This window comes from Photorhabdus sp. RM96S (assembly GCF_042879335.1).
Classification (GTDB): Bacteria; Pseudomonadota; Gammaproteobacteria; order Enterobacterales; family Enterobacteriaceae; genus Photorhabdus; species Photorhabdus kayaii.
Genome location: NZ_JBHFKT010000002.1, coordinates 170183 through 227853 on the forward strand (window position 1 = coordinate 170183; position 57671 = coordinate 227853).

Below are 57671 nucleotides of genomic sequence, written 5' to 3' on the forward strand. Positions count from 1 at the left end.
CCAGATGCGACAGCACTAGTGTATGAAGATCAGACTCTAAGCTATGCCGAATTGAATGCTCATGCTAACCGGCTAGCGCATCAACTGATTGAATTGGGTGTCGTGCCAGACCAGCGAGTGGCGATTTGCGTGTCGCGCTCACCCGCAATGGTGGTGGGATTGATGGCGGTACTGAAAGCGGGGGGAGCTTATGTGCCATTGGACCCAGATTACCCTAGCGAACGTTTGGTGCACATTTTGGCTGATTCTTTACCGGCTATTTTACTGGCTGATGTTGCTGGGCGTACAGCGTTAGGTGAGAACGCACTTACCGCGCTAATAGTGCTTGATCCGAATATATTGTTAGACCAACCGGACAACAATCCGCAGATATCTGAATTAACCTCACGACATTTGGCGTATGTGATTTACACCTCCGGTTCTACTGGTATTCCGAAAGGGGTAATGATTGAGCATCGTGGTGTAATTAATCTTGTGTTGGCACAAATTACCCGTCTGAACATTCGTGTAACCAGTCGGATGCTGCAATTTGCTTCATTTAATTTTGATGCCAGTGTTTGGGAAATAATGATAGCACTGGGTGGGGGGGCTAGCCTGGTTATCCCTGCCAATACGGTTCGTCAGGATCCTCGTCGTCTCTGGCATTATCTGGAGGAACAGGCAGTGACGCACGCTTGTTTGACACCGGCCCTACTTCGTGATGGTACTGATTTACCAGAGATAGCGATAAAACCGACATTGGTACTGGCAGGTGAAGCGCCCAGTGCGGCGCTGCTCCAGGCTCTGTGTGGTCGGGTAAATTTGTTCAATGCTTATGGTCCGACGGAAACCACGGTTTGTGCTACGACTTGGCATTGTTCGCCAGACTATACAGATGAATTGGTCCCGATTGGGCAGCCAATGGCCAATATGCGTGTTTATTTGTTGGACGTTAAAGGTCAGCCAGTGCCATTGGGGGTAGTGGGAGAATTATATCTCGGTGGTGTTGGTGTGGCCCGCGGCTATTTCAACCGTCCTGAATTGACGATTGAACGCTTCCTTGGCGATCCGTTTAGTGATGCGCCCGATGCGCGAATGTATCGTACCGGGGATTTGGCCCGTTATCTGCCGGACGGCAATCTGGTGTTTGTTGGTCGTAATGATCAACAGGTTAAAATCCGGGGTTTCCGTATTGAGCCGGGAGAAATCGAAGCACGATTAATAAAGCATCCTGCGGTAAGTGAAGCACGGGTATTGGCGTTGGGTGACGGTCAGGATAAGCGTTTAGTTGCCTATGTGGTAGCGGAAGCAGATGACGGGTTGGCTGCTATATTGCGTGAACATCTGAGTGATATTTTGCCTGATTACATGGTACCTGCGGCTTTTGTTCGTCTGGATGCTTTCCCGTTGACCCCTAACGGTAAGTTGGACCGTCAGGCATTGCCGGCACCGGAAGAGGATGCTTTTGCCCGTCAGCATTATGAAGCGCCGCAGGGGGAGATAGAAACTGTACTGGGGGCTATCTGGCAGGAGTTACTGGGGATTGCGCAGATCAGCCGGCATGATAATTTCTTTGCCTTGGGTGGCCATTCGCTGATGGCGGTACGTGTGATGAATCGGATAGCGGCTTTAGGCATTGAACTACCGTTAAGTACGTTGTTTGTATCTCCTTCTTTGGCTGCTTTTGCTGAGGAGATATATGCCCGGTTTGATAAAACGGGCACTAGACTCCCCGCCATTATACCGATATCCCGTGAGGGGACGTTGCCGTTGTCATTCGCTCAACAGCGTTTATGGTTTCTTGCCCAGCTTGACAACTCAAACTCAGGTAGCAGTTATCATATGCCGATGGCGTTACGTCTATCTGGCTCACTTAATGAGACCGCCTGGCAGCGGGCGCTCGATACACTGTTTGCCCGTCATGAAGCATTGCGTTCGGTGTTCGTCTCCATTGACGGCCAGCCTCAGGTACGATTACTGATGCCGGATAGTGGATTGCCGTTGTCTCAACATGATCTGCGCGGGATATCCGCTGCGGGTGCGGTACTGGAACGCTTGAGTATTGAGGAAGTCTGTACGCCATTTGATCTGAGCCGTGGTCCGCTAATCCGTGCCAGCCTTATTCGGCTCACAGACGATGAATACCAGTTCCTGCTCACCCAGCATCACATTGTGTCAGATGGTTGGTCTGTAGGCATATTGATGCGTGAGTTAAGTGCTCTCTATACAGCTTTTTCGGTAGGACAACCTGACCCATTACCGCCATTGGCGATTCAATATCCTGATTATGCCGCCTGGCAACGTCAGTGGCTGTTGGCTGAGCGAGTTCAGATTCAATCTGACTATTGGCGTACCATGCTGACTGAGGCGCCAATTTTGCTTGATTTGCCAACCGATAGACCACGTCCCTCTCAACAATCGTCGGCGGGGAATGTTGTTCCCATTGATCTGGATGCGGAATTAACGACATCTCTTAAGCGCCTGAGCGAACAGCAGGGTGTCACGTTATTCATGACACTATTGTCAGCCTGGGCGACGGTCCTGTCGCGCCTGTCAGGTCAGGAGGATGTAGTGATTGGCACACCGAGTGCGGGCCGTAGCCGCCAGGAAGTAGAATCGTTGATCGGTTTCTTTGTCAATACACTGGCTTTGCGTATCGACTTATCAGGTGCGCCGAATGTGACTGAATTGCTTACGCGTGTGCGACAAACCGCGCTGGCGGCACAGGAACATCAGGATCTGCCATTTGAACAAGTGGTGGAGATTGTACAGCCGCCACGCAGACTGGCGCATACCCCGTTGTTCCAGGTGATGTTTGCCTGGCAGAACAATGAGAACGCAGAATGGCGATTGCCGGGGCTGGCGGTTTCATCAGCCGATCAACGCTTTGATACGGTCAGATTTGATCTTGAACTGAATCTGTTTGAGGAGGGAGGCAGGATTGTGGGGGCTTTGAGTTATGCCTCCGCCCTGTTTGATCAGCAGACAATTGAGCGGCATGTGGGGTATCTACATGCCGTATTGCAAGCGATGGTGGCTGACTCTCAACAGCGGATCGGGGAAATTGATATTTTGGCGTCGGCAGAGCGCAGGTTGTTGCTGGCAACCTGGAATGCTACGGAAATAGCCTATCCTGACCTGTTGTGCATTCACCAATTATTTGAACAGAAGGTCGAAAAAACACCAGATGCAACGGCACTAGTACATGAAGATCAGACTCTTAACTATGCTGAACTGAATGCCCGTGCTAACCGGCTGGCGCATCAACTGATTGCGCTGGGTGTGGTACCGGATCAGCGGGTGGCGATTTGCGTGGCGCGCTCACCGGCGATGGTGGTGGGATTATTAGCGGTGTTGAAAGCAGGAGGGGCTTATGTGCCGCTGGACCCGGATTACCCTAGTGAACGCTTGGTGTATATTTTGGCGGATGCCTTACCGGTTATTTTACTGGCTGATGTTACTGGGCGTACAGCGCTAGGTGAGAACGTGCTTACCGGGCTGACGGTATTTGATCCGAATACATTGCCGGACCAGCCGGACAGCAATCCGCAGATATCTGAATTAACTTCGCGGCATTTGGCGTATGTGATTTACACCTCCGGCTCGACCGGCACGCCGAAAGGGGTGATGGTTGAACATAGGCAGTTGGTGAATCAAATTACTGCGTTGAATACGAAATGGTTGTTCAATGCGTCTGACCGTCTATTGCAGTTTTGCAACCTTTCTTTTGATGTTTGTGCATCAGAAATATTTTGTGCAATAACGCAGGGTTCAGCAATCGTCTTGAGGACAAATCAATGGACGTTCAGTGCACAGGAATTCTGGCGTTTGTGTGAATCTTACAAAATTACCTACATTGCAATACCCGCCCAATTCTGGCGGATAATATCTAAGGTGAGTCAAGATGACATCTATCAGGGTTTAAGGATTATTTGTATTGGTGGAGAAGCGATATCTGATCAGGCGTTAGAGAGCTGGTTATCGGTTCACGGTGAATCCCCTGTCTTGGCAAATTGTTATGGTCCTACAGAAGCGACGATTACTACAACGATATCCTGTCTAAATGAAATGGCAAGACAAGCCAGTATTATTGGCCGTCCACTCCAAAATATGCGAATTTACTTGCTGGATATTTACGGCCAGCCGGTGCCACTGGGGGTGACAGGCGAAATTTATATTGGCGGGGCGGGTATTGCCCGCGGTTACCTCAATCGGCCTGACCTGACTGTCGAATATTTTGTTGCAGATCCATTTAGCGATGAGCCTGATGCTCATATGTATAAAACAGGAGATTTAGGCCGTTATCTGCCAGATGGTAATTTGGTATTCCTTGGCCGCAATGATCAGCAGGTTAAAATTCGGGGCTTTCGGATTGAGCTGGGTGAAATTGAAGTTCGCCTGACAGAACATCCTGCGGTACGTGAGGCTATTGTGCTGGTGCAGGACGATGGGGAAGATAAACGGCTGGTGGCTTATGTGGTGGCCCAGGCGAATGATAGGCTGGTTAACAGCTTGCGTGAACACTTAAATGCTTTGCTGCCTGATTATATGGTGCCTGGTGCCTTTGTGCATCTGGATGCTTTTCCTCTAACCCCGAACGGCAAGCTGGATCGTCAGGCATTACCGGTACCGGACGAAAAAGCGGTTGCTCGTCAGGTTTACGCTACACCGCGTGGGGAAATAGAAACCGCATTGGCAGCGATTTGGTGTGAATTACTGGGGGTTGAACGAGTCAGTCGACATGACAACTTTTTCGCACTGGGCGGTCACTCACTGCTTGCCATGCGAATGATAAATCTTGCTGCCGGTCAGGGTTTAATTTGTACATTGAATGCCTTGTTCCAATGCCCTGTATTGTCCGAATTAGCAGCAAAAATTACCTCAGATCTGTTGTCTCATTCGCAAAGCAGTGCTATAGAGGTGCGATCTGGTGGAACAGAGCTGCCGTTGTTTTTTGTGCCCAGTGGGATAGAAGACTATTCTTATGTTTTTGGGTTGGCTCAACATATCCGGTCAGACTATCCGATTTATGCAGTGTCGTGGCCTCCCATAAGTGAAGGGCCGACGTTGACTATGGAAGAGCGGGCGACCAGAATGCTCACCTTGATGAAAGCGGTGCAACCAGTAGGCCCGTACCGGATATGCGGTTACTCTTCTGGTGGGATATTGGCTTATGCCATTGCTGAACAGTTGTTGAATACTGGTGAGACGGTGAATTTCTTGGGATTGATTGATACGCCGGCTCCTCATTATATCAGGGGGCAGTCTGTGCAACCCAAACATCAGTTCCTTGATGAGTTAGCAAGGCAATCTGGGGAGGAGCGTACAGAAGAAGTCGCTGCATTATACCGGCGAATTGATGAGCTAAACTTGGTGCAATTTATTGAAGCAGCACAGGAGTTGGCTTTATATCCCGCCAATCTGCGCCCTGATTTAATCGCAAAGAATTGGGAGCGGATAGAGTGTTATGCGCAAATAGTCAGAGAATATGACCCACAGGTATTAGCGATAACGTTGCATCAGTTTTATGCGATAGAGCCTCCCCTCTCTAGTCCTTTCATTACGGATGAAAGACCTAAGCCTTTAATCATGGATCCATCATTAGGTTGGGCGCAAATAATGCCTGACTCTTCACTTCAGTTGATTGCTATTCCGGGTAATCATTCCAGTTTGATGGAGGATAATGAGAATAGAATCGCTTTAGCTCAGGCTTTGAATAGGGCGTTGCCAATCAATTATGATGAGGAGGTTTTGTAATACTGATATATTAAAAAGTACTCAATTATTGCGTTTTAATGTAATAATCCGGTATACATTTTATTATACCGGATTTTTTCCATACACCCATCATCACACCAATCATCGGTTATCGGGGTTTGGGGTGAGTAGATCATACCGTCCTTCGTAATCAAATGAGCTGCGAAAATTTTGAAAAGCTTTATATGCTTGGTTACCATAGATCGTAAGAGTCCGGTTACCTCACCTTGACAAAAAAAGCGATTTTAAGCAAAGCGATTCTCAGACCAGGGCAGCAGCTCATTCAACCGATTGTTCGGCCAGACAGGCAGCCGGCTGAGGACATCACGTAACCAGACCCAGGGCTCATGTCCGTTGGCTTTGGCCGTTTCCAGCAGGCTCATTATCATGGCGGCACGTTGCCCTGCGCAGAGCGAGCCCGCAAAAAGCCAGTTCTTTCGCCCGAGCGCCACACCCCGGACCGCATTCTCCGCCCGGTTGTTGTCTATCGGTACCCGGCCGTCATCCAGATAACACACCAGCGCCGGCCAGCGCTTCAGCGTGTAATCTATCGCTTTGCGTAACCCAGAGTGGGGGGCCGTTTGGGTCTGCGTCGTCTGCAACCAGGACCGGAACTCATTCAGCCACGGCCGGGTATAACGCTGTCGCCACTGACGCCGTTTATCCGGCGGCCGGTGTTTGATTTTTCGCTCCAGCTTGTACAGGTCACGAATGCCATCCAGCGCCTGTTTCGCTACCGGACTTTGGCTCGCTTTGTATTGGTCAAAGAATTTGCGGCGGGCGTGAGCCCGGCAACCCGCTTCGGTGATATCCGCCCGGGCATGCAGCGCGTTGTAACCGGCATAATCATCCGTCACCAACGTGCCGCCCGACCACTCTTTCAGCAGGCTCTGGGCATAACGGCCACTGCGGCCGGGATGCAGCTCATAGTACACGACTGCGGGCCAGGTATCGGGGCCGGTGACAGACGTCCACAGGTAAGCCCGCTGGGTCTGGCCTTTTCCCGGAGCCAGTATCGGCAACGGGGTCTCATCGGCATGCAGCACCGGGGACGTCAGCAGCGTCTGCTTCAGGGCATCGGCCAGCGGTTGCAATGCCACCGCCACCTGCCCCACCCAGTCCGACAGGGTGCTGCGGGCCAGGGTTACACCGCTGCGGGCATAGATTTGCTGCTGACGGTAGAGCGGCAGGTGGTCACGATATTTGGCGACCACCACCTGAGCCAGCAACCCCGGCTCCGGAAGGCCCTTTTCAATCAGATGGGCGGGCTGGGCTTTGGCATGAATTCGCTGGCAGGCCGCGCAGCTGTACTGCGGACAGACATAACGCCGGACAACAAACGTCGCGGGGCGATATTCCAGTCGCTCACTGATTTCATCACGCAAAAAGCGCAGGGCATGACCGCAATCCGGGCAGCTCTCCGTCTCCGGCGCCAGCCGGATATCTTCACGGGGTAATGTCGCCGGCAAAGGCTGACGTTTAGGCTGGGCCGGGGTCGCGTTTTCCCTGATATGCAGGCGTGACAGCCGGGTTTCCAGCACCGCGATATCGGTATCGGCATCTTCCTCAAACTGACTGCGTTTGGGACCGGCCGGCAGGGTTTCACTGTGCGCGCCAAAACGCCAGCGTTGCGCCTGTTTCAGGGCCTCTTCCAGCTGGCGAATATAATCACATTGTTGCTGAAGCAGCGCCAGTGCCCGCAGGCGGAACTGGCCGGGGTCATCCAGCGCGATTAAGTCATTGAGCGTCATGCCGACAGTGTACCGGATAATTCCCCGTCGTTATCCGGTAAAAGTGTGACCGGGATAGCGGAATTAGCTTCGCCAGCCGGACAGGTCATCTCCCTCGACCTGTTGCCAGTGGATGCCGCGGATGAGCCAGTCAAACTGGGCGGGCGTCATCACCCAGCTGCGCTCGCCCTGCTTCGGCCAGACAAAATGGGCCCGATGCAGACGGCGGGTACACAGCCAGACGCCGTGTCGGTCCCAGCGCAACACCTTGAGGCGGGAGCGGGCCTTGTTGCAGAAGACAAAAGCGGCTTCGTCCTGCCAGCGCAAATTCAGTCCCTCGAGGTGTTGGGTCAGGGCATCAATGCCCCGGCGCATGTCGACGGGCTCTCGCACCAGAAAGAGCTGTTGCGGTTTCAGCATCGGGCCAGTACCCGCATCACGTCAGGCAACAGCGTCAATGGACAGGCGATGGCATACCCGTCTGGGGTATGCAGGGTGACGGTGCGCGCGTCGTCAGGCTGGAGTGAAACCGGCAAGATGGCGGGCAGTGTCTGGCTGAGAGGTTGGCGTATGTTGTTACTGTCGGCAATCCAGTCGCGGAAAGAGGAAAAACTCAGCTGATGCTGTTCGCAATACTGTTTTCGGGTCAGGTCACTGTGGCGCCATTGGGTCACATGTTGCTGTTTTTGTTCCGGGGTATATCGGCTACGGCTCATGGTGTCAGTCTCCAGGTGAAGATAAGGAAGCAGTAGCGTGCAGGGGCCGGAGAGGAAGAACAAGGTGAGATGACCGGACGTTTACCATAGATCCGGTCGCGGTAACAAAGCATGGTGTATTAGGAAGATTATTTTAATGATAATGTATTCCACTAAATAAAAATTTTTAGAGGAAGAGCTGGACGCAAACCTGGCAATCAAGATAATACTTAACCTATTATTTGCTCTAACATAGGGCATATTTGAGTCGCATAATGCTGAAAAGGCAAAATTATGAAACCAGTAACCAACAATAATTTCCTAAGAAAAATTAATATAAAAGGCTACAAATCTATCTCAGAATGTGATTTACAAATGGGATGTCTAAATGTACTCATTGGTGCCAATGGTGCTGGGAAATCCAATTTCATCAGTTTTTTTCGTCTAATCACCGTTGTACTTGATCATCGTTTACAATCTCTTGTTGGCAAAATGGGTGGCCCCGACACATTATTGCATTTTGGTCGTAAAAAAACTGAGTCTATGAGCACTGAGCTTTATTTTGATCACAATGGTTATAAGTTTGAATTGGAACCCACAAATGATAACCGTATGATGTTCCAACATGAATCACTCTTTTTGGACATCAAAGGGGATTTTAATATTGGTGCTGGACACTTTGAATCTCAGATCGGTCAGCATCATAACATTGAGGATTACGCATTACTTACTATGCTCCGATGGAGGGTTTACCATTTCCATGATACGAGTGATAATGCCAGAGTTAAACAAACTCATCGTATTAATGATAATGACTATTTACGGGAAGATGGTGCTAATTTAGCGGCATTCTTATATCGTCTGCAAAAAAATCATATTCTGCATTACAAACGCATTGTCAAAACCGTTCAAATGGTTGCACCATTTTTTGGTGATTTTTACTTGCGGCCCACCCCGGATAATACTGATTACATTCAACTCGAATGGACAGAGAAAGAGCAGGATATTCCCTTTAAAGCGAGTGAATTGTCCGATGGTACTTTACGATTTATTTTATTGACTACCGTGTTACTGCAACCCGAAGATTATATGCCAAGTTCAATTATTATTGATGAACCAGAGCTTGGACTTCACCCCTATGCTATTAATGTACTGGCTGGTTTGATCAAAAACGCCAGCAGTAAGCACCAACTGATTATTTCTACCCAGTCAGTCGAACTGGTCAATCAATTTGATGCTGATGATTTGATTATCGTTGACAAACAACAAGGGGAATCTACCTTTAAGCGTCTGAATAGTGACTTTCTTTCAGAATGGCTTGAAGACTATAGCCTTGGTGAATTATGGAAGAAAAATTTACTCGGCGGGAGGCCACAGCGATGATCCGTATCAATGTTTTTGTAGAAGGGCAAACGGAAGAAACTTTTGTGCGGGATGTGTTAGCTCCCTATTTTGTAGCACAGCAAATCTATCTGACACCAATATTAGCTCAGACGAGTACCAGTCAGAAAGGCGGTATTACAAGTTATGGTAAGGTAAAATATCAAATTACTCGCTTATGTCGACAAGATCCCGGTGCATTCGTCACAACATTAATTGACTACTATGGCCTGCCTACTGATTTCCCTGATTATAATGAACAACAGGATAATGCAGCCAACGAACGGGTAGTTAAGCTAGAGCAAGCTTTCGCTAATGATATTGGGCAAACTAATTTTATTCCCAATCTGTTATTACATGAATTTGAAGCACTATTGTTTTGCCAACCTGAAAAATTTGCGGATTGGCTTGATGACAACGCCCCCATTTCAGTATTACAAACCATCAAAGCTCAATTTGATAGCCCTGAAGATATTAATAATAGCCCACAAACTGCGCCATCTAAGCGTATTTTGGCGATAGTACCCAATTACCATAAGACCTTACACGGCCCACTCATCGCCGGTGATATTGGATTAGATACAATTCGTTCCCAATGCCCACATTTCAATCAGTGGTTAAATAAGCTAACTAACCTCAGTTTTGTTTAGGGATAGCTATTTCAAAATTACGTAAATTTAAGCTCGGCTTTTTGTGTTGAAAAGTGTAGGCAATTAATCCTGACACGACTTCCAGCAGAAAGCCGAGAACACTACGATGTCTTGAGTGTGCTATCTGAGAAATATTTTTCAACTGATTCACTACGGTCTCTACCACAAAACATTTTTTTAACATCAGGTTATCCCATAGTAATAAAGCTTTGGCTTTCATATTTTTGCGTATATTCGTCACCAACGTAACTCCTTCCACAGCCAGGTCTTCACACAGGGCTTGTGAAAGATAACCTTTATCTCCATATCCACTTAACCCTTTCACTCACTGTTTGACCGGTTGACTATCATTCGTATTACCGGGATCAATTTGACCTCCAAAAACTCCCCGCAATCATGGATAACCAAGAGAAGTTTAAAGCCATAGAACCAGCCTGTACTGCTTTTTCCTCGACTCACTAGTCATCAAAGACCCGATGCAAGTTATGGCATACCTCTATTCTGGTCGAATCAATAAAAGCCATCTTTGCTGTCTTAGCCTTGGGCAATGAAAAGGGGTGAACGCTCTTTTTTTCAGTGCGAGCATTCGAGTATAACTGACTAATCCGGGGAATTCTTTCTGGAAATAAGGTGTTACATACTCAAAGTAAAAGGATTTAAGATTCTGGTAATGACTGATGTGAAATAAGATAAGGAGCGTCATCACTTAGCTGAGAGAAAGAAAAGACGGTCGATTAAGCTGACGTAATCTATCCTTAATGAATTGCTGATGCCAGAGAGGCACAAAGTCATCGACACGCAGCAGTAAAGTTCTTTTAAAGTAACCATAGCCTGAAGATATCCACGATTTTGTTTTCTTTAGCAAAAACTTCATCATTCCTTAGGTTCTTTGTGAGGGTGATTTGGGTGTATGTGTATGATTGCCCCCAAGTATGACAGTAAAAAAACAGTTTTTCCTGTTCGGGGCAGTGTTTCGGTCTGCTATGATTGATTCAACGTTTCGCTTGAAAGGAATAATGGATATGGCTTTTCTGGTTAAAGCAGATCGTACAACCAAAGAGGTTTTTGCCGAGGACTTCCCGGCAAGTAAGGGCATGGAGGGCGAGTTTGATGTTCAGGATCTCACTAATTTTGTGGGCGGGTATCTTGAAATGGTAACGCTGCGGCCACCGCTAAACATCAACGGAAAAGAATACTGCTATATGCTTTGCGATGAAGACGGTAAGCGGAAAGAGTATCCGGTCAATTACATCGCGTGCGAGTATCTTGTCGGTTCCCGTTTAGTAGGAAGTGACTTTGTTGTAGGTGATGTTGTGTTCCTCGAACGACACGAAATTTCATGAACCACGCTTAACTGAAGGCGGGTAACCATTAAGATATACCCGCCACCAGCATCAATCCCAGAATTTTTCAATCGGCACACGTCCACAGCGCAGCAACTGCACTTCGGCTAGCCGGTTAAGCTCTTCGCGCATATCAGTCGTTTTCCAAAAATACCAAGCCGTAGAGGGCGCTTAACAACAACGTCATTCGATGGAGTAACGCCAGATACAAAGTTGCCGCAAACCCACCAGATACGTTTATGCTGTTCACGGCTTTACCTCAGCCTCGCTCACTACAGCCCTTCCATCCAAGGCAAAGCATATTTGCCGGGTATAAAGGATGATCCCATATTGATAAAGGAACTTTTACCGTATTCGCTCAAATGCATACCATCGTGGGGGCGGATCTGAGAGACGATAAACTCTGAAACTGCCTTTAGTGAAGTTGAAATCGACCTGCTGCCACTCAGCGCCAGACTGATCACTGCTACCGTCTGCTACGCCTTCAATATGTATCCACTCCGGGGGACTGACAAAGTTGATCATGTTACTCTCGGCATCCAACAATCGAGGGCGAATCCGGTCCGCAACGAATCCTCCCGGGTATGCACTGTCCGGAAAAGGCGGAGCAGGTACTCATCCATATCTAGCATCAAGTTTTTAATCCACGGACGGTAGGCAAGAAGCTCGGTATGCTTCTCTATTTCTTCCGTCAGCTCGCGATGTTTCTTTATACTTGGCATGGAGTCCACTAACGTTTTCGGAACAGTGGCAGATGTTTTGCTGTATCCAATACGGTTCATCAAACTTATTAGTTTAATGTTTTCCAAATAACCAGCTCTCATTCATGTTTATTTAGATTGCAGTTTTTTATACGTTCGTTGCAACAATGGAATGGCGAGCGGAGGTATCGAACCGAGTTTAGGTAGGGGAGGTATTTTTGAAAATCAAAGGGGCCACAGAAAACCAGTCAGGGTCAGATGGTCGATTGGTGATGTTTTTCGAATGGTTGTAATCTGTTCATCGGTCAGAGGGCCATCATCCGGCTCGTATGCCGGTATCGTATCTCTTAGTTCTTTGTGAACAAGTTGATTGAGTGAAAGCTCACTCATTAAACGGTTGAAGATTGATTCACTTACTTCAAACTCACTATCATGTTCGCGGAGTTTAAAAAGAAATTTTTTAGTTTCCCGACTTTTGGTAATTGCTGTTATGGTAGGCTCCTATGCAGGAAGTAAGGGTATATGTTATTGATTAACTAAAATCCCATAGCTTTAGCCAGTGCACATGTTTATCAAACATATTAAAACCTCAATGTCATGCAAGAAAAAGGCGAGGGAGAAATTTTCAGTGGTAAGAAGTGGTTCATAAAATTATGATGTATTCTGTCCAATTTAACTTATGTTGATCAGAGATCTATTTCATAAGTCATAACCTATTTATCGCATTGATTTATAAACTATTTTTAACTTATCATCTTCATTCATTCCATAACCACTTCATGAACTGTGACGCTAAACGGCCATTTTTCGATTCTTTTCTTGCATCCCACGCAGTCTTGGTTCATGAACCATTTCGATAATCAATCTCGGTACGAGATAACCACAAACTTTAGTGGTTATCTGATTGCACGTCACACTCATACGAAAAGCAGGGCAGATGCCTCTGAGGGCGGCAGCATTGTCTTCGAATAGTGTCTGTCACACCGCAATCCTCTGTGTAGTCGCTGTTGCGGGCATTCGGCTCCCCGGATAAGCTTTAACCGACAATCACTCTCGTCCCCCCTTTGTAACGAGGATCATCGCCCAGCATCTGGCGAACCAGTGAGAAACTGTCCGTCTGGCAGAATACGTACTGCTCTGCATACTCAACCTGAAGGCTATTCAGCCGAACGACATGATTCGGATGTAGTGGCATTCTGGAATAACGGATAAATCGATCAGCGTGCGAACGGATTAATGTGAGAAGGAATGCTTTGCGGGGCCTGAGCAACCATAAACTCAACATCACGTTTTTTCTTGATAAAATCTTCCCTGATCGAAGGACACAGCATGGCTAGCGTCAGAGTGGAAGATAGCGGCAGGTGTATCTGAATCCCTTTGACACCGAATCCAATATTTCCATAATGACCAAAGTTATTACTGTTATAAAACGTGACGGGATTATCAGAAATATAGAAAGGATGTTCGTCATCTGTTTCATACAAATACCAGTCTTTTTGCAACAGCATGTCTGCTTCTTGCCGCTGATCGAGCAGTGTACGGAGAAAAAGATGCCGGGTCCCAATACTTGGAGGGCCCCCTCGCGTCTGTTCGATCTGTTCTGCCGTGGAGTCCATGCCTTTCAGTTTGTCGGTCAGAGTATCGATCAAGTGAGATATCTGTAACTGAACACTGTAAGATCGTGCTCGCTGAATGGCGACAAAAATAGCCAGAATATACCGCTCATTTGCGGTTAGCCGCTGGATATCCCTGTGTTGCAGTAATGTGTTGATGACTGGTGCTGCATCTGACTCGTAGATACCAAGCAGGGGTTCAAGGCTGATTTTATCTGGGTGGTCGTCAACGTTATAAAACCTGTTCCGAGTGGTGGCATCCAGTATGGACACCTGGAATACTTTATCCGCTGTTTTATCAAACGCGTAAAACCGCTTTCGTTTTCCTTTTCCGGTCATACCGAAGTTATCGAGCAGAAATCGGGGGACCGTATGCTGCTTTAAAACGTCCGTCGTCATTGACCGTGCTTTAGCCATTGATACTTCTCCGTGTGTTGAGTTTTGGTTAGTTGTCAGCTCTGCCATGCTGAGAGTAAACAGACCTTCTTAGAAATATAGTGTAAGCATACCGCTTTTAGTTTCACATACTTTTTGAGATTTCTGGGTTTCAGTCATTAGCCGGTACTTTTCCGGCATCAGATAATTCAGGGATTCATCGCGTTGTGCCTGGATATTTACCATGAACATAACAACAAAAAAGAGAAGAGCATCATAAAAAGTCACTAACTGATTTGTTGAGATGATAAAGATAACCATGAACTAATGTACATAGATAGGTTATTTAACTTATGTTGAGCGTAAGTCTAATTCATAAATAAAAATTTCCTATCACACTGTTTTTAACTTATCACCTTCATTTCATCTGCTACAACTTCATGAACCAACACTAAAACGACCATTTTTTGCTCATTTACCGCATCCTGCACAGTCTTAGTTCATGAACCAAGTCAATTACATTTTCCCTTTGTGAAATTCTTAATCTTCGAACTTATCTGATTGAAATATTGATCATTATGTTAGGCAAGGTAACATTGAGGCAAAGCAGGGCCAAAGCCCCTGAGAGCGGTAGCGTAGAAAAATTAGCTTGGGCCTTTGTCAACCCCAATAAGCTCCCTGACTGCATCACTAGTAGAACTTGCCAGCTACTAAATTCCAGAGCGAGTATCGTTTAGAGTTGTGTCAATGCAGGACAGGCACCTGCATTTGTTATTCTAAATGTTTCAAAGTGACCTGCTACATTTCGTCCTGCTCTCCGTATAAAACGATCCCGGATGTGTCGATTTGATTTTCCAGCATAAGCACTTTGGAGACGGAGCCAAAACTCTGGTGTGCTTCCCAGCGCGGTGGCAATATGGGGGAATATGGATTGGCAATATCCCCTGTCACTGCTTGTAGGAATAATTAATAATAGGTCAGCTAAAACTTATCGCCAAGAGGAATAGACTGTGGATATCAGGAATTTCTTTATAATTCGTAAAATATATTAAGTAAGGAAGTTGAGTGGAAATAAAATGTCTTGATCCTTTAGGCATCAATGGGTACGAAAGAAAAGCCAATGAAGTACTTTCAAAGCATCTTCCCGACAGTTGGAAAGGGTACTCTTCACTGGAAATGGTTGGTCGTCAAGGAAAAGACTTTGAAGCTGACATCATTCTTATAACTCACGATAGAATTATTGTCGTTGAATTAAAGAATTATCAGGGGAAAATTTTTTCTCAGGGAAAGCAATGGATCCAAGAATGTCCAGATGGAAGACAGGAAAATCGTATAAATGCAGTGTCACAATCTAGCCGAGCAGCAAAGATCCTAAAATCTCGGTTAAATGAAAAGCTGAGTGGGAAGTTCGTTCCTTATGTTGATAGCTGTGTAGTTTTATGCGGTTCCGCGGATGCATCTCACCTGCCTTCTGATGAAAGACAATATGTATTTACGTTAGATGAATTCAAAAATATAGGTGCTGATAGCGAGTATGAAAAAAAATTTGGTAAAACTTTCACCTTTAATCGAAAAGAAGACATACCCAATAAAAACATCACCATATGGGATCGTATATTTCTTAATAATAGTGCCGATTTTAAACCCAAGACATTTTCATCTAATAATTATTTTCAACATGGTACATTTCTTTTCCAACATAAAGACGGTTTGTATGCAGAATTTCAAAGCCAACGTGCTGACAATGCAAACTACAAGGCATTGATGAGAAGATGGGATTTTACTGCCCCATGTATAGTTGAATACGCTAGAACGCCAGATCAGAGAGCTGTAATTGCTCAGAGAGAGTCAAATGTCCTAGGGTATATAGATAATCAAGATGAAGACTTGAAAAATGTTCACCTCCAGCTTCTACACATACCTACAGATCTAACGGCAGATTTTGTTGAACTCTACGAATGGCCTAATAAAAAAGAAAGGCTTGATGTATTTATTCGAAAGAATAAATCTAAGTTAACTAAACAAAACCGACTCGACCTTATTCAAATGCTGATAAGTCAGGTAGCAAGGCTTCATGATATTGATGTTGCCCACCGGGACCTTGGTTCTCACAGCATTTGGCTTTCATTACCCAGCAAGGTCGTTTTATCCAACTTTTTAACTGCATACTACCCTGATCCTGATAAAAAGAGTGTCTCAAATGTACGTAAAATTATTCAACATGGTCGAGTAGAAACGCCTGAAGAATTACTTGAAGACGATACAAATGGTACTGCTTATACAAGAGATGTTTATCTCGCAACCGCTGCATGCCATTACATTGCCTTTGATGACTTGCCTAATAAAGATGAGGGTATTTATGTTTGGACTCCGAGGGAAAACTGCGAGATAAGTATGAAGTTAAGCGACTGGTTCGCCAAAGGTTTAGAACTTGACTCTCAATATCGATTCCAAGACTTACGAGCTGCGCTTTCCGAACTCAATAAACTCCTTCAAACTAGTAGTGAGGATCCATCAAGAGCCCTATCTGCTTTATCAAGATACCATACTAATATAAACGTATTCACAGATTTCGGGGTACTCCCAGTAAAATCGGAAGGGACTTTCTACTTACTCAAGTCGTCAGATAATAGCTTTGGAGTAAAAACATGGTTTGGTGTAAGTGATGTGAATAAAACAGGGGGGATTAATCATCAACTTCTTACTTTTTTCAGTAGACTAGAACTTATTAAGAATTCATCTTTGGAATGCTTGCCAGAAATATTAGAGTTCGGCATCAATCCTACGATGACCAGTGTTTACTTTAAATACGAATGGATAGCTGGAGAAACGTGGAGAGATGCCGTTGTCGACATAGATAAAGAGCAAGGTATTCAATTAATTAAGGGGTTAGTGGAGGCTCTGATCAAGCTACATGCTTCAAGACTTCACCATGGAGACTTACATCCTCAAAATATCATTGTCAAAGAGCTAACTATAAAATTTATTGATGTTGTTGAGTATGAAAGTGAAGATTGGAATAAACATACCCCGGCTTACGTACCGGCCTCATATGAGACTCAGTCTAAATCAAACATCGACCGTTGTGCAGTAATTAAGATCGTTAATGAATTATCTGAGGTGATAAATACAATTCACCTCACCAAATACACTAATGAACTCCTGGCATTACCAGAAATTGCGACAACAGAACTTGAGAAGTTAGTTGATAATCTAGAACAAATTGTAAATCCACCTCTACCAATTAGTGCCGAAAGTTACGATATCCATTATAAAAAATTCAAAGAATTATCAGATAAGTTAGCCTCTGATGATGGCTCGTACTATTTGACGATGAAGTTCAATGCTGGAAAAGGACGGGATTTAGTCAGTGTTCAGTTGAGTGGCATTAAGCAACAGCTTGATATACTTATCCAACCTGAGAAGAAGTTTATTGTCGGAGCCACGCTTCGAGACCTACGTCATGATCAATTTATTTGGAATAAACGTGATGCTCAACTTAAACTCAATGGGATTATCAATCTCTCTAACAATTTAAGTGGTTCAAATGACAAATTTATTGACTTCATTTTAACTAGTGAGATATATCAAGAGCTATTTCGGATAAATAATTCAACACCGATCTCACAATCAACTGAAAGGCGTATACTGTCACTGCCAAAAATAGTTAAACCCGCGATTGTTGATGCACGAAAAATTTGGAAGGTTCTTGTCGAAACAGAATTGGAAAGCTACCCGAAAATTCAGGTTGTTACAGAGCCGAAATACTCTGAAAATAAATGGCTAACTTTCCGCTATTTTCTAGAGGATAGTAAGCTCGATGTTGATCTAAGGACTGAACGTGTCACACTTAAAATGGAAATAAGAGGTGAGCTCAGAGATATCGGAATTGTAGAAGATTTAAATTCTGATACAGTTATTGTTAAACCGAGAGGAAAAATAACGCCTCAACTCGGTGATACATTAGTTGTGGAAGGAAGCATGACCGCTGCATCTCTGGCAAAACGAGAGAAGGCTATTTCTAAGATAATCAACGGTAGGGCTATTATTCCAAACTTACCCGACTATTTTTCTCCAGGACTTGAGGCTGGTTATACTGAAGGCCACGTCCCTTCAGACGAAGAGTTAGATATATACACTGAATATCATGGAGACGGACATATAGCGTTTTCACTAAACGAGCAGCAAAGACAGGCATTTAAAGCTCTTTATAAGTATAGTCCAATTGCGTTACTTCAAGGGCCACCGGGAACAGGAAAAACTGCTTTTATCGGCTCTTATATTCATTACTCCATTATGAATGGAGCAAGGCGCGTACTGCTAGTTAGTCAGTCACATGAAGCAGTGAATAATGCCAGTGAGAAGGTTCGCTCCTTGTTTAGGAGAAATGAACAGCCCATTGATATCGTTCGACTAGGAGATGAATCGAATTTATCTGCGTCACTGACTGATGTAGGTGAAAAAGCGCTTCAAGAGCATTACCGCGATAAGTTTCGGGCTGAGTATAAAGAGCGTTTGGGAGCACTTTTATTACAAATTGGTATTTCGACTGAAATGTCAAATGTTATCACAGAGTTCGAAGTATCGTTCGGACAACGATTTGACCAACTATCATCACAAGCTAAAGACGAAGGGTTAGCAGGTAGTCCCGTTCTCAAGCAGAAAGAAAATAAACTTAAAACCGGTTTAACGAGTTTCCTGGAGCACCATTTGCAATCTACGCTATCGTTTGAAGATACTCGAATTCAATATATTAGAAGTACACTACTCAGAAAGTTGTCTGAACATTTTGAAATTTATTCCGAAAGTCTTATTTTCAAAGTAAGAAACCTTGTTGAAATGTCTAATGAATGGCTGAGTGTGATGGCTTCGGGACAAGCCCAATTCCAAAACTTCTTAGCTAAAACTAGAACACTGGTATGTGGTACTTGCGTTGGAATTGGCCGCTTCCACTATGGAATTCAAGAAAACGTTTACGATTTAGTCGTCATAGACGAGGCTGCCCGTTCCCCCGCGAGTGAATTGGCTATCGCAATGCAAGTCGGGAAAAAGGTCTTGTTGGTAGGAGACCATAAACAGCTTCCTCCACTTTTTGATGAAAATCATCTCAAGGCAGCGAAACTGAGATTACCTAAACTTGAGATAGATGAGCTCAAAAGAAGTGATTTTGAAAGAGCATTCGTTTCTGAATATGGGAAAAAAGTAGGGCGTTCATTACTCACCCAATATCGTATGGCTCCCCCAATCGGCAATATAGTCTCAGAAAACTTCTACGACGGGGCTCTAGCAACAGGAAGGGGGGAAACCAGCGAAAAATACAAAGAGCTGATTAACACCTTTGCAACCACCGTCACTTGGTTCGATACATCTAGAGCCGGGAGAAAAAATCTTGAATCTCAACCCAAGGGAAATGGTGTAAATAATAAAAGTTACATTAACGATTATGAAGCAAACACGATTATTTCTATCATAAAACGTCTTTATGACAACGACTCTCAAGATGAAATATTAATTGAGGGGGAAGACCCCAAAATTGGTGTTATCTGCATGTACGGTGAGCAAGTTAGAGCCCTAGTAAGAAAGATTAATAGTCTTTCATGGGCAAGAAGTTTATTAGAGAAACGGATTATAAAAGTTGATACTGTTGATAGTTATCAAGGCAAAGAGAATGATATCATCATTTTATCCCTTGTAAGAAGCAATAGTCATGGAAATCAAGGTTATGTAGCGTCTGAAAATAGAGCTAATGTCTCACTCTCTCGCGCCAAAGAGTGTCTTTTCATTGTAGGTAATACTCATATGTGGAGTCGAAGCAATCAAACGACCGCTTTCGGGCGTGTATTGAAATTCATAAAAGACAATGAGTCTCGTGATTATTCAATTTGTGAATTGGATGAAAAGGAATAACCAATGAAAGTTCAATTAAACAGAATCAGCTTTGGACTGCCCACAAAAGCATTTTTTATCGACTATACTGTGAGCCAAAAGCGACAATTACCAGTTGTTAAAGAGTTTATAATTCGTGTATTGCATTCACTGGGTAGCTCACCGGTTGAGTTGATACAGAATTATTTTGGATTTACTGCTACAGAAACTCAGGCTGTACTAGACGATCTTATCGAAGAAAGCTTGATTAAATGGAACGATGATGAGATTGAACTAACATTCCATGCACTAGAAAATTTTGAAGAAGTGGAAGGCAACATGCTTCCGAGATTCTTTGAAGTTGTAGATAAAATTGATGACATTCACTTTGAGCTGAAAGACTTTCGAATGTTGCCAAATGCTGTCAAGAGAAGTGGTGTAAATAGTTCATGTATTACTCTATCGTTACCTGATGAGTCTTTTGAAAAGCTGAATGACAAAGCGCGGTCAGCTTTCGATACTCACTTTCACTATTTTAGAGAAATGGTGAAAGGTGAAGATATTTATTCTGACCGTCAAGAGTTGTACAAAATTAATCACGTAAATGGCAAATACGACGTAGTTGTTCCAATTCCAATTGAGTATTTTATAGATACAAATGCCCCCAAAGTACTCCAAACAGGTTATGAGTCACCCGCTTTAGATGAATGGGATTATAATAGAACACTCTTTAACGCCATGGACGAAGCAATCAGCACAGACTGTGGCGAATATACTCCAATGGATTTTCATAGTTACTTGAGTGCCACCAATGATCCGATTTTAATTAAATATTGGGATGATAAAAATGAATCACTTAACCTTGAGCTTTTGATGAAACACTATGAAATGGGGACATCATTTCATTCAAATGACACGCAACTAATACTCGGTAATTTTTACACTAAACCTAATTTAAGTGCTGTTCATGAAAATTTGGAGAAAATATTTAAGGAAAAGCCTAAATCATCTAGTGGCATGATTTGGCTGACTAATGCTGAAAGTGGTACATGGGGAAGAACAAATGAGCTAAGTTTCTTCATTGATTCAATAGTCAAATTATTTGACAATAGAAAAAAAACTTTCTGTGCCGTTCTGGTTATACCATGCGCGAGTAAACAAGAAGCTTTTGAACAAAACAGAATCTATAACGGTGTTGATGCAAAGCTTATGGACTGCGAAAAACGATTTGGTGGGGATAAATGTGAGGTGTTACTAATCCCCAATATTATGGTCGCGTGTCTTCACCATATCCCAATTGAAGATGATAGAAATATATCTTTGCCAGTTGGATATCTTAGCCTAGACCCTTTACTTATTGAATCAGTCACACAAAATGTTCAGAGATGGGCAGAGTCCGAAACACGATTTAATCATTTTTTCGAGAAAAAGCATACAACTCTGGAAGACTCCGTTTTGAAAAGTTATTTTGACCCTATTTTGTCCCAAGTATGAAAGAATATAAGGAAGACAAAGATGACGTCGCTCTACAAGATACAGATCTGAAAGAGAAATTTTATGACGACCTCGTGAAGCATTAGAATTCAGACAGTCAAATTCTGATTGTAGAAAATCAGCACCCGCCGGAAAAATAAATGGACTGATTGCTATGACAATTCTCACCAGCTCCCCAAAGTCGGCCGTTTCGGGTTGCTTTGACCAATTATTAATGTATTTATAGTTATATAACCTGAGATTTGCTTAAGAAGGGAACTAAGTGCCTCAGGCATGTCTAATTTAGAAGAACTTTACTGCTGCGTCGATGACTTTTGCCAAAAATTTATTCCTCTCTGGCATCAACAGTTAATTGAAAATGGCTTGCTCAAACGTCACTGCGAAGCCTCCCTTTCTCTCAGTGAAGTGATGACGCTCCTCATTTTATTCCACATGAGTCATTATCGGGATTTTAAAACGTTTTATATTCAGCATGTTAAACACTATCTTAAGGTCGATTTTCCCGGGTTAGTCAGCTACACCCGAATGTTAACCTTGAAGCAAAGGGCGCTCATTCCTCTCTGTGCTTTTCTTTCGTCACGCAAGGCTGAAACCCAGGGGATCGCTTTTATTGATTCAACCAAAATTGCCGTTTGCCATAACCTTCGTATTCTCCGTTATCGCGTATTTGAGGGCGTCGCACAGCGAGGGAAAACGAGTACAGGCTGGTTTTACGGCTTTAAACTTCATCGGGTTATCAATGATTGTGGTGAACTTTTGGCAGTTAAGTTGACCTCAGGAAATAAAGATGATCGTCATCCCGTCAAAGTTCTGATCTGGCGTTGATACACGGGCATAACCGATTAAGGTCGTCATGCCCATGTCGAGGGGGCCAGCATCGTTAGGGTCACGCATTTGTTGTTCCTTCCTCGTCTTCCAGAAGGGCCGTGATTGGATGAAGAACCTAATCCAACCACATATGTTTTTTGGCTTCTTATTCGTACCGAACGGTGCGGAACACTATGCCGTTTTCTACCAGTGCGAACCGAAATCCGTTATCCAGCAGATTGTTCAATCGGGCTTTTCGCCACGGGATCACATAGGAGTTGTCCGGGTGCTTTAGTTGAATTGAATCGCGTGGGAATTCTCCGTGATGCTCCAGTCCAGAGTTCATTTTTGACTGTTTTATGCGGTGCTTCTCCGTAGCTGATAAACACCGGCACGGTTTTATCTTTTGGGTCAATGATGACGCAGCCCGATGTGCTAACACTGCTGAGAAAAGACTTCGGGCACTCGCTGTACCCGTACACCTCGCTCAATTGCCCGTGATCGTCTATCTGCCATCCGGGTGATATTGCTATGGATGGCTGCTCGAAAACGCAGTTGCGGTAGATCTGCACTATGGTGTCATCCATCACATCTTTCGTTTGATCGCATCCGTCGAGCATCAAGCCTGCCATCACTGCCAACAGAATTTTCTTCACCTGACTTTCCTCTTGGTGTCGGCTTCCTGTCCGTAATTGTCAAACGGTGAGTTATGACAATCACTGGCGTAGTGCTTTTCACTGCGCTTTATCAAGGCATTACAATTATCAGAACTCATTCTCGAAATTATATTCTCGATCACTTGCCTACTATGAGAGTTTTGATAATGAAAACAAGGCAGTGCTAGCCCAACAAAATTCCATAAGCTGTTGTGTTTTGCCATGTGACGCAAAAACAAGATGAAACCGTAAATTCCTGCGCGAATGCTCCCGCTAGTCCTCCATGACAAAAAGGTCTAAACCTTTATGCCAGAAAAAGTGACATTTCTAAATTGCTTAAAAGTGACATTACTATATTGGTGCTACAATCATAGTGCGCCTAAGATATCTTATGTTAAATTTAGTCCGTCATCCATTTAGTTCATAACCACCCGCAGACCACGATCAATCATACACTTACCCTACACTCCATCTTCTCCTTGCTGCGCGTTATGTTTGCTGGTTATTTTCTTCATACGCATACTATTTATGAGGATAAATGCCGCATGTTCGTACTCGCACAGTTCACTATCAACCAACGGCAGCGCCTATGGGTACTGATGGATACTCATACATGCCTGCCGCTTTTGTACCCGCTACAATATCTTGTAGACCACCTGGCTTTGCGTTCATCAGCCACCCAATCCGCTTCACTTCAAGCGCTCAAGTTTTTCTATGAATTCTGGTACCAGAAACATGGCGTGACGTTTTGCTTCAGCTTCAATTCATCGGACCACAATCCATTGATCGCCATTGAAGAACTGACAGCCTTTTTTCATTATCTGGAAAATGGGCATTCATGTGCACCAATTTTAACCATCGGCTCTATACAGAACACGCCTTCACGCCGCACAAACGTTGGGTATGTACATGCGGTTATTCGCTTTATCAGATATCTGATTAACACGTATATCTCGCCGAGGTATATGGATGGCTCACCTAAAGAACTCGCACGGCTTGCCACGCGGTTAACGGGACGGTTATCGATATATAAAGCAGAATTCCGCACGCTTACCCATTCTCGTCAAATGAACAACGGCATAACTCACAAGCGCTTTCGAAGTCTGACGGCAGAGATGGTCGTGGCTTTTTACCAGATCATTACCCCCAGTTCAGCGTCAAAGATAAACCCGCTGAATCCCTTCCCTTACGGTGAAATCCAGTTGCGTAATTTTCTGATTTGCCGATTGCTTTTAAATTATGGACTGCGTGTCAGCGAGTTACTGCTTTTAGAGTGCCATTCGATTAAGCCCAATATCCGAGGGGATCAGTTCAGTCTGATTGTAACCACGGTGGATGAAGATGTTCCAGATCCACGAAAACGATTACCTTCATTAAAAAATGTCTATGCTAACCGAGTGCTAGCATTAGATAAATCGGACTATTATTTCCTAAATATTTATATTCATAAAGTTCGCGATTGTTCCTCACATAATTTTCTTTTCACTTCTACGCAAGAACCACATCCGCCACTGTCATACCATACTGTTTATGACATCTTTGCTATGATAGATGATATATTGAGTACGCAGCATCCTGAATACAAATCAGATGAGTGTTTTGATTCCATTAAAAACATCTCGCCTCATATTACACGGCATACTTGGGCCTATTTGACGCTGCAACGCATTTATCGTGAAAAATTTCAGAAACTAAAGGCCGTCTCATATTTGTCAGATGTGGATTTTTCTATTGTTGGATTGATGAATGAAGCCAAGGATGAGTTACGATTACTTGGCGGTTGGAGCCACAATAGTCATATGCCTGATGTTTATGCCCAGAGATATCTATCACAACAGGCTAATATGGCTAATCTGCACAGAATGCGATAGATAACGACATGCTAAGAGAAACCTTTTCTCATCTATGCGACGAATGGAGGGATTATGAGTCAAATAAATAAACAGATGAATGAGGCGAATAGTATCATTTACACACCTGCATTTATTGACAGATTTTCAAAAACTAATATACCAGTTGATATTCATCTCAAGTCGGCAGATATATTTGATGATAAGTATATAACTTCGATAAGTGATAGTTGGGTTTTCGACTATTCAGGAAGTCGCTGCTATGCTCATTTTCGGAAGGATGAAATCAGTAATCGACTGGTAAAATATATTTGTTTTCATTATGCATCTACCAAGTGCCCGGCTCAGGTTCCTAGCGTGCTCCATGCTTGGTCTTTGGCAATTGACTATTGTATAACCCAATCAGCTTTCAGTTTTACGGTGTTGAAAGACTATCTTGAAACACACGAACTTAAGCCACGATATTTTTACTACATTATTTTTGGTCTAAAAATCCTCTGCGCTGAAGCATTTCCGGGTTTCACCCTTGATGATTACGAAGATCTCGAATTCATCCTTCGCTCGCATTCCCACGACTGGGGCATCTATCAGGAAATCGACAATGTCCTGGCTCCGCTCGAAAAAAACATGATCAGCAAAGGACTGTTTGAAATGGCAACGGAGATTCGGCATGGCAAAAACTACAGTCTGAGCACCATACGAGATGCGGCTATTCTGGGGCTGATTTATGTCACTGGTGCCCGTCCGGTGCAACTGGCCAAGTTAGCGGCGAAAGATTTGCGCATTGATACCCGTAATCCAGAAACCGGATTGGTTCGCTATAGTGTGCTTTTGCCTTATGCCAAACAGCGGAGCATGACGACTGAGCGTCTGTTTCTGGCGATCCCACCGGAAATCGGCGCGTTGATTAGGCACTACATTGAGCTGGCGCAGCTTGAACCTGATGGTAAACTATTTGAATTTAGTCATTCTTCACCGTTTTATGTGTCCCGGGCTATTTTCATCGGGGGCAATACAGGCCCCAGCCGGCAAGGCGGGTGATGATCCGGAAAGAAGACGGGACAGAAAGGCCATTGAGTATCCTGTGTCTGGAGGACAAAATCGTGCAGCAAGCGGCTGTCACGGTCTTAAATCAAATCTACGAGACCGATTTTCTCGGCTTCTCGTATGGGTTCAGACCGGGCAGAGGGTTCTGGGCTTCCAGAAACATCAGGATGCTCGGGCGTGCCAATCCCTGCTACAACGACGTCTGATGCAGTTTGGGCTGAAGGTACACCCAGCGAAAACCCGGCTGGTACGATTTGGCCGCTTTGCGTTAAAGCAATATGAGGAGCGACCGGAGAGGGGCAAGCCGGGGACGTTTGATTTTCTGGGATTTACGCATTATATAGGACGATTACACACGGGCAAGGATGCGGTGATGCGCAAAACCCAACGAAAACGGTGCCAAACACAACTGAAGCGAATAAAACAGGGGCTGCGGCAACGGCTGCACAACTGCCCAGAAGAAACGGGCCGGTGGCTGAAACGAGTGGTAGAAGGGCACATCAATTACTATGGCGTCCCCTTCAACAGTAGAGCATTGTGTCAATTTGTGGAAGAAGTGAAGCGGATGTGGCTGAAGTCACTGAGACGGCGAAGCCAGCGGCACAAAATGACGTGGGCTCGTTACAGTCAGCGGGTGAATAAATGGATACCTCCCCCCCGAATTGTGCATCCTTATCCTTTGCAGCGCTTTTACGCCAAACACCCGAGGTAGGAGCCGGATGCGTTAGTAGCGCACGTCCGGATCTGTGCGGGGGGTAGCCGGTAACGGCTATTCCTACCGCGACCGAACGACTAAGATAGTCGATAGGTTCATGAGAGATGTTTTCATTTTTGTCTTTCTCGACCACTATGATCACTGATTTCATGAACCTACCCTAGTTTTTATTTTTATATTTTTGATTTTTAAAGCTTAAATTTGGGGAGCCTTCAGACCTCACGGTTGCCTTTGGATGAACAAAGAAATTTTATCCTTTGTTAAAATATTTCCAGTAAACCTAATATAGTTCAAGATGAGGCTTTTAAGGGACGCGTATCATGTGCGCACAAGAATTCAGGCCTACGCTTTCCTTCCGTTAGTTTGGGAAGATTGCAAACTGAATTGTAGGTAATAATGAGAATTGGTCTATCAAAGGGCGATAAATTTCCTGATGAACTGTGTGCTACCAAAGAATCGAATAAAACGATATCTCCAGCTGAACCAGTTATAAAGCTCACATCATTTTCTTTTATCAACGGTTTTAACACGTCACCTTTTATTTGATAACTGAGGTTGTTGGAGAGATCGTTTTCCCAATCCGCATTGCTAATATGCAGCTTGCATAGATTACCAAATTCGTGGCTTTTGGGTATGAAGCATAACGGTCCATGCAACATTTCAACATCAGAGAGGAGAATGGCTACGTTCAATAGCTTTGGTTGCTCGATACCATCGCCATTTTTCCAAAAAATGAAATCCTGATGCCACGGCCACGCATCACCGGTCATAGCTTTTTTGAAATTGAGTTTGGACTGATGCACATAGCAACCGCTGTTTAGAAAAGTCTGAGTGATGTCTAGTAACGTCTTATCGCAGAAAAGCTTTTTAAAAAACGGATCATTCAAATGTAGCCCATGTATTGCTCGGACTGATTTACCATCTTTCTCCAGAATCACACCCTCTGAACATTCCGCACTTAATTTCTCAGTACACTCATTTATTTGATCAATTTTTTCACGGCTAAAAGCATTTTTTACGACGGTAAAGCCGTTTTCCCGGATCTCTTTCACAATCAAGTCTACATCCATCATTCTCGTTCACTTTCCTTTTTTTATATCTTATGATCACAACTGTTCTTCCCGCTGGGAAGGAGTTACTCCCCCAACGTCAATAAAACTGCTCCCACAGATTGGTCTTGCTTAAGCCATAATTTTGCCTCAAACACTCGACAAAAGTGCGACCAAAGCTGCTGTACTTTGGCTTCTTGAACCAAAGTGCTCCGAACTCGCATCACCACACGGATGCTTGCTGCAGTCTGAATCACTGTCATGACGAGGGGATAATGTTCCATGATATTGAAGCGCACATTTTCTATCGAAAAGGGTAAACCAGCTTGATTAAATTCATGTGCACCTTTGAAGTTCTCAAATACAAATAAGGTGTTGAGTGACTTTGATAGGTTGGGCATCCCTAACCATTCCTGAATTTGGTTGATCGGGCTTGCCTCGAACTCCACCAGGTTCAAATAGTGGTCTTTACAAGAAGCATAGAACTCCAACAAAGAGGTTGTATCTTCTGCTTTGCAACGAATAGGCAAGCAATTAATAAAGTTTCCAACGGCGCTATTAACTTCCTCGCCGAGCATACCGCTCCTGCCGGAAAGAATGGTTCCTATTAGGCTATCCATTCTTCCTTCCGTCTTGAACAGAGCCAAGGAAAATGCACTCAGCATGACTGCGCATGGCGTGATCCCCTGTTGTTCGGAAAATGCAAGAATCGGAAATTCGTTATAATTCAGCTCAAGATTGAACTCATGATTTTGCCCAGCTGGCTCATCGATACTGAAAGCAGACTGGAAGGACTGTTGTGATAGCAATAGTGTATTGTCCTTGCCTGCTCCACTAAGCGGACGGTAGCCTGCGAGTAGCGTTTTCCAAAAGGTCTCGGCTTTGTGCGTCTGAGCCCGATGGAAAGACGGATTCCATCGGGGATAACTAACTACTTGTGCAGATAAAGCTTGACCTTGCGACAACCGGGCATAAGCTTCAAACAATGCTTCCAACACGATTTCCTGTGACCAACCGTCGAGAATCAAATGATGGAGCGTCCAGATGCAGGTGAACTGAGATGAACCGATATTGAGTATTTTGAACCGCATCAGTGGTGGCTTTTCTACATCAATGCCTTTCAACCGTTCAAATTTAGCCCGTTCCACCACGTCAGCGCGGGAGTGTTCCTTGTTGTCAACTTCAAATACTTCCTGAGGCAGGGCATCAAAATGACTGACACTATAGCTTCGCTCAGCAATCAGTTCTGACGGGAAACCGGCCCTTAATCCCGGATAACGTTGAATGGTGTACAACAATGCCGAGTGAAATCGTTCAGCGTTGAATTCCCCGTCAAATTCACACAGCAGCTGACTGATATACAAGGGTTTGTTGGGCTCCATTCTGCAATGGTAGAGCATGCCGAATTGCATAGGCGTTAACGGATAACTCGCTTGCTCCTTTTCAGAAAAAATGTAGGCCCGTGGTTGTTCTTTCCGGGTCGACGGGATTGTGGTTTGCGTATCGGCTCCCGACTCACTTAGAAATACTGCCAATTGCGCAATTGTGGGGTGTTTAATCAAATCCTGCATTTTGATGCCGAGGCCCAACAATGACGCCTGCGCCGTTATCTTTATACTGCTGAGCGAGTCTCCTCCCAAGGCAAAATAGTTTTCATGTCGTCCTATCGATGGCCTGTTGAAGGCTTTTTGCCAGATGTTGGCTAGCTTGCCCTCGGTCTCATTTTGGGGCGCTTCATAGGCCCTGCTACCTTCGTCGGAATTTCCAAGCAACTGAGCCAGCAACCTTTTTCTTTTGTCAGACAACCCGTCGATTCTGCTATCCAGGTTGGGTGAGTTATTTGTGTTGGTCATAGGTTTTCCGAAACTCCTTTTTCCAGGTAACTGGCATCATTTAACAATTTATCCACTTCTTCCTCACTCAAGCTTTCGATTTGAGACAGCAGATGCATCAGGTGTTGCTCGTTGTGTTCATGCCAAATGTTCAAAAGTGCAATTCGATCAAGTTTACCGCTGCCGGTCAGCGGCAATACCTCTAATGTCATGATGTGTTTTGGAATCATGTAGGCAGGTAGGTATTCCGTCAGATGGCCCATCAGCTGTAGCGGTTCGAATGGGAAATCACTGACTGGAATCACAAACAGTATCAACAAGGATTGTTCCTTTTGACAGACAACCTGGGCCGTGGCGTTGGAGACCATCCTGTGTTGTAGAGCTACATTCGCCATATCTTCCAACTCAATCCGGTATCCATTTATTTTTACTTGTTGATCCTGACGTCCTACACACAAGATGTTGCCGTCGGCACGGACAATCCCGATATCACCTGACAGGTATAATCGCTCCCCTGGGGCTTGACTAAAAGGGTTGGGAATAAACTTCTCAGCAGTTAGACTGGGTTGGTTAACATACCCTTGCGCCAGTCCTGCGCCCGCGATGCAGATTTGCCCCGGTACCCCAATTGGGACAGGCTGCAGGTTTTCATTTAGGACATATACCTGCATGTTGGCAATGGCCTTGCCTATCGGGACAAGATATTCCCTGCAATTCTGACCACTCGGCAATGGTTCACCAGCATCGATTGGATAAACACTGCAGCCGACACAGGTCTCTGTCGGTCCATATTCGTTAATCACTTCAGCATGTATGGACGCAACCGTTTGGTTGCTGAGTGTTTCCCCGCCCAACAACAGCGTACAATTCTTGTCCAACCATGTATGCTGCACCTGACCCGACGCTCCGGCGATCTGTTTCAGCAATTCAAGTTGCGTCGGGGTCAATTTAACAAACCTATACTTGTCCGTTCCCTCAGCCAGCAATGTCTTGTAAAAGTCTTCATCTTGGAAAATATGCAAACAAACACCCGATAGCAAAGCCATATATAACGGGGTGACGTTCATATCGAATGCGAGGGAACCATGCAATGGAATCTTGCTATTGCAATTGCTCCCGGACATGTAGCAAGCGAGTGCACCATGCAGATAGTTTACCAGCGCTCGCTGTGGTACCGCCACGCCCTTGGGTTGCCCCGAGGTGCCACTGGTATATATGATGTAGACAATATCCATAGGATGAACAGGCAAAGGAGTCAACACAGGTCTTGGACTTGCTTGCAGCTGTTGTACATCAACCCTAACCAGAGAGATTGCCAGTGACGCAAGTTCATGCTGTTCAACGGTACTCAAGTAACACTCGGCCCCACTGCCCTTTGCGATCTGCACCAAGCGATTTTTGGGTGTTTTAGGGTCCAGCGGAATGTAAGGGATACCCAGTTTCACACAAGCAACAATTGCAATGACCGCTTCGATACTGGTTCCACACAAAACAAGAGCAGGTGAAGTGCCAAAATGCGTCAGTTGCCCGGCCAGTACATCAGTTAACTTATCCAACTGCGCAAAGCTGAATTCAAATTCACCATCAATGACTGCGACCTGGTTTTGCTGTTGGGCAAGTGTATCGCACAGCATTCTTTGGACTGTGTGCTCTGAACTGTACTCAATGGCTGGTGGGGTCAGGAGCTCCAGCTCCTGTACTGACAGCAAGCAGGCATTCAAAACCTCGCTGTCAGCTTGGGTAGTACACTGCCGAATAGCTTCGGCGTAATAGTGTAATATTCCCTGCGCCTGATCATCGCTCAGCTTCTGCGCTTCATAATCGAGCAGCAATGACAATGCAGTGCCCTCGACATTCAAATTAAAATGGGCTGTCAGAGGTATGTATGTTTGATCCGAAGCGTAATGATCGGTCACCGCAAGGTTTTGCGCATTGAGCACAGATTGGTAATTATGAAAATGGGTGAATACGAACAAAGTATCAAACAAATCACTGTTGCCATTCAGCTTGCGGATTTCATTATATGGGAAACGCCTGAATTTCAGCACCTCCTGCTCTATTGCAAAACACTGTCGGGACAAGGCCAGCCAGTCCCGATTTTTCAAATTGACGGACAAAGGTACCATGTTGTTAAACACACCAACTATCTGGTCACCGCCAGCACTCTCCGGCCTGCTGTTGACTTCCATCCCGGTCGAAATCATGCTTTTTCCGGTCAGTGTGGCAATGACTGTAGCGTGTACGGCCAACAAAACATGTTTTAACGGAACATTTGCCTTTTCAGCCAACGCTTTAATGGCATCAAGCTCCTCACAGTCCATCACTTTGCGGCACCGCTTGTTCGGCCCAGTATCAAGGTTTGTCATCGGCACACCAAAAGTGTGATTGTCATATACCAAGGTAACCTGCATTTCATCCACAAATCGGTGCCAGTATTGGATATGGTTGGAGTCTTGCAATACTGACCTTTCGTAGGCAACAAAATCGGCGTACTGAATCGGAATGGTCGGATAAGACAATGTTCGCCCGTCAAGCAACCGGGAATAAGCTTCCAACAGCTCACTCAATACCGTTGCGACACACCAACCGTCCATCGACACTTCGCTAAAGGTCAACTGAAAGGTGTACGCATCCAACTGGTGCACATGCAAACGCCACAGAGGGGGCAAATGCCATTCAAAAGGTGTGTTCTTTTCGTTTTCCAGCCATTGCTCTAGATAAGCATCCTGTTCAGTTGCGTTATACCCCGTGATGTCGTGGACCTGCAGTGCGCAGGGGATTTCACGGTAAATCATCTGCACAAGTTCGCTGTAATTGGTGACGTCAATTGCTCCGCGCAAGAATGGGTGACGATCAACAATAAAATCGATGGCCCCTTCCATCAATCGAAGGCTCCATTCAGCCTCAATTCGCATGGTAGTCACATAGATTTCGTAATTGCTGGAATTTAACGACTGATAAATAATGTTTTGCTGTAGCAAGCTGAGTGGATAGCAATCTGTCAGCAGCGGTTTGGGGACTTTGGCCACATCCGCTTCTGACAATTGAGTGAACGGCTTAGCAGGTTCGAACGGCAAGACAGCCTGATTATTTGAAACGGTATTCTGTACTATCCCGCCGATTGTGCGCTTGTTGAAAATGTGTTCCACCGTACACTGATAGCCTTTAGCACGCAATTCGGCCGACAAGCGTAAAGCCAGGATCGAGTCTCCCCCCTTGGCGAAAAAGTCATCGTTGCGGTGAGTTACCGGTACTTTCAAGACACGTTCCCAAGCAGCAAAACACACAGCTTCCCGATCATTGCTAGGCCCGATAGCCGTTTGGCTAGCCGCTTTGTCAGCAAGCACCTGCACCAATTCCCGTCTATTCACTTTACCGTTTGGTTGGAGTGGCAGTTGCTGCAATACCAATATTTGGTTTGGGATCATGTAGCTGGGAAGGGTATCGCCCAAATAGGATTTCAATGTCTGTTCATCCAATGCAGCTAGGCTAGATTGAACAAAACCAACCAATATATTTTCATGGACCAAAAGGACAACTGCCTGGTTGACCTCCGGGTGACCGGTAAGGCTTTTTTCTATTTCAGCCAGTTCAATACGGTAGCCAGACAACTTAATCTGACTGTCCAGGCGCCCGACAAGAGCCAAGTTGCCGTCCTCTCGCCAATAGGCGATATCGCCAGTGCGATAGCGCTTTTCGCCCGACGGCCCATGTCGAAAACTCTGGGCTGTAAGTTCGGGCTCACCCACGTATCCCAATCCAACTTGTATCCCTTCAATCCAGAGATGCCCGTTTACCCCTTTCGGCAGCGGCTGGTCATCATCGTCGAGGACCAGCATTCGGCAACCCGGTGCCGAACTGCCAATATGTACATCGTTATCTTTGATGTCGGTATAGGTGACATCAATGGCGGCCTCTGTCGGACCGTACAAGTTCTGCAACTCACACTGGCCAGAAAAATAGGCGCGGAATGCCTCCGCATGGGAGGGCAGCAAGTGTTCTCCGCTACAGATGCAAATTCGCAACCCCCCTTCGTTGTTCCTACCTGACAAGTAGTCAAGCCACAACGCAAGCATTGTCGGAACAAAATGCGCGATGGTTACCTTATGCTCCCATATCATTCGGGTGATCTTGTCAGGGATTTTCTCATCCCCGGCGGCTAAAATTACGATTTTACCTCCACACAGCAGTGGAGACAAAATTTCCCACACAGATACGTCAAAGGTAAGTGGTGTTTTTTGTATAAAAACGTCGCTCGAACCGAATGAAAACTGCTGATGCATCCAACGCAAGCGATTGTTGATGGCTTCGTGGCTGATCAATGCCCCTTTTGGTTTACCGGTGCTTCCGGAGGTAAAAATCAGATAGGCCGGCGCGGTTGGATCGATTGTCGGCAGACTGATAGAGGTCAGCTCAGGTTTTTTTGGTGCTGATGCTTGCCATTTGTCGATATTGAGGACATTGACGTCTCCATGTAAGCCGCGACTATCCGCATCGCATATCACAAGTTTTGCCCCGGCAATGTGCAATATCTCGTTTCTTCGCACGACCGGAAGCTTGCTTTCGATAGGCAGGTACACTCCGCCAGCCAGCAAGGTAGCCAGACAGCTGATCCCCGAGTTGGCTCCGCGGGGTACCATAGTGGCAACTACGTCACCCTCCCCGATAGCATGGGCGGAGCGCAAATGCAAAGCCAGCGCCCGCACACGGCTAAGAAAATCACCGGCGCTTAGCGGAGACTTAATGTCGTACGCGTGCACGATCAAATCATGGGTCGGCTGATGTGCAAGTTGCTGTGTTATCGCATCCAGATACAAGGGAGCAGCCGTTGCTAATTCGAACTTAGCACTGCCCAGAGTCGGGTCGATTACAGCCTCCCTTGCCAGTTTCATTACGTCGCTTACATCCCCCGACATGCGCTGGTTCAATAATTCCAATATAGACAAGAACGTGTTAAAAAACGATTGAACATGAGGTTCGTGTCGCCGGTCAGCTTCGATGACACAGTAAAACTTGTTGTGTTGGACCAGCATATTAAAGTGCAGATCATACACCGATTCTTTCATGTAATTCGCAATGGGATGAATTCTTAAACCGCGCCAACCCACAGTTTCAGGGATCCCGCAGATAAGCTTGCCGATACCAGTCTCCTGTTCTTTAAAGGGTACCCTGTGGAAGGCATACACAGTGTTGTTGAACAGGTTGCCGATGACAACTTCGTCTGTGCCGCCTGTTAACGGCAACAAATCTGAGATGGGAAATGACTGGTGGCACAAAATATCGGTCAGATAGGCGGCCTTTTTTCTCACATAATCCGCAACAACAATGCCATCGGCAATATTGCTTTTGCTTGGGACAATATTCGCGAACATACCCACACAATCTGCAAAGCTATGGTGGGGACGGTTCGCCAGCGCTAGGCTGTATCCTATGTTGCGGGAACAGTTGTATAGAGAAAGCGCCAATTCATAGGCCACTATAAAAATGCTGTTTTGGGTGACGGCCAGCGCTTGCGCCTGCTTATGAACCTGTTGGCAGAGTCTTGCCGGAAGCTCGAAACACTGTGTCACAGGTAAGATGTGCACGTCATGTCCGGTTTGCACCGGAGCACCTTGAGTCGGCTGTTGGGCAAGCCAGAATTCTTTGTCCTTCTCGAATGCTGCACTTGACAGGTAATCTGCATACCATTGTTGATACTGCGAATAGTCTACAATATTTCGGCTTGTGCTGCCCCTGTTTGCATGAGGTGTAAGCGCCTCCAAAAATGCGTTCAAATAGATTGCCAGCGACCAGAAATCACAGATAGCGTGATGGAAGGCAAACAGGACATAAAACTCCTGGTTGTCTGTCTGGAAAACCTCCATGTGGTGATTTTGTCCGCCCTGCTGTTTCGCTATCGCCTGTACCTGTTGATCGAGCAGCTCCTTCATATTGATATCTTGTTCAGTCTTCTTATCAACATACTGAAAACTAACAGCCATTCCCGAGTCATACACCAACTCGAACTGCTCGTGTTTTTTCCTAAAGTGACTCTGTAAAATAGGAAAGGATGTGACCAAGTCTGTAAAACTCTGCTCGAATAAGGATTGATTTAACGGACCACGAATGGCGAGCGTGCGAAACAAATAGCCTGCTCCGCGGCCAGACACTTCGTCAGCCATCAACATGTCGACAACGTTGCGTGGTAACGGCACGTCCTTGTTTTCCCGGACCGCAGATATGCTGTTTGTCGAATAAGTGGGTACCGCTTTGATCAACTCGTCCAGATCACCTACAGATAAACCGGACATGAGCTGTTTTAGGTCAATCACTATCCCCAATGTAGATTCAATTTTGTGTTGTAACTGGATAAATTCAACAGAGCTCAATCCGAGACTATGCAGCTTGACCCCGGTCGATGGGACAAAATCTTCTACCCTCAGTAAATCGCACAATATCGCTGCCAACCAGTCAGAACAGCGCTCGTCATCAGCAGCTTCAACGGCTTTCCCGGTATCCAGCTCAACGACGTCAAGTATGCTGAAACCCTTCTGATTAAATTGCCGATTACACTGTATTCGCTGAAGTTTTCCGCTGCTGGTTACCGGCATACGCTCTTTGACAAAATACACTTTGGTCAGTAACACATCATGTTCAAAAGCCAGTTGTTCAGCCAGCTGCATTGCCTCAGCCTTAGTGTCCAGCTCATCCAACTGTGCCGGCTTGATACTTATTAGGAGCGAAACTGTGTCATCGAGATTATCGATCACCGCACAGCTGCCGACGGAATGTTGATTGTAAGGTAAGCAATGTCGAGCACTGGATTCCAGCTCGTGGAAAAAGACTTTTTGACCTCTGAGCTTGAAGGCTTCGTTCAGCCTGCCGGTGACGTAGAGTTCACCCTGAAATGTCAGGCCCAAATCTCCTGTGGCGAAGAACCCTTTTTGCGGTATAGACGCAATCTGTCGCTGAAACGCTTGTTGACAAATCTGGCCGTCACGCCAGTAGCCGAGAGCCATGCTAGGTCCACTGAGCCATATCTCGCCGATTTCGCCTTCAGGCATCACTGTTTCAGTCTCAGGATCGACAATTTGCGCATCCATACCCGATTGCGCTGCCCCACAACTTACCGGCGGCTCGGATATCCGCCATTGTTCGGCGGGTGATTTAATATCCAGTGCACGAGCACGCTCTTGTAACAGGGGTTTGTTTCTGGTAACTACCAGCGTACTTTCGGCCATGCCATAAGCCGGTACAAATGAACAAGGCAGGAAACCATGGGCCTGGTACTTATCTATAAACTTATGCACAACCTGCATACGAATTGGCTCAGCCCCACAAAACGCAGTCGTCCAGCTCGATAGATCAAACTTGTCAGTGGCTGACAAACGCAAATCGGCCAATTGGGCAAATCCGAAATTTGGCCCGCCACTTGTCGTCGCTTTGTATTTCGACACGGCCTGCAACCAACGAATGGGTTTTTGCGCAAAAGCCAACGGAGACATAAGGACTGAAGTCGCACCCAATGAGGCAGGTAATAGCAACCCACTGACGAGTCCCTGGTCATGATACATAGGCAACCAACTCACAAACACAGAATGCTCAGATTGTGCAAAGCTTTCTGCCAGCAGCCGGGTTTGATGGCTCAAATTATGGTGGGTAATCACCACCCCTTTTGGAGTACTAGTTGAGCCCGAAGTAAATTGTAAGTAAGCAACAGCTTGTGGATTCATCCTGCTGGCTGCATAGTAACCGGTATGCTTTTCATGCTCGACAACAAGTTCAGTAATATCACCCGTCAATGCACCTGCATCATTTATTCTCGATGCCTGCCGCTCATTGACGATAAGCAACTTTGCATCGGTTGACACCATTACGGCGCGCAGGCGGTCGATCTTTTTAGGATTAAAAGTGTCGTCCATCGGAACAACAATGATTCCGGCATAAATGCAGGCGAAAAAATACTGCACAAACTCTATGCCGGTCGGCAGCATCATAATGACCCGGTTCCCTTCGGCTAAATGATGCTCATGCACAAGGTTAAATGCAATTTGCTGTATCTCTATAGCCAGCTTGCCAAAGCTGACTACAGACTCTTCCTGCTCCCCTTTGTGCAAATAAACGAAAGCGGGTTTGTCACCGAGAGCCTCCCAGATGACGAGCATATCCGCTACGAAATTGCCGGCATTATTACTTTTAGCATCGTTCACTTTGATAAACCGTTGAGCAAATTTAAATTTCCTTTTCTTATTGCACCAACACCTAAGCTTTAGTGTCGTACATCACATTTTATCTGTTGCAATACCCGCGTTGACACGCTCAGCCTCCAACCAAAAAATGTTGGAACTGCCATGGGTCTCGGCTATCATCCTTGCCAGTACTTTCGGTTTCGACCAGGTTAGGTGTCCAGTCGCTAAATGTCTGGAACATGGGCGTGATATAGGGTTCCGCTATCGCCAGCATCTTTTGATAAGGTAACGACTCCGTTTCGCAGTATCCTGCTCTAGGGTTGTTCAAGCACCAAACGATAGCAGCGACCACGCCGCCGATCACTTGCACGGTTGTCGCATTGTGCCCTGGAACCACTTCCCGTGACCGTTCGATATCAACGCGGGAACCATACCAGAATGCTCGCTTGTCGTGCCCCAACAACAACACCCCCAACTCATCTGCCCCTGCAACTATATCATTTTTCATGACTTTTATTTTCGCCGGAGGCTCAGAATCTCCCATCATATACTCGTGCAAGCTAACAAAAGCATCTGGCGCTGGCAGATAGGCGAATTTTACGGTCGGACGATATATAACCTCTGTACCTTCATACAAAGTGAAGTAGTCGCTCAACGTAACGCACTCACTGTGTGGCATCAGGTAACCATGGATTTGCCCTGCCTGGGGAAGCCACGATTTAACGAATATTTCTCCCCCGCACCGGTGGAAGTACAGCGAATTTCCCGGGCCTTCCTGATGTTGTTTGGCATATCTAGGTAGCTGACTTTCATGCGTCCCCCAGCCTATTTCGACCGGAGAATCGGCTTCATCCATGTAAGCGACCGGACTCCAGGTATTCCTGAATTCACCGACCAGTTTAGGAGCCCCTTCAACCTGACTGTCCCGTTCACTGATGTGGATCACTTTTACCGAAGCTTTTTTGGCTAACGCCGCCCATTGCTGTCTATTTTCTGGGATCTGCTCCAAAATACCTAGATTCTTCGACAATTCCACCAATGCAGCTTTGGCAAAATGATTGACAATTCCGGGATTGGCACCGTGGTTAGTGATGGCAGTAGGACTGTCAGAAGACCAGTCTTTGCTGACCTCTCTGGCCCTGTCATGCAAAGCGTACAGCGTCTGGTGCTGCATATCTTCGACATTATCGACCTGTTCTTCATCCCATATTTCAAAACTGCTATCGACATACATCATTCCCTTGGCATGTACCAACTCCATCAGGTTGATTGAGTCGACTGAACAGGTCAAATTCACAAACAAGCCATCTTTCGTCAAATAGTTATCCAGCTCATTCACGAAGTTACTTTTGGTCAATTTCCGACAAATAGCGTAACAAAATCCTTTCTTTTGAATTGCTTCGATGTCCTCAATACCAGCCTCTCCAGGCTCTATGACGGTAATATTGCCAGGAGGACACTTTATATGTCTGTCGATCACATCAACTAAACATCGAGCAATTGTCCCTAATCCTAGGATAACTATTTTATTGTTAAAGCTTACGACTTGTTCCATTTTTTATGTCCAACATAGCCTAGTTAATGTTTCCATGCCTACAACCCATCTCGAAATTAGGTAAAAACGCTCTCAGACACTTGCTCCTCAACCAAGATAACTTGTTTTACCTTACCTTCTTCAATGACTACAACTTTTTCTGCACAATTATAATACATGTCATCATGACTGATAACAATTACAACCTTATTTAGATCTTTCAGTTCTTTTAAAATATCATGGTAAAAAAACTTCTTGAAGATAGGATCCTGGTCTGCTGCCCACTCATCAAATACATAGATGTCAGCATCATCCAAAAATGAAATTAATAATGCGAGTCTTTTTCTTTGACCATCAGACAATGCTAAAGAAGAAAACCTGCCATTCTCAATTTTGACAACTTTATTTAATTGCAACTTTGCCAAGTAGTGGTCAGCGGCAACTTTTCTTTCTTCATTTAGGCCGATCAAAATTTCATCAAAAAGATAATAATCATTAAAAATAGCCGTTACTTGGTTGCGATATGACTCTATATTCCCGCTGTTAATTTGCGTGTTATCCAAGTATATAGAGCCTTGTTCTGCCAGGTAATGACTGGTGATCAGCTTGCTTAGTGTGGATTTGCCTGAACCGTTTCCTCCGACAATAAATGTAATCTCACCTTTACTAAATGAAAGATCAAACGGACCAACTGAAAATCCATATTCATTTCCTGCATAGGTGTATTTGATATTTTTTAACGAGAGAGTATTCCATTGAGGTAGTTGAACAATGTTATCGCTAATATTTTCATCAGGTAACCCCACAATCATTTCGTTAATTTTTCTGACGGATATATTCGCTATTTTCAAACTCGGGATTGTTTCAAGCAGCACCGCAACGGGTTCATTAATATAAATTAAAACCATTATTATGCCGATAAGTTCCAGCTGACTGACTGAATAATGATTTACATAAACAAAAGCAACGCATCCAAGAATAAAATATCCAAGTATATTCCCATAATTAACTGCTGCACTTTGTACTGTGGCTCCGGTTTTACTTGCTTGGCAAACATCATGCTCAATTTTACTCAATACATTACCAAAGAAATTGTTACGCTTTGTCCGTTTAAGCTTCAGCTCTTTGATGCCAAATATTGTTCCGTGAATAGCATCATATAAATCGTCCACTTTTTGACGGGCAATATTGAAGTAGTAATTGCCAACAAAGGCCATTAGAAGATAGGTAAAGGCCCCGAAAGCGATGGATCCAATCACCAAGGTAAACAAATGTTCATTCAAGTAATACAGCAAACCCAGCATACTGAGAAGTGTGACACCGCTTACCAACAGGTTAGGAAATACTTCCGCCCCCTCAATGACCCTTTCGATATCGTAGGTCATAGTCGCATTGATCTTTGAAAACCCTATCGACTCGAGTTTATCCACCGGTGCCCTGAGTACACATTGGTATAACTTGAGCCTCAGCTTGGATGCCAAATCCATGGTCAATCTGACTAGAATGATCTGAGATAATGTGCGGGTTAAAAATACAAAAAGGCACAAGCCCACAAACAGCAGTGCAAACTTGGCATCGGAAACTTCAAATCCGGCTATCGTATAGTTCTGCTCGTTAACCACTTCCAAATGAGAATGCTCAATAGTAAAGCTGTTCAACAAAACAGGGATCAGCAAGGCGTAACAGATCCCGGAAAGAATGCCGAACAAAAGCGATAAAAACAGTTTGTTTGGTGCCAGCTCATTAAATATGTCTATCAACTTCACCGGCTTTCTCCTTTTCCGGTACATGCAATGCAGTCGTCCGTAGTATAATAGCCACCGTTGCTGAACAACTGTATAGCGTCATCAAAATTCGAGCTGGTGACATTGCCGGACTGCCCGGTAGAGTTTATATACAGGTGTCGCACCTGGTTATTGCCAAGCTGTATCACCTGCCTCAAACTCGAGCCAAAGGTGGCGAGGAATCCTTCATTCAAATTAAATCGGCCGTCCACGGCGTTGACGCTGTTTGGCGAACCGCCACTGGGAACCCGGCGTTCAAATACTGTGCCGAGCCCTTTCATCTGGCTTAATGGCTTGTGGCTAAGGTAGACGCTTTGCAGCTTGCCCCAGTGCCATTGGTCGAGATCGTTACCGAAATACTTTTCAAGTTCCCGGATTGTCGTGGTCAACGATGTACGTTTTACATCTTCACAATTTTCGCGGGTTTGGGTTGATACGTCGTCGCACCAAGCGTCGTCAGAACCTGACAAGACATTGATCAGTTTGTCGTTGGATATGGAATCCAACAAAGTATCTATGCCATCACCCAAGTTACGCTGCAGCCGGAAAGTGTGCAGTTCGTCTTCGAACACCTGTCTTTTGATGTTCGGCAACCACATGAAATAAATGCTCGCTGCAATACTGTTTCTATCTGCAAAGCCATCCCATTCGCGCAGATGCCCCATCGCCTCGGAAAACCTGTCGTTTGCCATTGTCGGAATCAGCAGGTGCGGCAACAGTTTCAAAGCCTCAAGATCCAAAACATCCTGTTGGAATACCAATTGGTCCTCCAGGGTAAGTAGTTGCTTGGACGACACTTTGTTTTCAATGAGCTGTGTAATACGTTGAGCACGAGCAACCGGAGCCCAGTCTGCAGAGACGAAATAAGGATAATCTTCCGGTAACATATTGTTGTTTGCCGATACGATGTACCCCCGCTTCGGATTGAATTCCTGTGGCATCAAAGGTTTAGGTATCATGCCTTGCCATTGAGCCTTAGCCTCCCATCCGGGCATGGGGTATTGACCCTGACCTTTGCCGCGTACTGGAATATCCCCCGCGCCGAGATAACCGATATTGTCGGCATCATCCATGTACAGCATATTCATTGCGGGCGCAGACAAGACGCTTAAGGCACTGACAAATTCCTGCCAATTCCGTGCGTAATTCAACCGATAAAAGGCTTCATAGGATCTGTCGTTGGTATTCGACCCTGTCCAGCGAAGTGACAGCGGCCTATCCCCACGGTTGATCACATCGCTAATGATTGGACCGTTCATTGTTTGTCGTACCCGAACCTTCACAGGCGCATATTGTTCTCGCATCGAAGACGGAAAATCGGCTTTGACGTGAAAGATTTCAAGCCTTTCCTCAAACACCCGCCATTCGTTTTTAAATCTGTATTCTTTTGGGTTATTCGGGTTAACTTGCTCAAAATACAGATCCTGTGTATCGGCCATCATATTTGTCGCTGCCCAGGCAATGTGCCGATTTTTGCCCAGCATCACAATCGGCAGACCGACCAGTGTTGCTCCGGACGCTGCCAGCCTCTCCCCCTTAATACTGACCATGTACCAAGGAGAAGGTAACTGCAGACCCAGATGAGGATCACTAGCCAAGGTAGTCAACCCTTCAGCCATATACCGTCTTGCTATAACCCAAGCATTACTTCCGACAAAATCATTGTTGAACATCCATTGTTTTTCGAGGTCCGTTGCGAACGCAGACAGTTGCAAAGCCACATCCAAACTTTCGCTCTGTTGTTGTGCTCCCAGCAAGAACTGCTGTTGCTGACTGTCTAACACTTCTTTGACCAGCAAATTGTCCAGTTCTTTTCGGTAGTTACCGGCGGAATTCAATGCAAAAAATTTGATCCAGGCCAGCGAGTCCGCAGGTGTCCAGGGCTGTGGAGCAACATCCAGCAATTTAAACTCTGCAGGTAGCTCTACACCCTGTTCGAGCCAGTAATTAATCCCCTTGGCATAAAACTCCAGCGACTGACGGGCCTTGTTATCCAGGGTCGCCAAAGATTGCTGGGCGGTTTCATGGAGTCCGAGCGTTCTGACGAAGATATCGAAAGGTAAGGCTTCCTTACCCATCACTTCACTTAGCCGACCCTGTATCGTCCTTCTTTGCACTTCAAGTTGCCACAACCTGTCTTGAGCATGAGCATACCCTATGGCAAAAAAAGCATCATTATCCGTGTTCGCTTCAATAGTTAAATAACCATGCCCATCGCGCCGCAATGTGACCGGAGCACTTAATACTTGAGTCTCAAGCCTTTGCTCCGGTAACGGCAGTGCCCCCTTAAAATAACCGTATAACCAAGCGGTTAACAGAACCACAGGCAAGATAACAAAGCCTAAGAACCGAATTGCCATGCCAGCATCATTCCTTATCCATTCTTAATTTGGTTCCGGGTAGGTTGAACATTCCTGCCGTGTAAAAACTCTTCCATTACCGTTTTTAGTGTGTCGAACAACGACTGCTTCAGCTCACGCTTCAGGTCATTCCCATCAATTTTTATTGTCAGTTGGTCGCCTCTTCCAAAGAAGCAAACGCTAATAAATGGAAAGCCGCTGAACCTGTCATCGGCACATTTTGTTTCGAAGTACTCATGGGGGTGTGAAAGCGGAGAAGAAGAAGTTGTCCCAGTGTCCTGCTCATCAATATAATTGACCTCCAGTTCTACCGGGTAACGGCTTGAGCTTTTGCCGAACCAAGATGCTACCAGATTTCGGCAGCCTGGATACAAATAGTAGAGCAAGTAGTAAGACAGGACTTTATGATTCAGCCTGGCATTTCTTAACATCGTCTTGGTCAGGAGCTTGAACCCCCATTCGCAAAGTGGCAGCAGTTTTCTTACCAGTCGAGGCCACTTCTTTTGTTCAATCAAATACAGGGTAAGCGCTTCCTCACAATGCTTGTGCCGCATACCTTTGTCGAACTGCTCCTTCACGCTAGCCAGTGTCCGAGTGAATTTATCGTCATCGGAAAATTCAGGCAGAAGATAAAGTTCTCGATATGCTGGCCCCACCATTCGTTTTTTGGGTAGCTCAGTGCGGGTATTGAACAAGGCGGTTACGGCAAAATTTGATTGGCCGGACAACCTGTGCATTGCAACCGACACCAAGCCAACAAGTCCCAGATACTTGGTCATGCCATACTCGTTCAATTTCGCGAATATAGCGTTGACATCAAGGTAGCTCAAATCCCCCGAGAAACTGGTGATATCATCGTGCTCCTCAATCAACCACTTGGCAGACAACCAAAGGGGGTCAGCTTGAGCAAACAATGCCGTCCAATAGCTTACAGACTGCTGATACTTATCATATTGCTGTTTCCGTAACAATTCTTCTTCAAGGTATTGCTCAAATTGATAGGGTTCATCCATCTGTATTTCATTCATTTCCATCCCTGCAGAGCGATATCGATATAAATACAGCATCTCGGAAGTAATAATCTGCATTGAAGTTGCGTCAGCACACAAATGCGGTACCAACAAGAACAACAGGTACTTTTGTTCTGCCAGCCTAAAGAAACCAACCTGGACCATAGGCAAATTTGCAATTACGTCTGAGTCGTATACTTGTTCGAGCTGTTGTGAAATTCTCACTTGTTGCTCTTCTTGGGCGTAGGCGGTCAGGTCCCACTTTTGTAAAGTTACCGGGCACCTTGCCACCGGTTTCTGGAAAGGCAAAAACCGATGTTGTCTCAACCAAAAAACATTATGCTTGCATAGAACTTGGTTGACACATTCTTCCAACATGTCGACATCCATTGCTTGATTAATCTCGACGAAAAAATCCAGCAGGTATTGCTCACGGCTTAGGCGGTTTAGGAGCCAAAAGTCCAGTTGGGTTTCACTCAAGGGAAGCCAATTTACCGCCTGTGTCATGCCAGAATTCCTTTTAGCCTGTCCCTTGATGGCCAGTTCTGCATTGCCTATATTGCTCACGGCGCTTTCTGCCCCTTTCTTTTTGTGTACACCCGATATGGGCGTTGACTTATGGGGTGAAAGTCCTCTGTAGGAAGATCACCGTTTAACTGAGATATTGTTATTTATCGATAACTACTAGGACTCATTGACCTTTGCTATTCAAAAAATTCCCGCATCACATACAGCACGCCAGAGCCAGTGTACTGGCGTAATTCCTAGCCAGTTGATTGTATCGCCCGATAATGCTTCAACCGGGCAAACACGTTCTCTGCGAGACTTGTATCAACACTAATCAATATCGTCGTTACCAATCTTCGAGTTACTTTTGCTCGGAATTATGGGTGCGCCGTGCTTTTTTTCGCAAAAACTCAGCTACTTTTTCGCAATCATAGCCACGGGCAGCGATAATATATTCGTCATCAGGCAGCTGCTCAAGTAACTCTATGGCTACTTTGTTACGCCAGTCACGATAAAATTTATCGGCAAGCCACAGCTATCCACTGCCATATGGATTTTCGTTGTGTTACCACCGCGACTTTTTCCTATCGCTTCTTTATCTTCCGAGCGAGTACCGGTAGCATATTAATGCGTTTTAACGATGCTTCCGTCAACAAATTCTCACTCCAAATCAATATGTTGCCTAATCTCTGTCAAGAGATGCATTAATATGCTTTTTTAGACCACAGATTAAACCGGCGGTAAATGGCGCTCCAATCGCCAAACACTGCAGGTACATCACGGCATGGGCAACCTACACGCATTCTGTACAAAATACTTTCGAAAGTACTTCTGTGTTTTGACTTGTCATACACCCAGCCAGTTGTGTGCATTAAGCTGATTAGCTTTTACCAGCAGGGCAAGACTACGAACGTTTTTTGAATAATTTCAACTCGTTATTTGAGCATTGATTAATTCGAAACAGACATATTTAGTTCCGTCCTTTACATCAGTTAGAACCATTGCCAAACAGTTTGAATAAAAAACAAACACTCATGCTCTCCCCCTGCTTTGACCAATACTCATCTGTTAACATTGTTCTTGGCATGATGGGTTGTCATGATTAGTTTTTGCCGAAAGTATTTATACCAGCCCATCATGCTGTCTCATCATCCATCGCGAAAGATCAAAAAGCCCTAAGAGGTTTGAGACCTCCGACTACCCGATTTCATGCAGCTATTCATTTTTGAAATATACCAATGGGATAACAAGTTTCCATATAAAATCTTCCCTGCGATTCGTATAAGCCTTGTGACGCTGCTTCAGTAGACGAGAAATGGGTCAAGACCAAATCGGCAGCCTGGGTAAAAAAGGCCTGTTGCCGTGCCGGATCGCTGTTGTCGGCTGCGTGCCTTTGCCAAGCATTTCGCAACAAGGTAGTGATGTCCTGACTGTAACTAGGTTCGCTGACCATGTTGCCACACAGTTGAAAACCCAATTCTTGCATTTGCTGATGCAACACCTGGATAGGTGGCCAATAATAGGAAACTGCTGGGAAGAAACGAGCCAGAAGATCAGCAATGGAATTTCTCACTTCGCATGCCATGACACTACCGCTTTCGAACTGAATCACCAACAAACCATTTTTCTTCAAACTGTCGTAAGCGTTTTTGGCGATCACAGCTTGTGTGGATGCATCGTTGTAGTGATTAACCATCCTCATCGTGATCAGATCTACATCATGCCCCTGATATTCTTCCAGGTTTGCCAGTACCCCGGAGATGCCCTTGTTCCTGGCCTGGTCAATGAAATTGCCGTTGCCGTCAACAACTGCAGCTGCGCATTGGAAACCCAGTTCACCAAGACGCTTTTGCACTTTGCTGGCCAACAACCCCTGCCCCCCGCCTAAATCAAGGTAATTGACGGATTGGGGTAATGCGTCGAGGTAGGGAACAATACCGGATTTAACAAACAAATCCGCTTCTTCGTGTGAATTGAAAAACGGATGATCGCTTTCCAAATCAATGCCACTGTCAATGTCTTTTAACACACCAGCAGATAGGGGTTTGAACGACCCTTCCATTGTTACTCCTGTTGTTATCGCTGTATCAACCATTGACCAGGCTTTAGTCTGGCAGCTGCGCAGGATTTGCAGCGGCTCGCGATGTATATTGCTGATTCATGGCCTCTTTGAGGCTCCTCGGCCGCATATCGGTCCACACAGTGGCGATAAGTGCGAGGCATTCATCTTTACTCCCTTGCATGCCATCGGGTTTCCACCCCAGCGGAATTTCTTTTGCTTTGGGCCATATCGAGTACTGCCCCTCGTCATTAACAACAACTATGAAGGTTGCTTGTTGTGGCTCAGAATTCATTGTTTCTGTGTTCCTTGGTTAGTGTTCTTTTCAGTCAACCAGCTCGGCTATCAACTCCAGCTGCTTAACCCACGCTTGATTTGCGCTGACCAGTTCTACCATGCCGCGTAACCTTGGTGACAACATTACGGCCTGAAGGTCGAGTTCTATGTTATACCTTTCGTGTATCCTGCTCAGAATTTGAAGGGCTTGTAGCGACGAGCCTCCCAGATGGAAGAAGTTGTCCTCCAGTTCGATTTCATCCCGTTGTAACACCTCCTGCCAAACCGCTGACAAGGCAAGTTCGACAATATTGTTCGTCTCTGCAAAAGCATCACTTGCAAGAGTAAGAGGGAAGTCTTCTTTAACGAGGTATGACGCTTGCTCTTCTTCCTCTTGCTGAACTTGTTGATGCCACGCCGACTCCTGTGTGGCCAACTGCCTAAGTTGGTTACAATAATCAGCGAACATCTGATCAAGCATCTGGTCATCGAATACTTCATCCATAGTGTCCCACACGAGTATGAGCGCACCATTGCGTGTGTGCAACTGGTGGTCGAACAGGATCTGTGGTGTCTGGGTGACGGCAAAAACCGTGTTACCACTGAGCTCTAGTTTACTGTGATCAAACAAGTGTTCATCTTCCATAATCCCTAGAGCACTGGTGAAGACGATAGGCATGGATGACAGCCCACCTTTGTGTTTCGAAAGTTCCCTCATCACCTCAATACCACTGAACAAGCCATGATCCTTTCCTTCTAGAATCCGGCTACAAGTTTCCCCAATCTGATCGATTAGGGTCAGCCCAGGCTGATGTTCGCATTCCAAAAGCAGGGTCGAAGTAAAATTACCAACTAACCAATTTTCTTGTGGATGCACTCCCGGGCGATTGTACTCGGTGAGGTTCAGGGTGAACGACTTGTTCAAACTAGCTTTACGCAATGTATTGGCAAAAACCGTAACAAGTAGGCTGTTTTGCGTCATGCCAATTTTCTTCACTCGATTCTGTAGACGTCGCCACAATGCAGCATCAATTTCGGCCTTGCGGCGCACAAACCGCACATTGCTCAACTGACTGATGTGTTTGGCCATCGGCAGCATTGGTGCATTGAGCATGTTAGGAATCTTTTCCAACCAATAGGTCTGGGCCCGGTTAAACTCTTTTGAATTACATCTTTGTTGGTTGAACTGAATAAAATCTCTAAAACTGATTTCCAGTTCTTGCAATTGATCAGCCTGATCCATGTAAAGCCGGAATAGATCATGCACTATGATATTGGCACTCCAGGTATCCGCCACGATCAAATCGAAGCTGACATGAATCCGCACCACATCCTCACCATGCCTGGTATATCGAACACTGACGTTTGGCCATTGTGTTGGATCATTGACCATGTGTGACAATTCGAAACGGGTGGACTCCAGCATATCCTGCTGTTTAGATAGATCGTGTTGCCGTATGTCCTTGCCTTCCAGCTTGTACAAAGGAACATCCCGCAACACCCGCTGTGTTGTATTGTTCACCACGATACTGCGCAGCATATGGTGGCGTCGAATAAGAGCATTGATTGCATTTTCAAATTTGCCCAAATCAATCCGCATATAGTCGATTTCAAAGTAAGAATTGGCGGATACCGTCTTGCCCTTATCTTGAAACAGTACTCCAAGTAAATAGGAGCGTTGCATTTCAGACAGAGGGAAAGGCTCAAACACCTCTGCCAGTTGACCAGCAAACTTAGGGGGGACGTCATGCCCAACACCTTTCAGCCCTTCAAACATCCCCGCAAATTCTTCCAACACGGCGTGATCATACAAATCTTTCAGTCTTATATCCTGACCAAGCTCTGTTCGCAGCTGTGACACCATCTGCGTGGCTTTCAAGGAATCCCCCCCCAAGGCAAAGAAATTCACGCCAACAGTGTCAATATCAATTTTAAGTATCTGGCTCCATAATGACGCAACCATGTGTTCCACTGCCGATACAGGAGGCCTGGCTGATGGAATAAGACTGATCTTGTCTTTCAATTGCTCATTCAATTTGTCACGGTCGATTTTACCATTGACGGATTTCGGAAATTGCTCGACACTCCTGTAGTAACTGGGAACCAAATAATCCGGCAGTAAACGCCGAAGATGTTCTGCATACTCTTCTGAATCAAACTCATGGGCTGCACTGTTGGGTTCCTGCGTGATCTGGTAATGCAGAATCTGCTCGGCACTGAGGCTACCACCATTGAAATTCTGCAACATCTGCCAATTCGAAGAGAGGGGATGTGGCAGGTTTTGCCCTATTGGGCACATGCCAATAGAAAATTCCTCAGCTAATTCCATCAGGTATTGAGCAAAGACACCGGAAGCCAACCAGCCTGTTTGAATTGTGCAATTGGCGTCTGGATCTTGGTGCAGAAACAGTCTAAACTCATGCACAGGTTCAGATTCTGGTAGATCGAGCAACACTTTGCTTTGATGGTCAAACACATAATGTCTGTCATCCACATAATCATGTATGTGTTCTGGGAGCACGACCGCAATGCCCATTGCGTCTACGATGTAAGAGCGTAACCAATCATTTGATCCACTATCTGTTTGCAACCCGACCCAGGCCAAAGGAGTACAGGTTTCACTCCACAACAACTCGGAAGGGACAGAGCGAGTGTCGATGCTGGATGACAAGGATAACACTCTCGCCTGACAGTCCAACAACCCAGCCATATACCCAGCCTCTTGGTGGATAAACTTTTCTGACCAGTCACCATAAAGAGGTGCTATCTTTTCAGGTTCCCCAATGAGCCATACCCCAATTTTCTGGTCGTCTGGTTGCTTCAGCCCAACTCTGTGTAGCTGCCCGCTCTTCGCATCCAGCCTATAATAGCCCGGCTCAACCTCCGATCCTTCAATCACAGAAACGGACACCAATGCACTTACGGCATAACTATGACCTGCTGAAGGGTAACGATATTTATGTAAAGGAAAGCCATCAATATGCAACGCCACCAGACAGGACAACCAACGCTGCAAGACGGGAGAATCAATGACGGCCTGGCCGTGCTGTTTTTTTCCGGTCTCTTGCAGGGCATACTTTGATGCAGCTCCCAACCAGGCATTAAGCTGTTTACTTCTCAAACTCCTGCCTTTGAACTCCCGATAACTTTGTCTGCGCAGGTAGTCCGAAGTCTGCTCTGTGGCAACTCGTTGCAGGTCCAGAGAAACACTCTGCTGCTCACCTGTTTGCGCTGTCGCACGTTGAATTTTGAATTTCAACCTCTCTATCGGATTTTGAAGTACGTTATCGCCCAAAACGGAGTAAGGAATGTTGTCCAGAGTTGATGCACTGTCCTGGACGATCATATGAGCAACCAACTTATTGTTATCCAGCAAAGTCACTATTGAATCTTTGACAAGAGGGTGACTTCCCAGAGCTTTCTCAATTTCCCCCAGCTCGATCCTGTAGCCGTTCAGTTTGACCTGGTTGTCCTCACGTCCCAGAAACTCGATATTGCCATCATCCATAAAACGCCCTAAATCGCCAGTTTTGTACAACCGCTCATCGGTTTGTGCAGAGAGGATGAATTGTTGCTCGGTCAGTGTTTGATTTCCAAGGTAGCCCTGAGCGACCCCCACCCCTGCGATGTATATGTTGCCGGTTTTCCACGTAGGGCAAACATGAAGGGATTCATCCAGAACCATCACTTGTTGACCCGGCAAAGACTTACCGTATGGAATACTGACCCATTCTTCACGGACATGATCGACGGGGAAATAAATAGACCAGATGGAGGCTTCTGTTGCGCCGCCCAGACTAACGACATCTGCATTCAGATAGCGGGATTTAAATCTGTTAGGCAATTCCAATGGTATCCAGTCACCGCTTAGTAAACACAATCGCAACGACTTCGCTTCACACTTGGCGTTGCTGTCCAATAACAATTGCGCCAAGGCTGGTACGGTATTCCAAATACTGATGTTGTATTTTTCGAGCAGGTCGGACCAGGTCCAGGGCTGGGTGGTCACCTTATCCTCGGGCATTATGACCGTACCGCCACACGCAAGTAACCCCCAAATATCGTAAACCGACAGGTCAAAACACAATGAAGATACACATAAGCTGTTGTCATTGTGATCAACATTAAACAGCTGATTGATGCTTTGGATAGTATTCACAGCACCACGATGATCAATCATGACGCCCTTGGGTTGTCCTGTCGTTCCTGACGTATAGATGACATAAGCCAGATCAGTGGGTGTCACTGCTGCCAGCTGTTCAAGCGCCAACGGCGAGTCATTCGGTTGACCAACCCTGACCACCCTGGCCAGGGATTCACCAAGTGCCACGTTTGCTGCCTGACATATAATGACAGGTGTCGGTGCGGAATTGACGATGAGTTTGAGCCTTTCCTCCGGCCATTGAGGGTCAAGAGGAATATACGCAGCGCCCGCCAAAGTGACTCCCATCATAGCGACAGGGACGTCCCAGTCTTTATTCATCAATAACGCGACAAAATTACCCTTACCAATACCCAATTCTTGCAACTGCCGGGCGAGGCACAAAGATTCTTCCACAAAAGTCCGGTAATCTAATGACCTGCTTGCCGACACGACCGCAGTGTGATTCGGGTACATCTCAGCACTTTTCAGCACAGAATCAAACAGACGCATGCCGTCCGGAAAAACAGCTAAATCGCGAGATAACTTTGTGGACGAGTCTTTTCGATTCGCTACATGATCATTGAGCCAGCAGAACGTGCTAGTGTTCCAATTCGCAGGTTCCTGACTGAGTAAATTGATGTACTTGCAATAGCTGTCGAATACGAGATCAATAAGGCCATCTGGGAATATAGCTTCAACCACATCCCAGTTAATTACCAAATCTTCCCCATCTTCAGCCACCTGAAAATCGAGCCACACTTGGGAAGACTGGGTGACGCTGTAACTCATATTTCCATGCAATCGGTTTGCACTCTCTTTCCCACCGCTGCTTTTAGGGAGCCCAAGTACACTAGTGAAGACAATGGGAAACAAATGACCGCGCCCGCCCTTAGAGGAGGCGATGTCGCGCATAACGTCCACACCACCATAAAAGGAGTGAGCCAGATCGCTCATCATAAGACTGTGTACATCAAGCAGGGATTGCTCAAATGTGTACTGCTTGTTGTACCTAAAATGATGCAGAAGCGAGGACGTAAAGTCTCCTACGACCCTACTGATGTCTTTATGCCAGGGCATCCTATTGAACTGCGTCAGGTTTATGGTGAATTCATCTCCCCTAGCCCAATAACCAAGCACATTACTAAAAGTAGTCAGCAGGAAAGAAGTAGGTGACACAGACAACGTCAACAGTCGCTGCTTAATGCTTTGCCACTTTTCTGCCTCAAGCTTGTACGGCTTGCGAACAAATTCAGACTTTGATCTTTTGTTGGCGTTTGCCCTCAACGGCAGCTGCGGACCTTGCGGTAATGTGTTAATTCGCTTCTGCCAGTACACTTTAGATGCATCAAACTGGCCGACATCCTGCTGCTCCTGGAAAGCTACAACATAATCGCGAAATGTGATGCCTATGTCTGCGAGCATTTCATTTGGATGACTGTAAAGATAGCCCAACTCATTCATTAGCAATTGTGAGCTGAATAGATCAATCATGATCATCTGGAATTGAAAGTGGATCTTAAACCTTTTTTCATTCAATTGGCTGGCAGCCACAGAGAACATCGGCCACTTAGTTAGTTCCACCACCTGCTGAACCTGGTCATGACGAATTCGCATCAAGCGCTGCGGCAGCAACGATTCTGGACAATCCCTTAAATTATGCCGTTCGACAGAGTAGAAGGGCACTTTCTCCAATACTCTCTGCTTCCCTTCAGGTGTCACCACGGCACGCAACATGGGGTGCCGTTCAATCAGGGTGTTCAGTTTCGCTTCAAACAAGGCCAAATCCAGATTCTCATAATCCATTTCAAAATAAACGGAAGTAGAAACGTCACCCGTTTGATAGAGGCTGTTTGCCCCTAACCAATAGGCCTGCTGCATGGGCAGGAGTGCAAATTCTTCGAACTGACGATGTGGCGCAAATGCAATCTCATACATTTCATTGCAAGGGTTATTACCGCGCCAACCACAACCTTCTATTTTTTGACAAACACAATAAGGGGTGGGATTTTCCAGAAAATCGCTTAACGTGATTGGCGTTGCCAGACCCCTGTTCATGCTGTACAACAATTCGGTGGCGATGAGGGAATGTCCTCCTACCGCAAAAAAGTTGTCATGAAGTTTTATTTCTTGATGTCCCAGCTTGTCCTGCCACAGCGCAAGACATTCAGCTTGTAGCGGCGAAAGCTCCTCTCTTGCCGTACTTGTGAGTAAATAGGGTGTCCAGTCTACATGCTGCCTGAGCAATTTTCCTGAGCTCGAACGGGGTATCTCAGAAACAAAATGCCACTGATTCGGCACCATATAGTCCGGTAGAACCTTAGTGGCAAAAGCATACAACTCATTGCGCAGCTCAATGTCACCCGGCTCCTCGGGTACCACGGCCACTTCAACACAGAGCATCTCTGTGGAAGACGCAAAGCAGACTACTTCCCGAATTCTCGGGTGCTTTTGTAGATGGTTCTCCACTTCATTCGGATGGAATCTGTTACCTCTGACTTTCAACATGTTGTCCAAACGGCCAATATATTCCAGCTGTCCAAGTGCATTAATTCTTCCCAAATCGCCTGACTTGAACAGCTTTTCAGCGTTGCCAGTCAGTTTCGGACAGGGCAGAAAGCGTTGGTTGTCCGGCGATGTATCATCAAGGTAACCTAATGCCACACCCGCACCCTGGATGCAAATTTCACCTACCGCTCCTTTAGGAACAGGCTGTTGCTGTTGGTCGAGCACATAAACAGTGGTATGAGTCAAGGGAGTACCAATGACGGAATGTCGAAACGGATCTGAGCTAACAGTACAATAGGTGACATCGGCGGAGACTTCGGTACTGCCATATATATTCACCACCTGAGCAGTTTTGACCTGTTGCTCGATCAGCTGTACAAGACGTTCGTCGAGCACTTCTCCGCTGCACACTATGAACCGCAGGCACTGAATTCTATTCATACAGTCTGGGGCTTTCAGCAATGCACTCAGGAGAGAAGGTACCAAAGTGATATGAGAGATGCGGTTTGTTTCAATTGCTTTTGCCAATGCAAGCGTGTCAGGCAGCATTCGTTCATCGAATAGGTAACTGGTGGCACCGGATAGCAGAGGTACAAATATTTCAGCGAGTGAATCAACAAAGTTAACAGAGGTTTTCTGAAGTACATTGCAACTTGGCGACAGCGGAAAGTGTTTGAATTGCCAGGCAACCCTGTTAAGTAGCCCTCGGTTACTGGCACGGACTGCCTTGGGCTTCCCGGATGAGCCTGATGTAAACAACAACGCAATTTCATCATCCAAGGTCGCCGCCAGGTATTCCCCTTCACTGAAGTCCGTCTGACTGACACAATCTGGGACAGGAGGTATACTGTTGATGGTGTCAAAATCAATGATTTTTCCTCCGAAATCGAAGCCGATAGCCTTATTGGTCAAGCGCAACAACACATCAATTTCGGCAACCTCAAGTCGCTGTGTGATAACCTCATCAGGAAGAGAATCCGCGAAGGGGACGTAGCTAGCCCGTAACCGATTGACAGCCAACATCGAGGCAATAAACCCCGCGCTGCGATTGCCAAACAACCCGATACGCATCCCTGGATAGCAATCTACCTCCTGTTTGATGGCCAGATAGACTCGATTAACCAATCCCAACAGTTGCCTATAAGAGAGCTGTGTTTCGTCCTGGACCAGCACGAGGTGATCGGGTAAAGCATCACATTGGTGCTGAAATCCGGCGTACAGTGACGAGTGCGGCAAAGAAACATCGTCCCCTTGCAGAAAGTGATTTGCGGTGTCAGATACACGGCCTAGAGTGCCCAAAGCTACCTGCATGTCATTAGCAACTTCCTGAGCAATCTGACACATCAGCTTACCCAATGTGTTGATCGTCTCAGTGTGGTAGCTCTTACTGCAATACTCAAACGACAACGACAATTTGTCGCCATCTTCTGTCACTGAAGCGGTCAAGTCATATTTGGTTGGGGCTGTATTCAAACGCAAGGGAGAAACCATCAGCTCTTCACCCACCTTTTTCACAACTGTGGTCGAATTTTGGTAGAGGAAGTGCAGGTTTATATCCAGCGGTTTTTTTAACTTTGTCGCCTCATTACTTTTAAATAATTCGAATGGGCATACGCCGTCATTTAAGATCAAGGACACACCCCTGGACACCTGAGACTGAAAGTCAGAAAACAGCAGCATCGGGTCAAGCGTAAACTTAAGAGGTGCCTGGTTGATCAAACAGCCGATCAACCCTGACCAAGCTCCCTTATCCCTGTTACCAATAGCCATTGGAATAAAAAACTCCCGCTCACCGGAATAGCGGTGTACGGTAAGGGCAAAAATGCTGAACATGGCCGAGAATAAGCTTCCACCATGTGCGATCGCTGCTTTTTGCAGTTTATGCTTAATATCGCCTTCGAGCGTAAAGAATTGCTTCTTTCCGGCTTTGCCTATGTCCTCTCGATTCACCCGATAGTCATGTGCGATGGAGGCGCAGTTTGAGTCTGCAATGTATTCCGACAACTGTTCCAGTTTCTTATTCCAACGAGCATTGTCTGCAAGCATTGAATTGACGTAATGGGCATACTGGTCGAAGTCCGGCTTTGCACGGGAAAAGTGTCCTTCGTAGTAATGTTCGAGCAGCTCGCTGAGCAGAATTTCCTGTGACCAGGCATCTGAAATCAAATGATGGATGACGATGACAAACACACTCTGCTGCTCTTTCATCTTGATAAGAGCAAAACGGAGCAGGTTTTCTTGTTCTAGATCAAACGGAGCAACTCTGATTGCCTCGATCAGTTTTATAAGCTGTAAACTTCTTTGCTTGGGTCTCAGCGCAGACAAATCATGCTTGTCGATGCAAGCTCCATCGTCCTTGCCGCACTGTTGATATACTCGTCCCTGATGTTCACTGAATCTGAGTCTCAAGGTCTGGTGGCGTGCCATTAAGGCATCCAAGCTTTTTTTCAACTTGGCTTCACAAAATTGACCTTCAATATTGACGACAATGGGAGAGTTGTAGATTCCGACGCCTTTACTTAACTTTTCTTTCAGCCAAATACTTTCTTGCAAGGGAGTTAGAGGAAGTCTGGCTTCAGTTGTGTATATGTCCATTTTTCGACCCATTATAATGATAAGTCCTTCGTCAAGTTTAAGCGTTCAGCCTGCACTCATCGCACAGCGCAATCAGTTAATTTCAAGCAACTTTGTTGTTATTTAAGGAATTCGGCAATCCGGTAATAACCATCGTAGATCCAATTTTTAAATCTACCGGGCGTGATTCTCAGTAGATACCAGACCAAGGTTCTTCGACTGATGAAGTTCCTAGCAAACGGTATATCCCACATGATGGAAACACTGCAGGCATAAGCCTTGTCAATAATTGAAACCTGGTGGCACCACTGCGCCGGAATGAACAGGATCTCCTTTTCATTGAGCATCAATTCAACTTTTTCGGCCATGGCCTCTGCCGCGCGGGGGTACATAGCAAAATCAGGTTCGTCTACGTCCACTCGGCAAACCCATGGCTCCATTTGAGAAAAAAATGGAAAAGGGTAGAGATTCTTGTGATGTCGGCTTGGAAACAATGTGACTTTCTTACTTCCATAAAGTTGGCACAATGTGCTGTCACCTTCATCGCTGTGCAATGGCTCGATATGCCCTATTGGACCGAGCCATAGGTGGCAGTTAATGTTCTGCCACATTCTCTTGGTAAGGCCGCAAGCATTGGACAAGCGTTTTATATTCGAGCCTATACTGTCGAAAAGTCCGTGTTCCTTATCCAGCACCACTTGGCTCATGTATATGTCATTTAAACTGGCTTCGCCGCTGTTTAGCGCGTCAACATAGTCTTCGAATTTCATCTTATAGAGCTGTGAATAAGCTGTCCAACTGTGCTTGGCAATATTGCGGTTTTCTCCAAACTCCCTCACCCGATATTCATTGCCTTGCAACCAAGGAGCCAGATACTCCACAGACCATTCGGACACTCCATCAAACGCGCCGGTGATGATGACCGGGTAACCGGCTTTCCGGTATTGCCTGAAAAATGCTTTCGGCTCGATATCTTTTATATCGACCCTGGCAATTTCGCCATTTTGCAGAACTTTACTCATGTTTATTCCTTCCCGTGGCCTTAGCTCATCAATTGCATAAATCTTTGACGATGCGCTCGGCATCCCTGTGAACATGGCCAATACTCTGTGCGTCGATGAAGGTCCCTGCGACCAGTGGACCCATAGCATAGGCACGGCAGGCTCCACCTGGCACACGACTTATGAGACGGCAGTTATCAGGCTTTACCTG

General features: G+C 45.7%; 26 protein-coding genes and 4 pseudogenes (2 of these 30 running past the window's edge). 9 read left to right on the forward strand and 21 right to left on the reverse strand.

Annotated elements, in window-relative coordinates:
- Positions 1-5736: the final stretch of a non-ribosomal peptide synthase/polyketide synthase gene (locus ACGF49_RS02000; protein WP_387489280.1), read on the forward strand. The gene continues 23364 nt to the left of window position 1, outside the view; the window shows 5736 of its 29100 coding nt (coding positions 23365-29100); the start codon falls outside the window, past its left edge; it ends in the stop codon at positions 5734-5736.
- 245 nt (positions 5737-5981) lie between these two features.
- Here ACGF49_RS02000 and tnpC read toward each other — a convergent pair whose 3' ends face one another.
- From tnpC to tnpA, 3 genes are all read right to left on the reverse strand, one after another.
- Positions 5982-7487 carry an IS66 family transposase gene (gene tnpC / locus ACGF49_RS02005; RefSeq protein WP_387489283.1) on the reverse strand — a complete coding sequence of 502 codons (1506 nt, stop codon included), beginning with the start codon at positions 7485-7487 and terminating at the stop codon, positions 5982-5984.
- Positions 7488-7550: 63 nt separating this feature from the next.
- On the reverse strand, positions 7551-7886 hold the full coding sequence (gene tnpB, locus ACGF49_RS02010) for an IS66 family insertion sequence element accessory protein TnpB (protein WP_071881012.1): 336 nt from the start codon (positions 7884-7886) through the stop codon (positions 7551-7553).
- Entirely contained in the window at positions 7880-8182 is a 303-nt protein-coding gene (tnpA, locus tag ACGF49_RS02015) for an IS66 family insertion sequence element accessory protein TnpA (protein WP_387489287.1), read from the reverse strand. Before tnpA ends, tnpB begins: the two co-directional genes overlap by 7 nt.
- A 273-nt stretch (positions 8183-8455) precedes the next feature.
- On the opposite strand from tnpA, the gene ACGF49_RS02020 reads away from it, so the two are divergent.
- Both ACGF49_RS02020 and ACGF49_RS02025 read left to right on the forward strand, forming a co-directional pair.
- Positions 8456-9544 carry an AAA family ATPase gene (locus ACGF49_RS02020; RefSeq protein WP_387489290.1) on the forward strand — a complete coding sequence of 363 codons (1089 nt, stop codon included), beginning with the start codon at positions 8456-8458 and terminating at the stop codon, positions 9542-9544.
- Positions 9541-10191, forward strand: coding sequence for a DUF4276 family protein (locus ACGF49_RS02025; protein WP_036783011.1), 651 nt, complete (start codon positions 9541-9543; stop codon positions 10189-10191). The genes ACGF49_RS02020 and ACGF49_RS02025 overlap by 4 nt, the downstream gene beginning before the upstream one ends.
- On the opposite strand, the pseudogene ACGF49_RS02030 reads toward ACGF49_RS02025, so the two are convergent.
- A pseudogene (locus ACGF49_RS02030) lies at positions 10178-11019 on the reverse strand (IS982 family transposase). The gene ACGF49_RS02025 and the pseudogene ACGF49_RS02030 sit on opposite strands and share 14 nt — an antisense overlap.
- Before the next feature lie 92 nt (positions 11020-11111).
- On the opposite strand from ACGF49_RS02030, the gene ACGF49_RS02035 reads away from it, so the two are divergent.
- A complete protein-coding gene (locus ACGF49_RS02035; RefSeq protein WP_387489294.1) occupies positions 11112-11534 on the forward strand; it encodes a hypothetical protein in 423 nt (140 codons plus the stop codon).
- Between the two features lie 345 nt (positions 11535-11879).
- On the opposite strand, the gene ACGF49_RS02040 is transcribed toward ACGF49_RS02035, so the two are convergent.
- From ACGF49_RS02040 to ACGF49_RS02050, 3 genes are all read right to left on the reverse strand, one after another.
- A complete protein-coding gene (locus ACGF49_RS02040; RefSeq protein ID WP_387489297.1) occupies positions 11880-12059 on the reverse strand; it encodes a hypothetical protein in 180 nt (59 codons plus the stop codon).
- A gap of 1212 nt (positions 12060-13271) precedes the next feature.
- Entirely contained in the window at positions 13272-13430 is a 159-nt protein-coding gene (locus tag ACGF49_RS02045) for a hypothetical protein (RefSeq protein ID WP_235201186.1), read from the reverse strand.
- A 22-nt stretch (positions 13431-13452) separates the two neighbouring features.
- Positions 13453-14265 carry a DUF4238 domain-containing protein gene (locus ACGF49_RS02050; protein ID WP_387489302.1) on the reverse strand — a complete coding sequence of 271 codons (813 nt, stop codon included), beginning with the start codon at positions 14263-14265 and terminating at the stop codon, positions 13453-13455.
- Positions 14266-15288: 1023 nt separating this feature from the next.
- Between ACGF49_RS02050 and ACGF49_RS02055 the strand changes: the two genes are divergently transcribed.
- The 3 genes from ACGF49_RS02055 (at position 15289) to ACGF49_RS02065 (ending at position 22407) form a co-directional block, all read left to right on the forward strand.
- Positions 15289-20130: an AAA domain-containing protein gene (locus tag ACGF49_RS02055; protein ID WP_387489305.1), complete on the forward strand. Its 4842-nt coding sequence runs from the start codon at positions 15289-15291 to the stop codon at positions 20128-20130.
- 3 nt (positions 20131-20133) lie between these two features.
- Positions 20134-21582, forward strand: a complete 1449-nt coding sequence (locus ACGF49_RS02060; RefSeq protein ID WP_387489308.1) for a hypothetical protein — start codon at positions 20134-20136, stop codon at positions 21580-21582.
- Positions 21583-21855: 273 nt separating this feature from the next.
- Positions 21856-22407 (forward strand): IS982 family transposase, encoded by a 552-nt coding sequence (locus tag ACGF49_RS02065; RefSeq protein WP_387489311.1) that lies wholly within the window; start codon positions 21856-21858, stop codon positions 22405-22407.
- A 209-nt stretch (positions 22408-22616) separates the two neighbouring features.
- Here the strand turns inward: ACGF49_RS02065 and ACGF49_RS02070 are convergent, their stop codons facing one another.
- The gene (locus ACGF49_RS02070) at positions 22617-23045 is read right to left on the reverse strand and encodes a hypothetical protein (RefSeq protein ID WP_387489314.1); all 429 of its coding nucleotides are present in this window, start codon (positions 23043-23045) and stop codon (positions 22617-22619) included.
- Between the two features lie 545 nt (positions 23046-23590).
- Here ACGF49_RS02070 and ACGF49_RS02075 point away from each other — a divergent pair.
- Positions 23591-24987: pseudogene (locus ACGF49_RS02075) on the forward strand (site-specific integrase).
- Positions 24971-25894 (forward strand): annotated as a pseudogene (locus ACGF49_RS02080) (site-specific integrase); the annotation flags it as partial. The pseudogenes ACGF49_RS02075 and ACGF49_RS02080, both read left to right, overlap by 17 nt.
- Before the next feature lie 1053 nt (positions 25895-26947).
- On the opposite strand, the gene ACGF49_RS02085 reads toward ACGF49_RS02080, so the two are convergent.
- From ACGF49_RS02085 to ACGF49_RS02145, 13 genes and pseudogenes are all read right to left on the reverse strand, one after another.
- On the reverse strand, positions 26948-27730 hold the full coding sequence (locus ACGF49_RS02085) for a phytanoyl-CoA dioxygenase family protein (protein ID WP_387489317.1): 783 nt from the start codon (positions 27728-27730) through the stop codon (positions 26948-26950).
- Positions 27731-27792: 62 nt separating this feature from the next.
- Complete coding sequence (locus ACGF49_RS02090; protein WP_387489320.1) at positions 27793-29559, reverse strand: condensation domain-containing protein; 1767 nt, start codon at positions 29557-29559, stop codon at positions 27793-27795.
- Positions 29556-37727 (reverse strand): amino acid adenylation domain-containing protein, encoded by an 8172-nt coding sequence (locus tag ACGF49_RS02095; RefSeq protein WP_387489323.1) that lies wholly within the window; start codon positions 37725-37727, stop codon positions 29556-29558. The genes ACGF49_RS02090 and ACGF49_RS02095 overlap by 4 nt, the downstream gene beginning before the upstream one ends.
- 109 nt (positions 37728-37836) lie before the next feature.
- Positions 37837-39261, reverse strand: a complete 1425-nt coding sequence (locus ACGF49_RS02100; protein ID WP_387489326.1) for a saccharopine dehydrogenase C-terminal domain-containing protein — start codon at positions 39259-39261, stop codon at positions 37837-37839.
- Between the two features lie 56 nt (positions 39262-39317).
- The gene (locus ACGF49_RS02105) at positions 39318-41006 is read right to left on the reverse strand and encodes a cyclic peptide export ABC transporter (RefSeq protein WP_387489329.1); all 1689 of its coding nucleotides are present in this window, start codon (positions 41004-41006) and stop codon (positions 39318-39320) included.
- On the reverse strand, positions 41003-43384 hold the full coding sequence (locus ACGF49_RS02110) for a penicillin acylase family protein (protein ID WP_387489332.1): 2382 nt from the start codon (positions 43382-43384) through the stop codon (positions 41003-41005). The genes ACGF49_RS02105 and ACGF49_RS02110 overlap by 4 nt, the downstream gene beginning before the upstream one ends.
- A gap of 14 nt (positions 43385-43398) precedes the next feature.
- On the reverse strand, positions 43399-44961 hold the full coding sequence (locus tag ACGF49_RS02115) for a condensation domain-containing protein (RefSeq protein WP_387489335.1): 1563 nt from the start codon (positions 44959-44961) through the stop codon (positions 43399-43401).
- 157 nt (positions 44962-45118) lie between these two features.
- Positions 45119-45773 (reverse strand): annotated as a pseudogene (locus ACGF49_RS02120) (IS5 family transposase).
- Positions 45774-46120: 347 nt separating this feature from the next.
- Positions 46121-46963, reverse strand: coding sequence for a methyltransferase domain-containing protein (locus ACGF49_RS02125; protein WP_387489338.1), 843 nt, complete (start codon positions 46961-46963; stop codon positions 46121-46123).
- A 43-nt stretch (positions 46964-47006) separates the two neighbouring features.
- Positions 47007-47255 (reverse strand): MbtH family protein, encoded by a 249-nt coding sequence (locus tag ACGF49_RS02130; RefSeq protein WP_387489341.1) that lies wholly within the window; start codon positions 47253-47255, stop codon positions 47007-47009.
- A 30-nt stretch (positions 47256-47285) separates the two neighbouring features.
- Positions 47286-56480, reverse strand: coding sequence for an amino acid adenylation domain-containing protein (locus ACGF49_RS02135; RefSeq protein ID WP_387489345.1), 9195 nt, complete (start codon positions 56478-56480; stop codon positions 47286-47288).
- 98 nt (positions 56481-56578) lie between these two features.
- A complete protein-coding gene (locus ACGF49_RS02140; protein ID WP_387489348.1) occupies positions 56579-57481 on the reverse strand; it encodes a cupin-like domain-containing protein in 903 nt (300 codons plus the stop codon).
- Between the two features lie 28 nt (positions 57482-57509).
- Positions 57510-57671 carry the final stretch of a hypothetical protein gene (locus tag ACGF49_RS02145; protein ID WP_387489351.1) on the reverse strand. Its footprint extends 1371 nt past the window's final position, so 162 of the gene's 1533 nt are visible here — the last part of the coding sequence; its start codon lies beyond the right edge, outside the window; its stop codon occupies positions 57510-57512.

Coding starts and splice junctions, on each gene's coding strand:
- tnpC (WP_387489283.1), bottom strand. CDS start 7,487: ATGACGCTCAATGACTTAATCGCGCTGGATGACCCCGGCCAGTTCCGC.
- tnpB (WP_071881012.1), bottom strand. CDS start 7,886: ATGCTGAAACCGCAACAGCTCTTTCTGGTGCGAGAGCCCGTCGACATG.
- tnpA (WP_387489287.1), bottom strand. CDS start 8,182: ATGAGCCGTAGCCGATATACCCCGGAACAAAAACAGCAACATGTGACC.
- ACGF49_RS02020 (WP_387489290.1), top strand. CDS start 8,456: ATGAAACCAGTAACCAACAATAATTTCCTAAGAAAAATTAATATAAAA.
- ACGF49_RS02025 (WP_036783011.1), top strand. CDS start 9,541: ATGATCCGTATCAATGTTTTTGTAGAAGGGCAAACGGAAGAAACTTTT.
- ACGF49_RS02040 (WP_387489297.1), bottom strand. CDS start 12,059: ATGATCAACTTTGTCAGTCCCCCGGAGTGGATACATATTGAAGGCGTA.
- ACGF49_RS02045 (WP_235201186.1), bottom strand. CDS start 13,430: ATGCCACTACATCCGAATCATGTCGTTCGGCTGAATAGCCTTCAGGTT.
- ACGF49_RS02050 (WP_387489302.1), bottom strand. CDS start 14,265: ATGGCTAAAGCACGGTCAATGACGACGGACGTTTTAAAGCAGCATACG.
- ACGF49_RS02060 (WP_387489308.1), top strand. CDS start 20,134: ATGAAAGTTCAATTAAACAGAATCAGCTTTGGACTGCCCACAAAAGCA.
- ACGF49_RS02065 (WP_387489311.1), top strand. CDS start 21,856: ATGTCTAATTTAGAAGAACTTTACTGCTGCGTCGATGACTTTTGCCAA.
- ACGF49_RS02085 (WP_387489317.1), bottom strand. CDS start 27,730: ATGATGGATGTAGACTTGATTGTGAAAGAGATCCGGGAAAACGGCTTT.
- ACGF49_RS02090 (WP_387489320.1), bottom strand. CDS start 29,559: ATGACCAACACAAATAACTCACCCAACCTGGATAGCAGAATCGACGGG.
- ACGF49_RS02100 (WP_387489326.1), bottom strand. CDS start 39,261: ATGGAACAAGTCGTAAGCTTTAACAATAAAATAGTTATCCTAGGATTA.
- ACGF49_RS02110 (WP_387489332.1), bottom strand. CDS start 43,384: ATGGCAATTCGGTTCTTAGGCTTTGTTATCTTGCCTGTGGTTCTGTTA.
- ACGF49_RS02125 (WP_387489338.1), bottom strand. CDS start 46,963: ATGGAAGGGTCGTTCAAACCCCTATCTGCTGGTGTGTTAAAAGACATT.
- ACGF49_RS02130 (WP_387489341.1), bottom strand. CDS start 47,255: ATGAATTCTGAGCCACAACAAGCAACCTTCATAGTTGTTGTTAATGAC.
- ACGF49_RS02135 (WP_387489345.1), bottom strand. CDS start 56,480: ATGGACATATACACAACTGAAGCCAGACTTCCTCTAACTCCCTTGCAA.
- ACGF49_RS02140 (WP_387489348.1), bottom strand. CDS start 57,481: ATGAGTAAAGTTCTGCAAAATGGCGAAATTGCCAGGGTCGATATAAAA.